The organism is Kitasatospora sp. NPDC056531 (assembly GCF_042794375.1).
In the GTDB taxonomy this organism is placed as follows: Bacteria; Actinomycetota; Actinomycetes; order Streptomycetales; family Streptomycetaceae; genus Kitasatospora.
The window spans coordinates 1-50525 of sequence record NZ_JBHTTU010000052.1; the positions used below are offsets into that span (position 1 = coordinate 1).

The 50525-nt window shown below is 73.2% G+C and carries 50 protein-coding genes; 22 read left to right on the forward strand and 28 right to left on the reverse strand.

Features of this window, described 5'->3' with window-relative positions; genetic code table 11:
- The coding region (locus ACFQ87_RS31325; protein WP_380614233.1) for a serine/threonine-protein kinase at positions 1 to 898 on the reverse strand (898 nt) is incomplete at its 3' end.
- The gene (locus tag ACFQ87_RS31330) at positions 895 to 1656 is read right to left on the reverse strand and encodes a serine/threonine protein kinase (protein WP_380614234.1); all 762 of its coding nucleotides are present in this window, start codon (positions 1654 to 1656) and stop codon (positions 895 to 897) included. The genes ACFQ87_RS31330 and ACFQ87_RS31325, both read right to left, overlap by 4 nt.
- Positions 1657 to 1959: 303 nt before the next feature.
- Here ACFQ87_RS31330 and ACFQ87_RS31335 point away from each other — a divergent pair, with 303 nt between their 5' ends.
- Both ACFQ87_RS31335 and ACFQ87_RS31340 read left to right on the forward strand, forming a co-directional pair.
- Entirely contained in the window at positions 1960 to 2367 is a 408-nt protein-coding gene (locus tag ACFQ87_RS31335) for a hypothetical protein (RefSeq protein ID WP_380614235.1), read from the forward strand.
- Positions 2368 to 2627: 260 nt separating this feature from the next.
- A complete protein-coding gene (locus ACFQ87_RS31340; protein ID WP_380614236.1) occupies positions 2628 to 3410 on the forward strand; it encodes a glucosamine-6-phosphate deaminase in 783 nt (260 codons plus the stop codon).
- A gap of 76 nt (positions 3411 to 3486) precedes the next feature.
- On the opposite strand, the gene ACFQ87_RS31345 is transcribed toward ACFQ87_RS31340, so the two are convergent.
- The 3 genes from ACFQ87_RS31345 to ACFQ87_RS31355 all read right to left on the reverse strand — a co-directional run bounded on the left by ACFQ87_RS31345 (position 3487) and on the right by ACFQ87_RS31355 (position 7034).
- Positions 3487 to 4617 carry an aminotransferase class I/II-fold pyridoxal phosphate-dependent enzyme gene (locus ACFQ87_RS31345; protein WP_380614237.1) on the reverse strand — a complete coding sequence of 377 codons (1131 nt, stop codon included), beginning with the start codon at positions 4615 to 4617 and terminating at the stop codon, positions 3487 to 3489.
- Positions 4618 to 4621: 4 nt separating this feature from the next.
- A complete protein-coding gene (locus ACFQ87_RS31350) occupies positions 4622 to 5287 on the reverse strand; it encodes a transcriptional regulator (RefSeq protein WP_380614238.1) in 666 nt (221 codons plus the stop codon).
- A gap of 97 nt (positions 5288 to 5384) precedes the next feature.
- On the reverse strand, positions 5385 to 7034 hold the full coding sequence (locus tag ACFQ87_RS31355) for a beta-propeller fold lactonase family protein (RefSeq protein ID WP_380614239.1): 1650 nt from the start codon (positions 7032 to 7034) through the stop codon (positions 5385 to 5387).
- A gap of 270 nt (positions 7035 to 7304) precedes the next feature.
- Between ACFQ87_RS31355 and ACFQ87_RS31360 the strand changes: the two genes are divergently transcribed.
- The 5 genes from ACFQ87_RS31360 to ACFQ87_RS31380 all read left to right on the forward strand — a co-directional run bounded on the left by ACFQ87_RS31360 (position 7305) and on the right by ACFQ87_RS31380 (position 11930).
- On the forward strand, positions 7305 to 7748 hold the full coding sequence (locus tag ACFQ87_RS31360; RefSeq protein WP_380614240.1) for an RrF2 family transcriptional regulator: 444 nt from the start codon (positions 7305 to 7307) through the stop codon (positions 7746 to 7748).
- Positions 7749 to 7820: 72 nt separating this feature from the next.
- Positions 7821 to 9002, forward strand: a complete 1182-nt coding sequence (locus tag ACFQ87_RS31365; protein ID WP_380614241.1) for a globin domain-containing protein — start codon at positions 7821 to 7823, stop codon at positions 9000 to 9002.
- An 86-nt stretch (positions 9003 to 9088) separates the two neighbouring features.
- Positions 9089 to 9850 carry a (Fe-S)-binding protein gene (locus ACFQ87_RS31370; protein WP_380614242.1) on the forward strand — a complete coding sequence of 254 codons (762 nt, stop codon included), beginning with the start codon at positions 9089 to 9091 and terminating at the stop codon, positions 9848 to 9850.
- Entirely contained in the window at positions 9847 to 11277 is a 1431-nt protein-coding gene (locus ACFQ87_RS31375; RefSeq protein WP_380614243.1) for a lactate utilization protein B, read from the forward strand. The genes ACFQ87_RS31370 and ACFQ87_RS31375 overlap by 4 nt, the downstream gene beginning before the upstream one ends.
- Entirely contained in the window at positions 11274 to 11930 is a 657-nt protein-coding gene (locus ACFQ87_RS31380) for a lactate utilization protein C (RefSeq protein WP_380614244.1), read from the forward strand. The genes ACFQ87_RS31375 and ACFQ87_RS31380 overlap by 4 nt, the downstream gene beginning before the upstream one ends.
- Here ACFQ87_RS31380 and ddaH read toward each other — a convergent pair.
- Positions 11917 to 12744, reverse strand: coding sequence for a dimethylargininase (gene ddaH, locus ACFQ87_RS31385; protein WP_380614245.1), 828 nt, complete (start codon positions 12742 to 12744; stop codon positions 11917 to 11919). The genes ACFQ87_RS31380 and ddaH overlap by 14 nt on opposite strands.
- A 161-nt stretch (positions 12745 to 12905) precedes the next feature.
- The gene (locus ACFQ87_RS31390; protein WP_380614246.1) at positions 12906 to 13817 is read right to left on the reverse strand and encodes a 4Fe-4S domain-containing protein; all 912 of its coding nucleotides are present in this window, start codon (positions 13815 to 13817) and stop codon (positions 12906 to 12908) included.
- 220 nt (positions 13818 to 14037) lie between these two features.
- Here ACFQ87_RS31390 and ACFQ87_RS31395 point away from each other — a divergent pair, with 220 nt between their 5' ends.
- Positions 14038 to 14820, forward strand: a complete 783-nt coding sequence (locus tag ACFQ87_RS31395; RefSeq protein WP_380614247.1) for an SGNH/GDSL hydrolase family protein — start codon at positions 14038 to 14040, stop codon at positions 14818 to 14820.
- Between the two features lie 7 nt (positions 14821 to 14827).
- Here ACFQ87_RS31395 and ACFQ87_RS31400 read toward each other — a convergent pair whose 3' ends face one another.
- The gene (locus ACFQ87_RS31400) at positions 14828 to 15241 is read right to left on the reverse strand and encodes a DUF2809 domain-containing protein (protein WP_380614248.1); all 414 of its coding nucleotides are present in this window, start codon (positions 15239 to 15241) and stop codon (positions 14828 to 14830) included.
- A 214-nt stretch (positions 15242 to 15455) separates the two neighbouring features.
- Between ACFQ87_RS31400 and ACFQ87_RS31405 the strand changes: the two genes are divergently transcribed.
- A complete protein-coding gene (locus ACFQ87_RS31405) occupies positions 15456 to 16859 on the forward strand; it encodes a DUF2252 domain-containing protein (RefSeq protein WP_380614249.1) in 1404 nt (467 codons plus the stop codon).
- Positions 16860 to 16867: 8 nt separating this feature from the next.
- Here ACFQ87_RS31405 and ACFQ87_RS31410 read toward each other — a convergent pair whose 3' ends face one another.
- The 4 genes from ACFQ87_RS31410 to ACFQ87_RS31425 all read right to left on the reverse strand — a co-directional run bounded on the left by ACFQ87_RS31410 (position 16868) and on the right by ACFQ87_RS31425 (position 21653).
- Complete coding sequence (locus ACFQ87_RS31410; RefSeq protein WP_380614250.1) at positions 16868 to 17554, reverse strand: alpha/beta fold hydrolase; 687 nt, start codon at positions 17552 to 17554, stop codon at positions 16868 to 16870.
- Positions 17555 to 17661: 107 nt separating this feature from the next.
- Positions 17662 to 19161, reverse strand: coding sequence for a group II intron reverse transcriptase/maturase (gene ltrA, locus ACFQ87_RS31415; protein WP_380614251.1), 1500 nt, complete (start codon positions 19159 to 19161; stop codon positions 17662 to 17664).
- 402 nt (positions 19162 to 19563) lie between these two features.
- Entirely contained in the window at positions 19564 to 21093 is a 1530-nt protein-coding gene (locus ACFQ87_RS31420; protein ID WP_380614252.1) for an MFS transporter, read from the reverse strand.
- Positions 21090 to 21653, reverse strand: coding sequence for a helix-turn-helix domain-containing protein (locus tag ACFQ87_RS31425; RefSeq protein WP_380614253.1), 564 nt, complete (start codon positions 21651 to 21653; stop codon positions 21090 to 21092). Before ACFQ87_RS31425 ends, ACFQ87_RS31420 begins: the two co-directional genes overlap by 4 nt.
- Positions 21654 to 21824: 171 nt before the next feature.
- Between ACFQ87_RS31425 and ACFQ87_RS31430 the strand changes: the two genes are divergently transcribed.
- Entirely contained in the window at positions 21825 to 23129 is a 1305-nt protein-coding gene (locus tag ACFQ87_RS31430; protein ID WP_380614254.1) for a DUF5685 family protein, read from the forward strand.
- 152 nt (positions 23130 to 23281) lie between these two features.
- Here ACFQ87_RS31430 and ACFQ87_RS31435 read toward each other — a convergent pair whose 3' ends face one another.
- Entirely contained in the window at positions 23282 to 23425 is a 144-nt protein-coding gene (locus ACFQ87_RS31435) for a hypothetical protein (protein ID WP_380614255.1), read from the reverse strand.
- A 301-nt stretch (positions 23426 to 23726) separates the two neighbouring features.
- Between ACFQ87_RS31435 and ACFQ87_RS31440 the strand changes: the two genes are divergently transcribed.
- Both ACFQ87_RS31440 and ACFQ87_RS31445 read left to right on the forward strand, forming a co-directional pair.
- A complete protein-coding gene (locus tag ACFQ87_RS31440; RefSeq protein ID WP_380614256.1) occupies positions 23727 to 24965 on the forward strand; it encodes an alginate lyase family protein in 1239 nt (412 codons plus the stop codon).
- 90 nt (positions 24966 to 25055) lie between these two features.
- Positions 25056 to 25949 carry a chitosanase gene (locus tag ACFQ87_RS31445; RefSeq protein WP_380614257.1) on the forward strand — a complete coding sequence of 298 codons (894 nt, stop codon included), beginning with the start codon at positions 25056 to 25058 and terminating at the stop codon, positions 25947 to 25949.
- A 158-nt stretch (positions 25950 to 26107) separates the two neighbouring features.
- Here ACFQ87_RS31445 and ACFQ87_RS31450 read toward each other — a convergent pair whose 3' ends face one another.
- Positions 26108 to 26692 carry a TetR/AcrR family transcriptional regulator gene (locus ACFQ87_RS31450; protein ID WP_380614258.1) on the reverse strand — a complete coding sequence of 195 codons (585 nt, stop codon included), beginning with the start codon at positions 26690 to 26692 and terminating at the stop codon, positions 26108 to 26110.
- Positions 26693 to 26796: 104 nt separating this feature from the next.
- On the opposite strand from ACFQ87_RS31450, the gene ACFQ87_RS31455 reads away from it, so the two are divergent.
- Positions 26797 to 27267 (forward strand): DUF1348 family protein, encoded by a 471-nt coding sequence (locus ACFQ87_RS31455; protein WP_380614259.1) that lies wholly within the window; start codon positions 26797 to 26799, stop codon positions 27265 to 27267.
- A gap of 121 nt (positions 27268 to 27388) precedes the next feature.
- Positions 27389 to 28432, forward strand: a complete 1044-nt coding sequence (locus tag ACFQ87_RS31460; RefSeq protein ID WP_380614260.1) for a hypothetical protein — start codon at positions 27389 to 27391, stop codon at positions 28430 to 28432.
- Here ACFQ87_RS31460 and ACFQ87_RS31465 read toward each other — a convergent pair.
- Positions 28420 to 29019 carry a hypothetical protein gene (locus ACFQ87_RS31465; protein WP_380614261.1) on the reverse strand — a complete coding sequence of 200 codons (600 nt, stop codon included), beginning with the start codon at positions 29017 to 29019 and terminating at the stop codon, positions 28420 to 28422. The two genes, ACFQ87_RS31460 and ACFQ87_RS31465, sit on opposite strands and share 13 nt — an antisense overlap.
- 81 nt (positions 29020 to 29100) lie before the next feature.
- The gene (locus ACFQ87_RS31470; protein WP_380614262.1) at positions 29101 to 29625 is read right to left on the reverse strand and encodes a MarR family winged helix-turn-helix transcriptional regulator; all 525 of its coding nucleotides are present in this window, start codon (positions 29623 to 29625) and stop codon (positions 29101 to 29103) included.
- Positions 29626 to 29706: 81 nt separating this feature from the next.
- On the opposite strand from ACFQ87_RS31470, the gene ACFQ87_RS31475 reads away from it, so the two are divergent.
- A complete protein-coding gene (locus ACFQ87_RS31475; RefSeq protein ID WP_380614263.1) occupies positions 29707 to 30954 on the forward strand; it encodes an MFS transporter in 1248 nt (415 codons plus the stop codon).
- 10 nt (positions 30955 to 30964) lie between these two features.
- On the opposite strand, the gene ACFQ87_RS31480 is transcribed toward ACFQ87_RS31475, so the two are convergent.
- On the reverse strand, positions 30965 to 31915 hold the full coding sequence (locus tag ACFQ87_RS31480; RefSeq protein ID WP_380614264.1) for an alkaline phosphatase family protein: 951 nt from the start codon (positions 31913 to 31915) through the stop codon (positions 30965 to 30967).
- A gap of 82 nt (positions 31916 to 31997) precedes the next feature.
- Complete coding sequence (locus ACFQ87_RS31485; protein ID WP_380614265.1) at positions 31998 to 32981, reverse strand: phosphatidylserine/phosphatidylglycerophosphate/cardiolipin synthase family protein; 984 nt, start codon at positions 32979 to 32981, stop codon at positions 31998 to 32000.
- A gap of 305 nt (positions 32982 to 33286) precedes the next feature.
- Here ACFQ87_RS31485 and ACFQ87_RS31490 point away from each other — a divergent pair, with 305 nt between their 5' ends.
- Positions 33287 to 34549 carry a serine hydrolase domain-containing protein gene (locus tag ACFQ87_RS31490; RefSeq protein ID WP_380614266.1) on the forward strand — a complete coding sequence of 421 codons (1263 nt, stop codon included), beginning with the start codon at positions 33287 to 33289 and terminating at the stop codon, positions 34547 to 34549.
- A 196-nt stretch (positions 34550 to 34745) separates the two neighbouring features.
- Here ACFQ87_RS31490 and ACFQ87_RS31495 read toward each other — a convergent pair whose 3' ends face one another.
- From ACFQ87_RS31495 to ACFQ87_RS31515, 5 genes are all read right to left on the reverse strand, one after another.
- The gene (locus ACFQ87_RS31495) at positions 34746 to 35369 is read right to left on the reverse strand and encodes a sigma-70 family RNA polymerase sigma factor (RefSeq protein ID WP_380614267.1); all 624 of its coding nucleotides are present in this window, start codon (positions 35367 to 35369) and stop codon (positions 34746 to 34748) included.
- Between the two features lie 159 nt (positions 35370 to 35528).
- A complete protein-coding gene (locus ACFQ87_RS31500) occupies positions 35529 to 35876 on the reverse strand; it encodes a hypothetical protein (protein WP_380614268.1) in 348 nt (115 codons plus the stop codon).
- Between the two features lie 87 nt (positions 35877 to 35963).
- Entirely contained in the window at positions 35964 to 36671 is a 708-nt protein-coding gene (locus ACFQ87_RS31505) for a DUF4241 domain-containing protein (RefSeq protein ID WP_380614269.1), read from the reverse strand.
- An 82-nt stretch (positions 36672 to 36753) separates the two neighbouring features.
- The gene (locus tag ACFQ87_RS31510; RefSeq protein ID WP_380614270.1) at positions 36754 to 36903 is read right to left on the reverse strand and encodes a hypothetical protein; all 150 of its coding nucleotides are present in this window, start codon (positions 36901 to 36903) and stop codon (positions 36754 to 36756) included.
- Between the two features lie 75 nt (positions 36904 to 36978).
- Positions 36979 to 39351 carry an ATP-binding protein gene (locus ACFQ87_RS31515; protein ID WP_380614271.1) on the reverse strand — a complete coding sequence of 791 codons (2373 nt, stop codon included), beginning with the start codon at positions 39349 to 39351 and terminating at the stop codon, positions 36979 to 36981.
- Positions 39352 to 39527: 176 nt separating this feature from the next.
- Between ACFQ87_RS31515 and ACFQ87_RS31520 the strand changes: the two genes are divergently transcribed.
- Positions 39528 to 40103, forward strand: a complete 576-nt coding sequence (locus tag ACFQ87_RS31520; RefSeq protein ID WP_380614272.1) for a hypothetical protein — start codon at positions 39528 to 39530, stop codon at positions 40101 to 40103.
- Between the two features lie 91 nt (positions 40104 to 40194).
- Here the strand turns inward: ACFQ87_RS31520 and ACFQ87_RS31525 are convergent, their stop codons facing one another.
- Together ACFQ87_RS31525 and ACFQ87_RS31530 are read right to left on the reverse strand one after the other, a co-directional pair.
- A complete protein-coding gene (locus ACFQ87_RS31525; RefSeq protein ID WP_380614273.1) occupies positions 40195 to 41784 on the reverse strand; it encodes a protein kinase in 1590 nt (529 codons plus the stop codon).
- A gap of 5 nt (positions 41785 to 41789) precedes the next feature.
- A complete protein-coding gene (locus tag ACFQ87_RS31530) occupies positions 41790 to 43445 on the reverse strand; it encodes a serine/threonine-protein kinase (protein WP_380614274.1) in 1656 nt (551 codons plus the stop codon).
- 225 nt (positions 43446 to 43670) lie between these two features.
- On the opposite strand from ACFQ87_RS31530, the gene ACFQ87_RS31535 reads away from it, so the two are divergent.
- The 4 genes from ACFQ87_RS31535 (at position 43671) to ACFQ87_RS31550 (ending at position 46854) form a co-directional block, all read left to right on the forward strand.
- Complete coding sequence (locus ACFQ87_RS31535; RefSeq protein ID WP_380614275.1) at positions 43671 to 43883, forward strand: hypothetical protein; 213 nt, start codon at positions 43671 to 43673, stop codon at positions 43881 to 43883.
- Positions 43884 to 44039: 156 nt separating this feature from the next.
- Positions 44040 to 44441 (forward strand): hypothetical protein, encoded by a 402-nt coding sequence (locus ACFQ87_RS31540; protein ID WP_380614276.1) that lies wholly within the window; start codon positions 44040 to 44042, stop codon positions 44439 to 44441.
- A gap of 205 nt (positions 44442 to 44646) precedes the next feature.
- Positions 44647 to 45276 (forward strand): carbonic anhydrase, encoded by a 630-nt coding sequence (locus tag ACFQ87_RS31545; protein ID WP_380614277.1) that lies wholly within the window; start codon positions 44647 to 44649, stop codon positions 45274 to 45276.
- A 105-nt stretch (positions 45277 to 45381) separates the two neighbouring features.
- Entirely contained in the window at positions 45382 to 46854 is a 1473-nt protein-coding gene (locus ACFQ87_RS31550) for a SulP family inorganic anion transporter (RefSeq protein ID WP_380614278.1), read from the forward strand.
- A gap of 102 nt (positions 46855 to 46956) precedes the next feature.
- Here the strand turns inward: ACFQ87_RS31550 and ACFQ87_RS31555 are convergent, their stop codons facing one another.
- Entirely contained in the window at positions 46957 to 47940 is a 984-nt protein-coding gene (locus ACFQ87_RS31555; RefSeq protein WP_380614279.1) for a DUF2690 domain-containing protein, read from the reverse strand.
- 273 nt (positions 47941 to 48213) lie between these two features.
- Here ACFQ87_RS31555 and ACFQ87_RS31560 point away from each other — a divergent pair, with 273 nt between their 5' ends.
- Positions 48214 to 48651, forward strand: coding sequence for a helix-turn-helix domain-containing protein (locus tag ACFQ87_RS31560; protein ID WP_380614280.1), 438 nt, complete (start codon positions 48214 to 48216; stop codon positions 48649 to 48651).
- 75 nt (positions 48652 to 48726) lie between these two features.
- Here ACFQ87_RS31560 and ACFQ87_RS31565 read toward each other — a convergent pair whose 3' ends face one another.
- On the reverse strand, positions 48727 to 49806 hold the full coding sequence (locus ACFQ87_RS31565; protein ID WP_380614281.1) for an N-acetylmuramoyl-L-alanine amidase: 1080 nt from the start codon (positions 49804 to 49806) through the stop codon (positions 48727 to 48729).
- Between the two features lie 91 nt (positions 49807 to 49897).
- On the reverse strand, positions 49898 to 50287 hold the full coding sequence (locus ACFQ87_RS31570; RefSeq protein WP_380614282.1) for a peptidoglycan-binding protein: 390 nt from the start codon (positions 50285 to 50287) through the stop codon (positions 49898 to 49900).
- Positions 50288 to 50525: the final 238 nt, after the last annotated feature.

Consider the following 50525-nt stretch of genomic DNA (forward strand, 5'->3'; position numbering starts at 1 on the left):
GGTCCCGGTCGGCGGTCAGGCAGGCGGCCACCACGGCGCGCCAGGGCGCGGGCAACGCCTGGTCCGGCCGCAGCGGGGCCGCGCCGCGGGCGTACGCCTGGGCGGCCAGCGAGCGGGCCCGGGCGGTGGCGCCGAGGAAGGGGTGCAGCCCGCCGGTGAGCACCTGGTGGGCGATCACCCCGAAGGCCCAGATGTCGGCGCTGGGGCGCAGCGCGACCCCGCGCGCGCCGGTTCGCTGGGACCACCACTCGGGTGGGACGTGGTCGGGCGAGCCCAGTGGCGGGGCGTACGCGTGGGTTCCCTCCAGTTCGGCGGTGAGGCCGAAGTCGGCGATCTTGGCGGTGCCGTCGGGCATCAGCAGGATGTTGGCCGGTTTGAGGTCCCCGTGGACCCAGCCTCCCCGGTGCATGTGGGTCAGTCCGGCGCAGACCTGGGCGAGGATGCGCTCGGCGCCGGGCGCCGCCGTGCCGGGGCGGGCGGTGGCGAGGAGGTCCTGCAGGCTACGGGCCGCGCGTTCCATCACCAGGGCCACGGCGCCGTCCAGGGCGGGGTGGTCGGGGTCCTCGACGGTGACCACGGCGAGGGTGCGGATCAGGTGGGGGTGGTCGGCGCGGCGGCTGAACCGCAGCTCGCCGTGGGCCATCTGGGCCGCGGTGCGGCGCTGACCGGGGCTGAACCGGGCCGGGCCGAGGATCTTGACGGCGGCCCGGGTGCCGTCCGGGCCCTCGGCGGCGTAGACGCTGCCCCAGGCACCCGCGCCGAGGAAGGCACCGGTGCGGTAGCCGGCCAGCGGGTAGCCCTCGGGGACCTCGAAGGGCGGGCGGGCCTGCGGCGGGTGCCGCTCCTCGGGTGGCTGAGGGTCGGGCCGGGCGGCGCCCGGTTGATCGGAAGGGGTCACGGCCGGGCGGCCGGGCGCCGGGGCGGGAGCAGGGCCAGGTGCTCCTCCCGGACGAGGTCGAACTTCAGGGCCAGGGCGACGAGTTCCTCGCGCTTGCCGCCGGCCGGGCCCTGCTCGTACGGCTCGCGCAGCCGCAGTTTGGTGCACACCAGGTAGTCGATGTGGTAGTTCACCGCCGAGCGGGTCAGCCCGCGGCAGGAGGGCAGGGCGCGCAGCCGGGCCAGCACCTCCGTCACGCCGGGGACGGCGACGGTGGAGGGCGAGCGCAGCCGGGGTTCGCAGAGCGCGAGCAGGACGAGGAAGTACTTGGCGGTCGGGTCCAGGGCGAAGGGGCTGACGGTGCGCTCGCCGTCGGCGCCGCCCGGGCCGCCGTCCAGGTAGGCGTGCTGCGGGGCGAAGACCTTGAAGGTGGCGGGTGCGCCGAGGGCGGGCAGGAGCACCCGGGAGAGCTCGAAGGGGACGGGTGCGCCGAGCCGTCCGGGGGCCACCTTGACGTGCTCCCCCGCGCCCTCCAGGTTCTCCACCACGTAGGTGGCGGTGGTGCTGAAGTTGGACAGCCGCCAGTAGTCCTCGGCGGCGGCCACCTCGCCGGCGCGGCGGGAGACGCCCTGGTCGCTCAGCGGGATGGCGACCGGCCGACCGGGTTCGCCGCGCCCGAACACCGCCGTCTCGCCCGGGCCCATCCGCAGCAGTCCGGGCGCCGCTCCGGGCGCCATGTCCGGCCCCGGGCCGGGCAGTTGCACGATGACCGTGTCCACGCAGCCACCTCCGCTGGGGTCGGTCCGATGCTATCCGTCCGATTCCCCGCAGCGGCAAGGCGCCACTCGGACGGGTGAAGGAACACCGCCAACCACGGCCCGTCGACATGGAGTTGCCCGCCCAAGAACCGATCATCCGTCAGACCACAGTTCGTCCGTGCGCTGAACGTTCAGCGAACGATTGCAGCCAGTAGTTGAATGGTCACCATGAGTGTGACGCAACGCACACACAACACGTCCATGATTTGTGCAAGACTCATCTCAAGGAGTGAGATTCCCTTAATTTCCAAGGAGGTTCGTATCATGCGCACTCGGATCGCAGCTGTGATGATGACGGTGGCAGGGATCGCGACCCTGACGGCCGGTCCCGCCATGGCCGCCACGGCGACGTCCGAGACCGGCGCCGCAGCCTGCGCCACGGTGCTCAACCGCCCCTGCATCTCGCACCAGATCGACGGCGAGGGCATCGTCGGCGTCGCCCAGGTCAGCGCCGACCCGAACCAGTTGACGATGGTTCAGGTCGAGGTCCGCACCCAGCAGGCCTGGGGCAGCCCGTGGGAGCCGGTCGCCCGCGCCACCACCGTGCGGCTCGGCTCGGCCCAGGCCGTCACCCCCCGCGTGACCGCCACCGCCCCGCGCATCATCTGCGCCACCGCCGGCCCGGCGCTGGACGCGAGCAAGCAGGTCACCACCTGTACCAACCCGTTCTGACCGGGGACCGCCCCGACGCACCACCCGTTCCGCATGACGAGGCGGCATCCGTAGGACAGGGCACCGGGAGCCGGGGCGTTCGCGCCCCGGCTCCCTCCGCGCCCACCCTGGGCTCCACACCCGCCCCGGCGACCCCCACCAGGCCGGACGCCCACCGGTCCGCACCGGCCCCGGGTGGACCTGGAGGCCCCGTTCACGGCAAACTGGTCTAGACCTCGGAGGTCTAGACCTCAGACTCGCCTCAGAACGGTGGACCCAGTATGGAAATCGTGATCGTCCCTGACGCCACAGCGGCCGGCGAACTCATCGCCGCGGCGATCACCGATCTGCTGACCGACAAGCCCGAGGCCCTGCTCGGAGTCGCGACCGGCTCGACCCCGCTGCCGATCTACCAGGCCCTCGCCGCCCGGGTCCGGGACGGCCGCCTGGACGCCTCCCGGGCGCGCATCTGCCAGCTTGACGAGTACGTCGGCCTGCCCGCCGGCCACCCGGAGTCCTACCGCTCGGTCGTGCTGCGCGAGGTCGTGGAGCCGCTCGGCCTGACCGAGGACTCCTTCCTGGGCCCGGACGGCAACGCCGCCGACATCGCCGCGGCCGCCACCGCCTACGACCGCGCGCTGGCCGAGGCCGGCGGCGTGGACCTGCAGCTGCTCGGCATCGGCACCGACGGCCACATCGGCTTCAACGAGCCCTGCTCCTCGCTCGCCTCCCGGACCCGGATCAAGACCCTGACCCGGCGGACCCGGGTGGACAACGCCCGCTTCTTCGACAGCATCGACGAGGTCCCGCACCACGTCATCACCCAGGGCATCGGCACCATCCTGGAGGCCCGCCACCTGGTGCTGCTCGCCACCGGCGAGGCCAAGGCCGACGCCGTCGCGCTGGCCGTCGAGGGCCCGCTCGCCGCCGCCGTCCCCGCCTCGGCGCTGCAGCTGCACCCGCACGCCACCGTGGTGGTGGACGAGGCCGCCGCCTCCCGCCTCGAGCTGGCCGACTACTTCCGCGACACCTACGCGGCCAAGCCGGCCTGGCAGAAGCTCTGACCCGTAGCAGCCGTGGCAGCCGGGACGCCGATCTCCATGGTCCCCATGGTCCGGCGCCCCTGCTGTTCGCGTCCGCTTACCGCTTGCGGAGCCAGTCGGCGAAGGCCTCCAGCGCCGGGCCCGGGTCGCTGCGGCCGACGCCGATCCGGAAGCGGTCGGCCGGGGTGGGGGTGAGCTCGGAGCGGAACATGCTCGCGGGCATCAGCAGCACCCCTGCCTGCTCGACCAGCGCCGTGCAGAAGTCCTCCACCCCGTCCGCGCCAAGGTAGCGCGGGTAGGCGACGCAGCCGCCGTCCGGGGCGCGCCAGTCGAAGAGCTCGGGGAACTCGGCGAAGAAGGCGTCGAACCGCGGCAGGTTCTCCGCGATGATGCCCCGGTTGCGGGCCAGGATCCGGTCCCGGGCGGTGATCGCGATCCGGGCCAGCACCTCGCTGGGCGCCGAGTTGCAGATGGTGGTGTAGTGCTTGGCCCGCTCCAGCCGGGTGCGCAGCTCGCGGTCCCGGCAGGCGATCCAGCCGATCCGCAGCCCGGGCAGGCCGAGCGACTTGGAGGTGACGTTGAGCGAGAGCGCCGTCGCCGACAGGTCTGCGGCCTGCGGCAGGATGCGGGCCGGGTCGCGCTCCAGCCCGCGGTAGACCTCGTCCGAGAACAGCCGGATGCCGCGCTCCTCGCACAGGTCGACGAGGCGGGTGAAGTCGGCGGCGTCGATCAGCGTGCCGGTCGGGTTGTTGGGGAAGTTGACCGAGAGCAGCTTGGTGTTGGGGCGCAGCGCCCCCTCGACCGCGTCCAGGTCGAGCGCCCAGTCCTGCCGCTCGTCCAGCGCGACGCCGGTGACCTCGCAGAGCGAGAGCGGGATCGTCTCGGCGGACTGGTAGTTGGGGGTCAGGACCACGGCGTGGTCGCCCGGTTCCAGCAGCACCTGCATGGCGAGGTTGATCCCCTCCTGGGCGCCGCCGAAGCAGATCACGTCGTCCGCCTCGACCCGCTCGTACATCCCGGCGATGGCCTGGCGCAGGCCCGGGTCGCCGTAGGTCTCGGTGTAGCCGAGCGTGAGGGTGTCCCAGGCCTCGCGGTCCTCGGGGCCGGCCAGGGCGAGCAGCTCGGCCATCGTCATGGTCTGGGCGTCGGAGGCGGTGAGGTGGTGGCGGGCGGTGAACTCCCAGCGCGAGAAGTAGGTTTCGAGTCGGAAGTCGGGCAGCTGGGTCATCGGTTCAGTCCTTCCTGGGGCTGGCGGCGCCGGCTCCGGGGCCTGCCGGGTGCTTGAGCTCGGCGAGCAGGGCGTAGGCGGTGGAGCGGGAGATCCGCAGTGCGGTGGCGACGGCGGGGACGGCGCGACGGACGGCGAAGACCCCGGCCTCGTCCAGCTCGCGCAGCACGGTGAGCCGGTCCTCGCGGGTGAAGCGTTCCAGCGGGCGGCCCTGGGCGCGGACGTGGCCGCCGATCACGTCGTTCATCCGCTCGGTCCAGTCGCGTTCGAACAGCGGCTCGGGGCGGGGCGCGGTGGGCGCGGCGAAGTTCGCCAGCAGGGCGGCGGCCTGTTCCAGCGGGCCCCGGTCGAGGTTGACGCAGAGCACCGCCGAGGGGTGCCCGGCCTGGTCGCGCAGTACGGCGCTGACCGAGGAGAGCCGCCGGCCGTCCGGCAGCAGCTTCTCGTAGGGGCCGTAGACGTCGGGCGCGGACGGGCCCAGCTGGTCCAGTTCGCCGAGCAGGGAGGGGTCGCCGGGGGCGCGGGTGGTCATCGGGTTCCAGATGGCGAGCACCCGGTCGGTGGCGGTGTCGTGCAGCACCACCTCGGCGTAGGGGCCGAGCAGCAGGGCCACCGCTCGGCAGACCGGTGACCAGGTCCGGACGCGCGGGTCGGGGTCTTCGACAGGCATGAATGGACTGTACGTCCAGACGAGACACTTCGTCCAGGACTGCTTGCGGCGGAGGCCCCGCCCACGGGTGGCGGGGCCTCCGGGGAGCGGATGTCGCTCAGCTGCAGGTGATCACCAGACCGAGGACGGAGGTGCAGCTGCGGGTGTCCTTGCTGGTGGCGGGCGACGGGTCGGCGGGGGCGCCCGCGGTGCGGGCCACCGTGACGTCCCAGCTGCTGACCAGGTTCAGCAGGCCGACGCCGAGGGAGAAGTGTCGGGTGGTGCCGGCGCCCTTGGCGAGCGGGGCGCTCAGGGTGCACGTCAGCTTGCCGGCGGCGACGGTGCAGTCGCCGGAGCTCGCGGCCAGGCCGGCGGGCAGGTCGGCCGAGACGGTGGCCGAGGCCACCGGGTCGGGGCCCTGGCCGGTGAGGGTGACGGTGTAGTCGACCCGGCTGGCGAACAGATCGGTGACCGGGGTCGCGGTGAGCGCGACGCCCAGGTGGGCGCTGGGCGCGGTGTAGGTGAAGCGGTCGGCGGCGACGGCGGCGCTGGTGCCGCCGGGCGTGGTGACCTGGACGTCCACCGGGCCGGTCACCGTGGTGGCCGGGGCTGTCGCGGTGCAGCTGGTGCTGGTGCAGCTGAAGGAGGTGGCCGCGCCGGCCGCGCCGAAGGTGACGGCGGTGGCGCCGTTCAGGTCGGTCCCGGTGACGGTCACCACGGTGCCGCCCACCCCGGAGCCGCCGCTCGGGCTGATCCCGCTCACCACGGGCACCGGCAGCGGGAAGTTCAGCAGGTCGACGGCGCTGCCGGTGAAGTCGGCGAGGTAGCCGCGCCGCCCGTCGGCGCTCAGCGCCAGGGTGTACGGGCTTGCGCCGACCGGCACGGTCGCGGTGACCGTCCGGCTCGCGGTGTCGACCACGCTCAGGGTGTTGTCGTTGTAGTTGGAGACGTACGCGGCGGAGCCGTCCGGGGCGAGGGCGACGGCGTACGGGCCGTTGCCGACCGCGACGGTGCCGAGCAGGGTGTTGGCGCCGGTGTTGATCACCGCGGCGGTGCCGTCGTCCCCGTCGGCGACCCACAGCCGGCTGCCGTCCGGGCTGAGCGCCAGGCCGAAGGCACTGTGGCCGACGGCCACGGTGGCGCTCACCGTGCCGCTCGCGGTGTCGACCACGTTCACCGCCTTGCCGCCGGAGGCCGCGACGTACAGCCACCTGCCGTCCCGTGAGACGGCCAGCCCGTGCGGCTCGGCGCCGACCGGGACGGTGGCCGTGACGGTGTTGGACGAAGTGTCCAGCACGCTGACGGTGTCGGCCCCGGCGTTGCTGACGTAGGCGCGCGCGCCGTCCGGCGACAGCGCCAGGCCCCAGGGCTGGGCGCCGACCGGGACGGTGGCGGTGACGGTGTTGCCCGCGGTGTCCACCACGCTGACCGCGTTGTCCAGGTGGTGGGTCAGGTAGGCCCGGTGCCCGTCGGGCGAGAGGGCGACCGTGTACGAACCGGTGCCGGCGGTGAAGCTGCCGGCCACCGCCTTGCTCGCGGTGTCCAGCACGCTCACCGTGCCGCTGCTCTGGCTGGTCACGTACGCCCGGGCGCCGTCCGGCGTGAGCGCCACCCCGGCCGGGTAGGGCGCCATCGGCACATGGGCGGCCACGGTCGGCGGCGGTGCGGCCGCCTCGGCGGTCACGGGCCGGGACAGCAGTGCGGCCGCGGCTGCCGATATCGCCACCAGCGCCGTCCAGGTGCGCCGGGGTGCGCGACGTGCTCTCACGGAATCTCTCCAGGGGGATGGACCGAGGGGTGCGGTGAATGACGTGGTTCCGGAGCCGCAGGAAGCGTAGAAGGCGTGCTGATGGCACGTCAGGAGCTGATCAGTAATGTCGCCAACTGTTCAGGTTCGACCGGGCGTGGCTTCGGCGGCCGCACCGGACCGCCGGGCATAAGCCGCGCCACCGGCCCCACCCGCGAACGTGACCAGGGTCTCGGTCGGAACCGTGCAGAAAATTGGAGTTGGAGAGTCGCATTCGATAACGTTTCGAACGTGAGGCTGACCAAGAGCACCGACATCGCCCTGCGCATCGCCATGCGGCTCGCCGTACTCGGCGAGGGCGAGAACCCGACCACCCGGGAGGTGGCCGAGTCGGTCGGTGTGCCGTACACCCACGCGGCGAAGGTGGTCAGCAGGCTGCAGCACCTCGGGGTGGTGGAGGCCCGGCGCGGACGCGGCGGCGGGTTGATGATCACCTTCGCCGGGCGGACCGGCTCGCTCGGCCTGCTGCTGCGCGAGCTGGAGGGCGTCGGGGACGTGGTCGGCTGCGAGGACGACCCGCCGTGTCCGCTGCGGGCCGCGTGCCGGCTGCGCGGGGCGCTGCGGGCCGCACAGGAGGCCTTCTTCGCCGCGCTCGACCCGCTCAGCATCGACGACCTGGTGGCCTCGCCCACCGGGCCGGTGCTGCTCAGCCTCACCACGAGACCCGCCGACTGACCCCACCCCCCTGGGTGGTCGGCACCCACAGGCTTTAATGCGAATATCAGATACCAGTTAGGAGCTCCTCTGATGCTGTCCGCGAAGTCCGCCGAGGTCCTCGAAGCCACCCTGCCCGTCGTGGGCGCCGCGATCGGTGACATCACCCCGCGCTTCTACGACCGGCTGTTCGCCGCGCACCCGGAGCTGCTGCGCGACCTGTTCAACCGGGGCAACCAGGCCAACGGCACCCAGCGCGAGGCCCTGGCGGGCTCGATAGCCGCCTTCGCCTCCGCGCTGATCGCCAACCCCGACCAGCGGCCGGACGCGATGCTCGCGCGGATCGCACACAAGCACGTCTCGGTCGGCATCGACAACGAGCAGTACAAGGTCGTCCACGAGCACCTGTTCGCCGCGATCGTCGAGGTGCTCGGCGCGGCCGTCACCCCCGAGGTCGCGGCCGCCTGGGACGAGGTGTACTGGCTGATGGCCAACGCGCTGATGGCCATCGAGGACCGGCTGCGCGACGAGGCCGCCGCGGGCGGCGACCCGGCCGACCTGTGGCGCCCGTACACCGTGATCACCCGCTATCAGGAGACCGCGACCGTCACCAGCTACCTGGTCCGCCCCGCCGACGGCCGCCCCGTCCCGGCCTCCCGCCCCGGCCAGTACGTCTCGGTCCGCACCGAACTGCCCGACGGCGCCCACCAGATCCGGCAGTACAGCCTGTCCGGCGGCGCCGACGGCGCGCTGCGCTTCAGCGTCAAGCGCGAGGACGGCGGCGAGGTCTCCGGGCACCTGCACGACCACCTGAAGACCGGCGACACCGTCGAGCTGGCGCCCCCGATGGGCGACATCTTCCTGGCCGACGGCGACGGCCCGGTGCTGCTCGCCTCCGCCGGCATCGGCAACACCCCGATGACCGCCATGCTCGACCACCTCGCCGCGACCGGCTCCAGCCGGCAGGTCATCTCGGTGCACGGCGACCGCGACCAGCTCAGCCACGCCTTCCGCGCCGACCTGGAGCAACTGACCGCCAAGCTGCCGGGCGCCAGCGCCCACGTCTTCTACGAGCAGCCGCTCGGCGAGTGGCCGGCCGAGCGCACCGGGCTGGTCGACCTCGCCACCGTCGAGATCCCGGCCGGCACCACCGCCTACCTGTGCGGCCCGCTGCCCTTCCTGCGCGCCGTCCGCGGCCAGCTGCTCGCGGCGGGCGTCCCGGCGGCGGACATCCACTACGAGGTGTTCGGCCCGGACCTCTGGCTCGGTGCCTGAGATCCTCCGTCAGATCCTTCGTCAGCGCCGGTCCGCCCGATAGCATCACGGGCGGACCGGTGCCGCTTCGACCGAAGGAGTCCGGGTTGCGGGTCGCGCTGTTCGCCACCTGCGTCAACGACGCGCTGTTCCCCGCCACGGCGGTCGCCACCGTCCGGCTGCTGGAGCGGCTCGGGGTGACGGTGGACTTCCCCGCCGGGCAGACCTGCTGCGGGCAGCCGCAGTACAACACCGGCTACCGCCGGGCCTGCGAACCGCTGGTGCGACGCACGGCCCGGGCCTTCGCCGGGTACGACCACGTAGTGACGCCCTCGGGCTCCTGCGTCGCGATGGTCCGGGACAACTACCCGCGGATCGGCGCCCGAGCCGCCGCCGAGGGCCGGGGCAGCGAACTCACCGACGCCGCCGTCGACCTGGCACCCCGGGTGGTCGAGCTCACCGAGTTCCTCACCGATGTGCTCGGGGTCGAGGACGTCGGCGCGTACTTCCCGTACACCGTCACCTACCACCCCTCCTGCCACGGCCTGCGGATGCTCGGCCTGGGCGAGCGGCCGCTGCGCCTGCTGCGCGCCGTCAAGGGACTGGAACTGGTGGAGCTGCCCGGCGCGGAGGAGTGCTGCGGCTTCGGCGGGACCTTCGCGGTGAAGAACGCGGCGGTGTCGGCGGCGATGGCCGAGGACAAGCTCGCCAACGCCCTCGGCACCGGCGCCCAAGTGCTGTGCGGCGCCGACAACTCCTGCCTGCTGCACCTCGACGGCACCCTGCGCCGCCGCGGCGAGCCGCTGCGGCCGCTGCACCTCGCGGAGATCCTGGCCAGCACCGAGGAGCACCCCTGGAGGCCTTCGTGAGCAGCACCTTCGTCGGCATGCCCGCCTTCCCGCAGGCCGCCGCCCGGGCGGTACGGGACGGGCAACTACGCGCCAACCTCCGGCACGCCACCCACACCATCCGCGACAAGCGCGCCCGGGCCGTCGCCGAACTCGACGACTGGGCCGAGCTGCGCGCCGCCGGGAAGGCGATCAAGGACCACACGCTGCGCCATCTCGACCGCTACCTGGTGCAGTTGGAGGAGTCCGTCACGGCGGCGGGCGGCACCGTGCACTGGGCGGCGGACGCCGAGGAGGCCAACCGGATCGTCGCCGCGCTGGTCCGGGCCACCAAAGCCAGTGACAATGAAAAGCGTGATGTGGTCAAGGTCAAGTCGATGGCCACCCAGGAGATCGGGCTCAACGAGGCACTGGCCGCCGAGGGGATCACCGCCTACGAGACCGATCTCGCCGAGCTGATCGTGCAGTTGGGCGAGGACCGGCCCTCGCACATCCTGGTCCCGGCGATCCACCGCAACCGGGCCGAGATCCGGGAGATCTTCGCCGAGCGGATGGCGGCCTGGGGCCGCCCCGCGCCCGAGGGGCTGACCGACCGCCCCGCCGAACTCGCCGAGGCCGCCCGGCTGCACCTGCGGGAGAAGTTCCTGCGCGCCCAAGTGGCGATCTCCGGCGCCAACTTCATGGTCGCCGAGACCGGCACCCTGGTGGTGGTCGAGTCCGAGGGCAACGGCCGGATGTGCCTCACCCTCCCCCGCACCCTCATCTCCGTGGTCGGCATCGAGAAGGTCGTGCCGACCTGGCGGGACCTGGAGGTCTTCCTCCAACTCCTCCCCCGCTCCTCCACCGCCGAGCGGATGAACCCGTACACCTCGCTCTGGACCGGGACGACCGAGGGCGACGGCCCTTCCGAGTTCCACCTGGTGCTGCTGGACAACGGGCGCACCGCCACGCTGGCCGACCAGGTCGGCCGCCAGGCGCTGCGCTGCATCCGCTGCTCGGCCTGCCTCAACGTCTGCCCGGTGTACGAGCGGGCCGGCGGGCACGCCTACGGCTCGGTCTACCCGGGCCCGATCGGCGCCATCCTGACGCCCCAACTGCGCGGCACCGCCAGCCCGGTGGACGCCTCGCTGCCGTACGCCTCCTCGCTCTGCGGAGCCTGCTACGAGGTGTGCCCGGTGGCGATCGACATCCCCGAAGTGCTGGTGCACCTGCGCGAGCGGGTCGCCGAACAGGGCGGGCACCCGCTGGAGCGGGCGGCGATGGCGGCCGCCGGGTACGTGCTGGACCACCCGGCGGCGCTGGCGGCCGCCGAACGGCTGGCCGGGCGCACCCGGGCGCTGCACCCGCGCCGGCTGCCCGGGCCGGGGCGAGCCTGGACCGACACCCGGGACCTGCCCCAGGTGCCGGCCGAACCGTTCCGCGACTGGTGGAGGAGGAACCGGTCTTGAGCTCAAGGGAGTTGATCCTCGGCCGGATCCGGGCCGCGCTCGGGGACGCCGCCGGGGTGGCCGAACAGCCGCTGCCGCGCGGGTACCGGAGCTCACACGTGGCGCCGGACGACCCGGCGGCGCTCCTCGACCTGCTGCACCGCAACCTGGCCGACTACCGGGCACTGGTGCACCGCTGCTCCACGGCCGAACTTCCGGGCCGCGTCGCGGAGTTGCTGGCCGAGCGCGGCAGCCGCACGGTCGCCGTGCCGGACGGCCTGCCGGCCTCCTGGCTCTCCGCAGCCGGTGACGTCGAGCTGCTACCGGACGGCGACGGCCTCACCGCCGCCCGGCTGGACGCCGTGGACAGCGTGGTCACCGGCTGCGCGCTGGCGATCGCCGAGACCGGGACGATCGTGCTGGACGCCGGCCCCGGTCAGGGCCGGCGGCTGCTCTCGCTCGTCCCGGACCACCACATCTGCGTGGTCCGGGCGCCCGAGCAGGTCGTCGCCTCGGTGCCGCTCGCGCTGCCCCGGCTCGACCCGGCACGCCCGCAGACCTGGATCTCCGGGCCCTCGGCGACCAGCGACATCGAGCTGGACCGGGTCGAGGGGGTGCACGGGCCACGCACCCTGGAGGTGCTGCTCACAACGCCGGACGTCACTGGGGCCTGAGCTCCAGGGTGCAGCACTTCGCCCCGCCGCCGCCCTTGAGCAGCTCCGAGACGTCCACCGGGATCGGCTCGTAGCCGTGCTCGGCGAGTCGGCCCGCCAGGTTCTTGGCGGCCTCCGGCAGCAGCACCCGGCGGCCGTCCGACACCGCGTTCAACCCGAACACCTCGGCGTCGGCCCGGTCGGCGAGGATCGCGTCCGGGTAGAGCGAGCGCAGCACCGAGCGACTGCGGGCGTCGAAGGCCTCCGGGTAGTACATGACGTGGTCGTCGGCGAGGACGGCCAGCGCGGTGTCCAGGTGGTAGAAGCGCGGGTCCACCAGGGTGAGGCTGACCACCGGCACACCGAACAGCTCCTCCGCCTCGGCGTGCGCGGCCCGCGCGGTGCGGAAGCCCGTCCCGGCGAGCACCCGGCGGCCGACCACCAGGTGGTCGCCCTCGCCCTCGTTGACGTGCCCGGCGCGCCGCACCGCCCGGTAGCCGCGCGAGCGGAACCAGGCCTGGTAGGCCCCGGACTCGGCGGCCCGCTCCGGGTAGCGGAAGGTCGCCACCAGGGCCCGGCCGTCCAGAACGGTGGCACCGTTCGCGGCGTACACCATGTCGGGCAGCCCGGGCACCGGGTCGATCAGCTCGACGGTGTGGCCGAGGCGGCGGTACGTCCAGTAGAGCCGCTCCCACTGGCGGACGGCCAGCGCGGTGTCGGTGGGTTGCGTCGGGTCCATCCACGGGTTGATCGCGTAGTCCACCGTGAAGTACGTCGGCCGGCACATCAGGTAGCGGCGCGGCCGTGCCGTGCGTGCCGGGGTGCGCGTGGGCATTGCTCAACCGTCCTCGGATCTCGGGAAGTCGGGGGTACACCTCGTTCCAGAGGCGGCTGCCCCGCCGCTCCCGTTCGCACACCCGCGCGGGCGCCCCCGCCGGGCGCAACCCCCCGCGCACCCGGCGCGAGCCCCGGCGCACGGGCCCTGGTGTCCGGCGGCTACCAGCGCACCGCGGCGAAGTCCACCGGCTCGGTGCGCAGCGCCCGGGCACGCACGGCGAGGGCACGCAGGCGGCGGTCGGCCTCCTCGGCGGGCATCCGGCGCTTGTCGCCGTGGCCGGGCAGCAGCCACTCGAAGCGCAGCACGCCCAGGCTGCGGTCCAGCGAGGCGGACTGCTCCTCCATCGAGTACCAGGTCACCGCCTCCTGCACCTCGATGTCCCGGGTGGTGCGGGACCAGTACAGGCTGTCGCCGCTGAAGCAGTAGCGCTCGTCGGCCACGTACAGCACGCTGCCGAGGGTGTGGCCGGGGAAGGGGTGGGCGACCAGGCCCGGGGAGATCTCCACCGGCTCGATACCGCGCAGCACCTGGTCGGCGTCGGGCGCGTACTCGAGGTCGCCCTCGTGGATCCAGAGCCGGGCGCCCAGCCGGTCGGCGTACGCACGTCCGTGCACGGCGTGGTCGCGGTGGGTGAGCAGGATGTCGGTGACCGGGCCGAGCGCCTCGTAGCGGGCGGCGAGGCCCTCGCTGAAGCGGGGCGTGTCGATCATCACCCAGCCGCCCGGGCGACGGCAGAGGTAGGAGTTGGCGCCCGCGTTGCGCCGGGAATTGTGGCCGAGCAGCAGCACCCCGTCGTCCAGGGTGAGCGGGAACGGGTCGGTGGCCGGGTCGAGTCGGCCGTTGCCCTGCCGGATCGAGCGGGTCGGGCAGGCGTGGGCGGCGGCGAGCAGCTGCTGCCGCTCGGCTTCGTCACGCGGCTGGCGGATCAGTTCGGACGTGCGGTTGCGCTCGATGATCAGGTCAGGCGCGAGCTGCCGGGCGACGTCGCAGTTGGTGCAGCGGTCGTCGATGGTCCAGTTCTGGTCGGCGGTCGGGCCTTCGTCAGCAGTCGGGTTCTCGGAGCGATTCACGGGCGGCTTCCCCCTGGAACTTCGGCGGCCGGGCGGCCGCACACCTCGAGCATCGTCCGTTCGCACCCAAAACGGGAAGAGGGCAAGGATCTTGTGGTTTTCAGACCGCCTTGCTCTGCGGGGGCGCAGGTGGGTTTCTGAGGGCACGTGGCCCATCTCACGTGCCCTCACCGTCACCTACGGTGGCGTAGGTCACTTGATCCGGTGAACTATCTCTTTCATGCCGAACCTCCAGGAGACCCTTGACCTCAGTTCGTATGCCGCCCTCGGGGACAGCTTCACCGAGGGCCTGAACGACCCCGGTGCGGGCGGCGCCTTCACCGGCTGGGCGGATCGCCTGGCCGGGATGCTCGCCGACGGGCGACCGCCGGGCGGGTTCCGCTACGCGAACCTGGCGGTGCGCGGGCGGCTGCTGGACCAGATCGCGGCCGAGCAGGTGCCGCAGGTCCGCCGGCTCCAGCCCGACCTGGTCACCTTCTGCGCCGGCGGCAACGACATCCTGCGGCCCGGCAGCGACCCGGACGAGGTGGCCGAGCGCTTCGAGGCCGCCGTCGCCCAACTCGCCGAATCCGCCGGGACGGTGCTGATCTGCACCGGCTTCGACACCAAGGACGTGCCGCTGCTCAAGCACCTGCGCGGCAAGATCGCCACCTACAACGGGCACATGCGGGCGGTCGCCGACCGCTACGGCTGCAAGGTGGCCGACCTGTGGTCCCTGCGCGCCGTGCAGGACCGCCGCGCCTGGAGCGAGGACCGGCTGCACCTCTCCCCCGAGGGCCACCAGCGGGTCGCCCTGCTGGCCGCCCGCTCACTGGGCCTGGCCACCGCGCAGGACCCGGAGGACCCGTGGCCGGCCGCGCCGGTCCTGTCCCCGGCCGACCAGCGGCGGGCGGACATCCAGTGGGCCCGCGAGTACCTGCTCCCGTGGGTCGGACGCCGGCTGCGCGGCGAGTCCTCGGGCGACCATGTCGAGCCCAAGCGGCCGGACCTGCTGCCGCTCTGACGAACACTCAACTCCCGACACCGGGTGCTGTGGCGCGGCCGGCCCGCAGCACCCGGTGCAGCAGGGCGGCGCCGGCCGCGCCGACCGGGTACCAGGCGAGGTCCGGCGGATTGAAGGTCGACCCGAGCACCAGGTGGACCAGCGCGCTGCGCCGACCCCAGGCGTCCGGCAGCCCGGTGGCCTGGAAGAGCTCCACCGCCCAGCTCACCGCCGCCGCCAGGACCGCCGCCCGCACCGGGCGTACGCTCGGCGCGACCAGCACCACCAGGACGTACACCAGCACCGTGTAGAGCGCGTCACCGGCGTACTTGGCGATGTCGCCGTCCAGTGCGGCGCGCACGCCCAGACCCGCGGCGACCGTCAGCGCGGCCGCCGCCGCGGCCGGAACGCGTCGGGCCGACCCCCTCCGAAGATCATCCACCCGCCCCACACTACGCCTCGGGTCGCTCCGGCCGCCGCGCCCCCGTTCCGCAAGCACCGATCCGCAAGCACCGTTCCGGAAGTGCCCATCAGGAAGTGCCCATCAGCAACCACCGTTCAGGAACCACCGCGCCGCGCCGGACGTCACTCCCCCCGATGGGCCGATCCGTGCAGGTCACGGGCATGAGTCGAACGGAACGTACGGGCGGGGAGCAGTGACAGACGGCGAAGGCACCAAGGCGCGAAGGCAGTTCGCGGTGGACGGGTTCGCGGCCGGGCCGGACGGCCGGGCGCAGCGGGCACGGGAGCGCGGGAAGGCACTGCGGCAACGGGTGCCCCGGGAGCGGCATGCGGAGTTCGCGGCCGCCATCGACCGGCCGACCGCCGTGGCCGCGATTGAGGTGTCCAACGCGGGCCGGATCCCGGGGCTGGTGCCGATCAGGGTGGGCCGAATGGCCGCCTCGCCGTTCGCGTTCCTGCGCGGGTCGGCCGGGCTGATGGCCGCCGACCTCGCGGGCACCCCGGCGACCGGAGTGGACGCGCAGCTGTGCGGGGACGCCCACGCGGCGAACTTCGGGCTGTACGGCGACGCGCGCGGCCAACTCGTGATGGACATCAACGACTTCGACGAGACCGTGCCCGGCCCCTGGGAGTGGGACCTCAAGCGCCTCGCGACCAGCCTGGTGCTGGCCGGCCGGGAGACCGGGGCGAGCGAGACCACCGCCCGGGCGGCCGCCCAACACGCGGCGGGCTCCTACCGCCGGACCATGCGCACGCTCGCCAAGCTGCCCGCGCTGGACGCCTGGAACGCCGTGGCGGACGAGCAGTTGGTGTCCTTCGCCGAGGCGCACGACCTCGCCGACGTGCTGCAGAAGGTCGGCGCGAAGGCGCTCGGCAACACCAGCGCCCGGTTCGCCGCCCGCAGCACCACCCGTACGGCGGACGGCGGTTGGCGGTTCACCGCCGCGCCCCCGGTGCTCACCGAGGTGACCGACGCAACCGCCCGCGCGGTGGCCGGGGCGCTCGGCCCGTACGTGGCGACGGTGCCCCCCGAGGTGCGCACCCTGCTGTCCCGCTACCGGGTGCAGGACGTGGCGTTCCGGGTGGTGGGCACCGGCAGTGTCGGCACCCGCTCGTACGTGGTCCTGCTCACCGACCACCGGGACCAGCCGCTGGTGCTGCAGGTGAAGGAGGCCAGGCCGTCCGCGCTGCTGCCGCACCTGCGACGCGAACAGCCGGAGGAGCACGAGGGCAAGCGGGTCGTGCTCGGCCAGAAGCACATGCAGGTGGTCAGCGACACCCTGCTCGGCTGGACGACCGTCGACGGACTTCCTTACCAGGTCCGGCAGTTCCGCAACCGCAAGGGCAGCGTCGACCCGGCCGCGCTGCTGCCGGCCCAGCTGGACGACTACGCGCGGATCACCGGCGCGCTGCTCGCCCGGGCGCACGCCCACACCGCCGACCCGGGCCTGCTGGCCGGGTACGGCGGCAAGAGCGAGGCGCTGGACGAGGCTGTCGCCGCCTTCGCCGTCGCGTACGCGGACCGCACCGAGGCGGACCACGCCGAGCTGGTCACGGCGGTGCGCAGCGGACGGCTGCCCGCCGAGCAGGGCGTCTGACGTCCGACTCAGGTAGCGAGGAACGGCGCGACGGCGGCGACGAACTCGCCCGGCCGGGCACTGTGCACCAGGTGCCCGGCCTCGATCGTGACCAGCCGACAATCCGGGATCAGCCGGGCGAGTTCGGCGATCCGCTCCTGCGGGATGTGGCTGTCCCCCGCGCCCGCGACGGCCAGGGTGCGGGCGGTGATCCGGGTCAGCCCCTCCCGCCAGGCCGGGTCGGGGGTGTCGAGCTGTGCCTTGACGGCCCGGACCATCGCCCAGTCGAAGTGCGCCGGCTCCTCCGCTCCTTCGGCCGGTCCGCCGGCCGGGCGCGGGTGGAGCGCGGGGATCTCCTCCAGGACCAGCCGGTCGATCCGCTCGGGCACCGCCTGGGCGAGCAGGTAGGCGACCGCGCCGCCCATCGAGTGGCCGACCAGGTCGATCCGGCCCAGGCCGAGCGCGTCGAGGAAGGCCAGGACGTCGTCGCGCATCGCCTCCAGGCTGTACCCGGCCGTGCGGCCGCTGTCGCCGTGGCCGCGCAGGTCGAGCGCGTAGACGTGGTGCCCGGGGGCGAGGTCGGGCAGCACGACGTCCCAGTCCGCGGCGCGCTCGCCGAGGGCGTGCAGCAGCACCAGCGGCGGGCCGTCGGGCCGTCCGCTCTCGCGGTAGGCGAGCACGACCTCGGGGAGTTCAACCGTCCGCACCTTCGTCATTGGTAGTTGGAGGCGCGGTGCCCTGCCGGGCCCGGTTCCTCCGTCCCCTTTCAATCCGTGCGTGCGGTTTTCCCGCACACGGCTTACCGATGATCTTCTTGGCATGGTTACGCCGCCTTCGGATAGCGGATCGTGCCACGCAGACGATGCAGGCCGTGCCCGTTGAACCACTCTTCCGTCCACACCGCCATCTGGCCAGCTCGCAGGTTGCGTCCTCGCTTCTTGACCATCAATCTGCGGAGACGCCACACCACATAGTCATCGACTTGTGTGAACTTCCGGGCAGCGTTCCCGGTTCGGAAGTAGGCGCCCCAGCCGCGCAGGATCGGATTCAACTCCGCGATCACCTCACGGATGTCCCATCCCGACCGACGGCGGTCGGTCCGCTCGCGGACCTTGTCCCGGAGTCGCTTCATCGCCGCCTGTGAGGGCCAACGGTGCAGGTAGAAGCGGACCTTGCGGTACTTCTCCCACACCTTGCCCGAGAAGCGGGCTCTGAAGTGGCAGCCGAGGAAGTCGAGTCCTTCCCGGCCCTCTCTGAGGTCTACCACCTTCGTCTTGTCCGAGTGCAGCTCCAGCCCCAGCTCGCCGAGGATCTCCCCGACCGCCGCCAAGGCGTTCCTGGCATTGCTCACCGACCGGCACAGGACGACACCGTCGTCCGCGTACCGCACCAGCTCACCGACACCGCGCTCGGCGAGCTCGGTGTCCAGGACGTGCAGGTAGATGTTGGCCAGCAAGGGTGAGATCACCCCGCCCTGAGGAGTCCCGGCGACCGTCCGCCGAACCTCCCCGTCCACCATCACACCCGCCTGGAGCCACAGCCGCAGCAGCTTGAGCACCCTGCGGTCCGACACCCGACGCCCCACCTCGGCGAGGAGCCGACCGTGGTCGATCTCGCCGAAGAAGTTGCGGATGTCGAACTCCACGACGACACAGCGGCCCTCGATGAAGCCCGTCCGAAGACGCTCCATCGCCTGCAACGCCGACCGCTTCGGCCGGTACCCGTACGAGGACGGCAGAAAGTCCGCCTCGAACACCGGCTCCAGGACGATCTTCGCCGCCTGCTGGGCCACTCTGTCGCGCACCGTGGGAATGCCCAGCGGCCGCTTGCCACCCTGTGGTTTCGGGATGTCCACGCGCCTGGCCGGCGCAGGACGATACGTGCCTGAGCGGAGAGCCTGCTGGAGTTCGCCGAGCAACCGGCCAACCCCGTACTGGCTCTCCACGAACTCCAGGGTGACCCGATCCACCCCGGCGCTCCCTGCGTTGGCCCGGACCCGCTCCCACGCCTCCCACAGCACGTCACCTCTGTGGACACGGTCGTACAGGGCGTGGAAACGCCGCTCCGGAGACTGCTTGGCCGCAGCCCATAGCGCGCGTTGGAGTTGTCGCACTTTCAGGACGGACGCTCGCCCGTCCACTACGACGGGACTCGCCCCGTCGGGGTGGTTGACCGGTCTTTCTCCGGCCATGCCCTCGCGCTTACCCCCGTCACGGGCGTGATCAAAGTTGGGGCCCTTCCCTCCCGGCGCGTTGTGTTGCACGCCGATCAGCGGTACTACGACCCCATCGGACTCCCGCTGCCCTCCGGACGACTTCACCATCGGCTTATACGTCCGGTCTCCTGCCCGACGTCAGGCACAGGCAGACGGGTCTCTCCTGTTCCGGCCCAGACTGTGCACACGTGCCGCCCTCCATACCCCGGGAGAACCCCGAGGGCTGACCCCGGAACAGGGCCCCCAGGACATGGCCTTCGCCCGGACATGAGGGGCTCGGCTTCTCCGTTGTCGGTCTGACGAGGCTGCAAGGTTCGCTTCACGCTACGGCCCGCGTGCTTGCTCCCTCCAAAGAGGCTCTTGACATCCCGCTCAGCCCGCCGCGTCTCCACGACGAACCGGGACCTGCTACCGGGCACTCCGGTGTCTACCCGGACGGGACTCCCACCCGCAAGCCTGGACCAGCTTTCAGGACGCAACATGCCCACCACCGTACGTGCTGACGGGGCCTCACCGGACGGGTGTTCGCCCTCGGCTCATCGCGACCGGTTCGTTCTCGCGCTGCTCCCGCCCGCCCGCCCGGCCGGCGAACACCGAGGCCAGCACCGCGAGTCCGGCCACCGCGGCGCAGACCACGCTGGCGGCCAAGTAGGCGGAACGGTGGCTGCCGCCCCCGGCGGTCGCCCGCAGGTAGACGCCGGACAGCGCCGAGACCGCGACGGCGGCGGCGATCCGCTGGGTCATCTGCAGGATCGCCCCGCTCACCCCGGCCGCCTCGGCGGGCGCGTGGCGCAGCACGAACGCCTGGTTGGTGGAGCCCATCAGGCCGACCGAGGCGCCGCTGAGGAGCTGCAGCATCGCCAGCAGCCAGGGCAGTACGGCGGCCGGGGCCCGGTGGGCGACCAGTCCGCTGCCCAGCATGGCCAGGGCGGAGCCGATCATGCCGATGGTGATGGTGCGTCGGCCGAAGCGCTGCACCACCCGCCAGGCGAGCGCGGAGGCGGTGGCCATGGCCAGCGCGGAGGGCAGCGCCACCAGGGCGGCGCCCAGCGGGGACAGGCCCAGGCCGTCCTGGAGGAACATGGTGAGGACCAGCGAAGCGGCCAGCGAGGAGCCGAACTGGGCCATCGCGGTGGCCGTGCCGAGCGCGTACGGCGCGGAGCGGGTGAGCGCCGGGTGGATCAGCGGGTGCCCGCCGCGTCCGGCGTAGCGGCGCTGCCACCAGGTGAGCGTGCCGAGCAGCAGCAGGGCGGCGGCCGTGAAGCCGAGCCAGCCGGTCCATCCGGGCGGCTGGACGAAGGGCAGCATCAGGGCGAGGGTGAGCGCGCCGACCAGCAGCAGGCCGACCAGGTCGAGATCGGCGTGCCGGGTGGCCGGGCGGGGCTTGGGCAGGTGGCGGGCGGCCAGGGCGACGGTGGCCACGCCGAACGGGACGTTCAGCAGGAAGGTCAGCCGCCAGCCGAGTTCGGGCCCGGCCGCGGCCAGCACCATGCCGCCGATCGGCGGGCCGAGGGCGAAGGCGAGGCTGCCGGTGACGGCGTACATGCCGAGGGCCCGGGCGCGCAGCTGGCCGTCGAAGACGTCCTGGAGGGTGCCGATCATCTGGGAGTTGACCAGCCCGGCCCCCGCGCCCTGGAGCAGTCGGGCGGCGATCAGCACCCCGGGGTCGGTGGCGGTCGCGGAGACCAGGCTGACCAGGGTGAACAGGGCGAGTCCGGTGACGAAGAACCACTTGCGGCCCTTGACGTCGCCGAGCCGGCCGCCGGGGATCAGCGCGAGGCCGAAGGCGAGCGAGTACCCGGCGACGATCCACTGCAGGTGGGCGGGCTGGGCGTGCAGGGCCGCGCGCAGGGCGGGGATGGAGGTGTTCAGGACGGACTGGTCGAGCAGCGTGGTGAACCCACCCGCGACGCAGACCAGCAGGACGCGGCGCCCAGCGGCGTCGAAGCGCTCCCTGGGCGGCTCGGCCGCCGGGCCCTCGCCTATCGGGCCGCCGGCTGTCGGGCCATCGCCCATCGGCCCGGTGGCGGCGGCGCTCACGGTTCGACCACCACGAGCGCGTAGCGGGCCTCACCCGGGCCGAGGCTGCGGAAGCGGCTGGTGCCGGAGCCGTAGCGCAGGCAGTCGCCGGGGCCGAGCAGCTGCGCCTCTCCGTCCAGGGTCAGTTCCAACTGCCCCTCGAACACCCAGAGATGGTGCTCCAGCCCGGGCAGACAGGGGCGGTCGTAGGCGATGTCGGCGCCGGCCGGCAGCCGGCCCTCGATGATCTCCCCGCGCAGCGAGCCGTGCGGCGGCGAGACCGAGCGGCGGACGAAGCCCGTCGCCTCGTCCCGCCAGACCTGCTGCTCCCCCGCGCGCACCAGCCGGGCCGGTTCGGACTCCACCTCGGCGAGCAGCCGGGACATCGTCCGCCCGTACACGGCGCAGAGCCGCCCGAGCAGCGCGGCGGTCGGGCTGACCTCGGCCCGCTCCACCCGGGACAGCGTGGACCGGCTGACGTCCGCCTGCCGCGCCAACTCCTCCAGTGTCCAGCCGCGTTCGACCCGCAGCTCGGCGAGCCGTTGTGCCAGCCGCTCGTCAGCGGCCGTATCGATTCCCATATTCGCGATGCTATCCCGGATATGAGATCACCTTCTCCGGTTTTTCGAGGGCCTGGTGAAGGTCTGACGGCAGCTCGCCTCCTCCCCCTCGGCCCAGGCGAGCTGTGATCATATGATGTCCGCCGACAAAGTGGCCGGTCAGCGGCCCATCGGGCGAGGGGGACCACGATCGTGTTCGGCATCATCAGACCGTGCAGGCACCGACTTTCCGAACGGCTCCAGACCTCCTGGATGGCGCACCTGTGCGGGCTCTGCCTCGCCCTGCGCGACGACCACGGACAACTCGCCCGCACAGCCACCAACTACGACGGGCTGATCATCTCCGTCCTGGTCGAGGCCCAGGCCGCCCGGGAGGACTCCTCCTGGCGGCGCACCGCCGGGCCGTGCCCGCTGCGCGGCATGCGGACCGCCTCCGTCGCCAAGGGCGAGGGCGCCCGCCTGGCGGCCGCCGTCTCGCTCGCTCTCGCCTCGGTGAAGATCCGCGACCACGTCGAGGACCGGGACGGCGTGTTCGCCCGCCGCCCGGTGGCCGCCGGGGCCCGGGCGGTGACCCGGCGCTGGGACCGGCAGAGTGCGGGCAGCGCCTCCACGGTCGGCTTCGACACCGCCGTGCTGCTCGACGCCGCCTCCCGGCAGGGCGAGTTGGAGCGCTCGCTGCTGCCGGGCGGCTCGGTGCTGCTGGTCACCGAACCCACCGAGACCGCCACCTCGGCCGCCTTCGCGCACACCGCCGCGATCGCCGGGCGCCCCGGCAACGCCGCCCCGCTCGCCGAGGCGGGGCGGCTGTTCGGCCGGCTCGCCCACCTCCTCGACGCCGCCGAGGACCAAGCCGCCGACGCAGCCTCGGGCGCCTGGAACCCGCTGACCGCCACCGGCACCGACCGCGCCGAGGCCGAGCGGCTCTGCCGCGACGCCGTCCACGGCATCCGGCTCGCACTGCGCGAGGTCGAGCTGGGCGACCGGGCGCTGGTGCACGTACTGCTCGGGCACGAGACCGAGCGCGCGGTCGACCGGGTCTTCGGCCCGGCCGCGCACGGGGCGGGCTGCCGGCGCGGCGCCCACGGCGAGTACGGCGCCACCGGCGAGCACCCGCAGGACGCGCCGCCGCGTCAGGTGCCGCCCGGGTACCCGGGCGGGCCGTACCCCGGCCAGGACCCGAACCAGGCACCGATCCCCCCGTGGGTGCCGCAGGGCCCCGGCTTCACCCCGCCCGGCGGCAAGCCGCCGCACCCGCGCAACCTGCTCGCCGGTTGCGCGGTCTGGGCGCTGATGGCCTGCACCTGCCAGCTGCTCTGCTGCGAGCACAACGACCCGTTCAGCCGCGAGCGCCGCAAGGGGTTCTGCGAGCGGCACGACTGCTGCGACTCGTGTGACTGCGACTGCTGCGACTGCTGCAATTGCGGGTGCCAGTGCTGCGATGACTGCGGGTGCGACAGCTGCGGTTGTGACGGCTGCGACTGCGGCTGCGACTGCTGACAGATCGTCAATTCTCTTCCGGCGCAGCCTCCAACTGATCGGACGCCATCGGCCCGGGGTGCCCCCGCAGCACCCCGGGCCGGTCCGTGTCCTCGCGCTGCTCGGATCTTCGCCAGAGCGGCAGCACCACCACCGGTCGCAGCTCGACGGCCTCAGGCATCACGCCCCGCCGTCTCCCGGTCCGCCGCCAGCGAGCTCTCCAGCCCGGCCAGCAACTGCCGGAACCGCTCGGCGTCCTGCTCCGTCATCCGCCCCTCGGGCGCCACCCCCGGCCACTCGGCCGTCCTGTCGTCCATGCGCCCGACGCTAGGCGGAGGCGATCAACGGGAGATAAACGAGGGGCTGGCGGGACGGCCGTGACTCGCCGCGCATCGACTGCGCCCGCCCGACCCGCTTCGTCCCGGAACGACCCCGGCCCGTCGTGATACTCGGCAACCGCACGCCGCTCCAGCCGAGTTGGGGACGCGGGACGACTTGGCGTGTCCACGAGATGGTGGTTCAATGCCACGTGCGCGGCATGTTAGGAAGGTTTCCTAACAAGCTTCAAACGCGTGGCCGCCACACGACCTCCTCCGCCACCGAGAGGACGACCTCCCCATGCGTCGCAGCACCACCAGGACACTCATCTCCGGGGCCGCCGTCGCCGCCCTCCTCCTGCCCGTCGCCGCCACCCCCGCCGGAGCCCGCACCCCCGCCGGAGCCCGCACCCCCGCCGGAGCCGCCACCCCCGCCGCCACAAGTCGGCAGGCCGCCGGCTTCCAGCACCCCGGCGTGCTGGTCGGCGCGGAGCAACTCGCCTTCGTCAAGGGCGAACTGGACGCCGGAGCCGAACCCTGGGCCTCCGCCTTCGCCGATCTGCGGGCAAGCAGGTACGCCTCGCTCGACTGGCAGCCCCGACCGCGCGCCGACGTCGAGTGCGGCTCCAGCTCCCACCCCGACAACGGCTGCTCCGACGAGCGCGACGACGCGATGGCCGCGTACGCGCACGCGCTGCAGTGGGTGCTCACCAAGGACCAGCGGTACGCCGACAAGGCGATCCAGATCATGGACGCCTGGTCCGGCGTGATCCAGGAGCACACCAACAGCAACGCCCCGCTGCAGACCGGCTGGTCGGGCAACAACTGGGCGCGCGCCGCCGAGCTGATCCGCTACTCGGGCGCGGGCTGGTCGGCCACCTCGGTCGACCGCTTCGCCACCATGCTGCGCACCGTCTACGTGCCGCTGCTCACCCCCGGCAGCCCGCGCAAGAACGGCAACTGGGAGCTGATCGAGACCGACGCCCTGATGGGCATCGCGGTCTTCCTGGACGACCACGCACTGTTCGACCGGGCCGCCGAGCTGTGGCGCGGGCGCCTGCCCGCGTACGTCTACCTCTCCTCGGACGGCCAGCTGCCGGTACCGCCGCCGAAGGCCGGGATCGAGGGCGAATCGGCGCTGGTCACGTACTGGAACGGCCAGTCGACCTTTGTGGACGGGCTGTCGCAGGAGACCTGCCGGGACTTCGGCCACACCGGCTGGGGCCTGGAGGCCGCCGCCCAGGCCGCCGAGACGGCTCGGCTGCAGGGCCTCGACCTGTGGGGCGAGGGACGCGAACGGCTGGTCAAGGCGCTGGAGTTCCACACCGCCTACGACAACGGCGCGAGCGTGCCGGACTGGCTGTGCGACGGCTCGGTGAGCACCGGCCTCGGCCCGGCCGTGCAGCTCGCGTACAACGAGTACCACCTGCGCGAGGGCCTCCCGATGCCGCAGACCGAGCGGTACGTGGCCGCGCACAGCCCGTTCGGGGCGAACTACTTCATCGGCTGGGAGACCCTGACCCACACCAGCGCGCCCTGACGGCCGGCCCCGCCACACCCCGCACCCCCACCCCGCACCCCCCCACCACTGCCTCCGGCGGTCGCGCCGCCGGAGAAGGGAGCCATCCCCGTGCGCGTTTCCGGAACCCACCGCCTCGCCGCCACCGTCACCGTGGTCGCCGCCCTGACCGCCGGCACCGCCTGCGCCGCGACCTCCGCGCAGGCCACGCCCGGGATCACGGCGAACCGGCAGGCCACCGCCGCCCAGCAGGCCACTGCCGCCCAGCGCGTGACCGCCGGCGGGCTCACCCCCGACCAGCGCCGCCGCGCCGATCAGCTGATCAGCGTCTTCGAGAACAGCACCACCGAGATCCAGTACGGCTACGCGGAGAACATCAACGACGGCCGTGGCGTCACCGCCGGCCGGGCCGGGTTCACCACCGACGACGGTGACGCCCTCAAGGTGGTCCGTGCCTACACCGCCGCCTCCCCCGACAACCCGCTGGCCCGCTTCATCCCCGAGCTGGAGCGCCTGGCCTCCGCCGGCAGCGGCGACACCAGCAGCCTGCCCGAGGGCGACTACATCGCCGCCTGGAAACAGGCCGCCGCGGACCCGGTCTTCCGCCAGGTACAGGACGACCAGGTCGACCAGCGCTACTTCACCCCCGCCATGAGTCAGGCCGACCAGCTCGACCTGACCACCGCCCTGGCCCGCGCCGAGCTCTACGACGCCTCCATCCAGCACGGCAACGGCAGCGAGTACGACGCCCTGCCCGCGCTCATCGACCGCACCGACGCCAAGGTCGGCACCCCCTCGGCCGCCGGTGAACGGGCCTGGCTGGACGCCTTCTTCGACGTCCGCATCGACGACCTGAACAACCCGGCCAACTCCTCCACCGCCGACGAGTGGCGCAAGTCGGTCGACCGGGTGGAGTGCCTGCGCCGGATCGCCGCCACCGGCAACTACGACCTGGACGGCCCGTTCAGCATCACCGCCTTCGGCTCCGGCTACACCATCGGCTGACCCCCTCCCCTCACCCCGGGGTCCGGGACTGTGGGGACCGGCCCCGGCTCCTTTCCGCCGAAACGTCAACGGCCGGACAGGGCAAGGTGATGACGCAGGAATCGATCCTCCCGATCGGGTGCTGACGTCCCGAGCCTGACGGCGCCCGACCGGACCCCTCACGGTCGGGCGCCGCCCGGGGCACCGTCCAGAGCGCCGTCCAGGAGCAGCCGGGCGGCCTCCTTCGCGTCGGCGGCGGCGCCCGGGTCGCCGTGGATCGCCGCGGTGGTGATGGCCCCCTCGGCGAGCAGCGCGAGGTGTCCGGCGGTCGCGGGCGGGGCGCCGGCGGCCTCGACCAGGCCGGCCAGGTAGCCGGCGAACTCCTCCTTGTGGTGGCGGGCCGCCGCCGCGACGGCGGGGGTGGTGGCGCCCAGTTCGCCGAAGGCGTTCACGAAGGCGCAGCCGCGGAAACCCGGCTCGGCGAACCACCGGCCGAGCCAGTCGAAGACTGCGAGCACCTGGTCCCGGGGGGTGCCGCCGGCCCCGGCGACGTGGACGGCGAGGCTCGCTCGCCACCGCCCGTCCCGGCGCCGCAGATAGGCCTCGACCAGGTCGTTCTTGGACGGGAAGTGCTGGTAGACACGGCGCAGCGTCATCCCGGAGGCGGCCCGGACGGCGTCCATGCCGACCGCCTGGACCCCCTGTCCGTAGAACAGCTCCTCGGCCGCGTCGAGGATGCGGGTCCGCGGGTCTTCGTACTCCATCTGCCGTGCCCTTTGCGCGAGAACGATTGTTCTCCTAGGGTAGCCGGAGAGGCGAGAACGATCGTTCTCGCCGACGGAACGCCCGTTCTCAAGGAGCCGGACCGATGACCGAACAGCGCCCTCCCCTGCCCCCGTTCACCGAGGAAACCGCCCGCCGCAAGGTCCGGGCCGCCGAGGATGCCTGGAACACCCGTGACCCACAGCGGGTCTCACTCGCGTACACGCCGGACAGTCGCTGGCGCAACCGCGGCGAGTTCCTCACCGGCCGCGGGGCGATCAGCGACTTCCTCACCCGCAAGTGGCAGCGCGAACTCGACTACCGCCTCGTCAAGGAGCTGTGGGCGTACCACGGCGACCGCATCGCCGTCCGCTTCGCCTACGAGTGGCACGACGACAGCGGGCAGTGGTACCGCTCGTACGGCAACGAGAACTGGGAGTTCGACGGCGACGGCCTGATGGCCCGTCGGCTCGCCTCGATCAACGACCTGCCGATCACCGCCGCCGAGCGGCTCCTCCACTGGCCGCTCGGCCGCCGCCCCGACGACCACCCGGGGCTGACCGAGCTCGGCCTCTGAACGGCCGGGGCCGTCGGGCCACTCTGTTCCACGCCTGTGACACGGCGGGTATCGGGCGCTGACCCGCGACTGGGAACCTCCTTGTCGGAAGCGAACAGCACCACCCGAGGGGGACCTGGAAATGTCCGTGCGCAACAGATTCGGCAGCGTCGCCGCGATCGCCCTGATGACGACCGTCGGAGCCGTCCTGCTCTCCGCCTGCGGCCCCGACAACACCGACCCCGGCTCCACCGCCGCCCCCAGCGCGCCCGGTACGGCGGCCCCGGGGACGGCGGCGCCGGGCGGCGGGTCGCACTCCGGCAGCCCCGCGCCGGGCGGCAAGGAGGTCAACGGCACCTCCGCGGCCAACCACCTGGTCATCAGCACGGGCACCAAGACCGTCGCGATGAACGGCACCACCGTCGACTTCGGCACGGTGGTCCGCGACCTCGCGTGGTCCCCCGACGGCAAGAAGGTCGTCTTCGTCAACGGCGACGGCGATCTGATGACCGCCAACCCGGACGGCAGCGGCAAGGCGCTCCTCGCCAAGGCTCCCAGCGGCGAGACCTGGTCCCACCCGACCTGGCAGCACGCCGCGAAGGGGCCGAGCGACGGCGCGGTGCCCAACGAGACCGACCGCTTCAACAACATCGTGTTCGCGTCCAGCAAGGGCGGCACGCTGCAGCTGGAGACCGTCCCCGCCAAGGGCGGCACCCCCCAGGTGCTCACCCCGCGCAGCTCCGAGGGCGGCACCGACAACGGCATCCCGCAGCCGCCGACGACCGGCAACACCTGGCCCGACGCGGGCGGCAAGCACGGCGAGATCGCGTACGCCAACACCCCGGCGAACGAGGTGTACATCTATGACGACTACATCCGGCCCTCGACCGGGGAGATGGCCAAGGGCTCGCAGCCGGCCCTGTCCCCCGACGGTGAGCAGCTCGTCTTCGTCCGCTCGGTGAACGGCCACGACCACCTGTTCACCCGCGCCACCGCGTACGACCAGAAGACCGAGAAGGACCTCACCCCCTCTGCCACCACGGACTACACCGAGCCGGCGTGGTCCCCCGACGGCAAGACCCTCGCGGCCCGCACCCCGGACGGCGTGAGCACCCTGCCGGCCGACGGCTCGGCGGCGCCGACCCAGGTCTCCACCATCAAGGGCCTGCCCTCCTACCGGCCCTGAGCCCCGGTCGCCCGGGCCAGCTCGGCGCGCAGCTCGGCCAGGTGCTCGTCGGCCGACTCGTGCGGCAGGAACTCGACCACGTCGAGGAAGCGGAACAGCACCCGGGTCTCGGTGACCGCGTACTCGTAGTCGCCGAACCCGACCACCGCGCCCGTCCCGCCGCGCGCCGCACCGCGGACGGCGGCCGACGTCACCCCGTCCGCGGCGGGTTCGGCGGTCACCCTCCGGCGCGCGTTGGGCCGGGCCAGGTACGGGCAGACCATCGACGCGTACAGCATGCAGGAACGGTGGCCCGGGCCCTCCATGGTCGGCGCGAGGTTGCGGTACGGCCGCCCCGCCGCGATCGCCTCGGCGATCGCGGCGCTCTCGGCTGCGCCGACCACCCGCCAGACCGGTCCGCGCGCCATCAACCCACCGCACACCGAGCACCGGCGCTCCAGCGCGCAGTCGGCGCTGCGCCCGTAGTCCGTGAGCGCGAACTGCGGCTGCCCGTCCTGCCACGGCGTGATCGCCGGCACCGGGTATCCGCGCCCGTCCTTGGGGCGCGCCCCCACCTCGTCCGGCATCGGCACTAGTTCGAATCGCACGCCCCTATCGATACCAGGCGGGCGCCTCGCCGGTCGACCCGTGCGCGTGCCGGTGCGTGCCCCGCGGGTGTCCGCCGGGCCCTACCCCTCCGCCGTCTCCTGCACGAGCATCACCTTCCGCAGCAGGTCCGACAGCGTCCGCCGCTCGTCCTCGGTCAGCACGCCCAGCAGCCGGCGCTCCTCGCGGCCGACCACGTCCAGGGCCTCCTGCCAGGCGGCGCGGCCGGCCTCCGTCAGCACGATGTCGACCTTCCGCCGGTCCTCCGTGGACGGGGTGCGGAGGACGAAGCCGCGGCGTTCCAGGGTTTCCAGGCGGCCGGTGATGGAGGCCGGGGCGAGGTTGAGGTCGGCGCGCAGGTCGGAGGGGGCGGCGTGGCCGCCGCGGCCGGCCAGCACGTGGAGGGTGTCGAACTCGTGCTTGTGCAGGCCGTAGTCGGAGACACCCTGTTCGCGGACGCGGCCGAGGTGGTGGGTGAGCCGTGACATCCGGGTCACCGCGCCCTCGATGTCCGGGTCGAGGTCGGACAGCACCGGTAGCCAGCGGTCGAGGTGGCCGTCCGTCCAGTCGCGGGGCGGGGGCGGCTGCTGGGGAGGGTGCTCGGGCATGGGAGGAGTCTACAAAGGGCAGACCTGTCGCTGTCGAAATATTCGTTGCCAAAATTTCGGCACCGAAATACAGTGCCGCGCATGCCCCAACACCCGCTGCGCCTACCCGACTTCCGCCTGCTCTTCCTCGGCCGGACGGTCTCCACCCTCGGCGACGCCGTCGTGCCCGCCGCCCTGGCCATCGCCATCACCCGCGCCACCGGTTCCTCCGGGGCGCTCGCCCTCGTGCTCGGCTGCGCGGTGGTGCCGAGGCTGCTCCTGCTGCCCTTCGGCGGAGTGGTCGGCGACCGCTTCAACCCGCGTCTGGTCGCGCTCACCACCGACCTGCTGCGGGCCGCCACCCAGCTGCTGGTCGGCCTCGAACTCCTCGGCGGCCGCCCCAGCCTCGCCCACATCGCGGTCGCCGAGGCGATCGGCGGCGCCGCCTCCGCCTTCGCCATGCCGACCACCTCGCCGCTGGTCACCGGCACCGTCCCGGGCGAGCACCGACTGCGCGCCAACGCCCTGCTCGGCTCGGCCACCAGCGCCGCCCGGCTCGGCGGCCCGGCGCTGGCCGGGGTGCTGGTGTACACCGCCGGGCCGGGCTGGGCCTTCGTCCTGGACGGCGTCTCCTTCCTGCTGAGCGCCGCCCTGCTCACCCGGATCGCCGTCGCCCACGTACCCGCCGGGTCGCGCTCGCTGCGCCGGGACCTCGCCGAGGGCTGGAGCGAGGTGCGCTCCCGGGACTGGTACTGGACCAGCCTGATCGCCCACGGGGTGTGGAACGGCGCGAGCGCCGTCGCACTCACCCTGGGCCCGCTGATCGCCGCCACCCGCCTGGGCGGGGACGGCGCCTGGGTGGCGATCACCCAGGCCGGGGCGGTCGGCCTGCTACTGGGCTCGCTGCTCGCCGGGCGGGTCCGGCCCCGGCGCCCGGTGCTGGTCGGCAACCTCGCCCTCGCCCTGTACGGGCTGCCGCTGCTGGCGCTCGCCGTCCCGGCGCCCGCGCCGGTGACGGTGGCCGCGTACGGGGTGGCGATGGCCGGACTGGGCTTCCTCAACCCGGTCTGGGAGACGGTGGTCCAGCAGGACTTCCCGGCCCGGGTGCTGGCCCGGGTCACCTCCTACGACTGGCTGCTCTCGCTGGCCGCCGCGCCGCTCGGGTACGTGCTGGCGCCGCTGGCCGCCGACGCCTGGGGCAGCCGGGTACCGCTGCTGGCCGCGGCCGCGCTGGTGACCGCGGTGTGCGCGGGTACGGCGGCGGTGCCGGGGGTGCGCCGGCTCGGCGCCGACCGGGATGCGCCGGAACCGGCGGCCGTCGAGCAGCCGCCGGTCCGGGTCAACTCCTAGGACTGGAAGGTCAGTTCCAGATGCCGGTGATGTCCGTGGCGTTCGCCGCGTTGCCCGCGTGGCCGCTCGCCCCGGAGAGGTCCTCCAGGGTGCGCAGCACGTTGTAGTGGTTGTAGGTGGTGGCCGAGCTGCTGCCCGGGGCGACGTGGGCGCCGTAGACCACGGTCGGGATCCGGTTGCCGGACAGGCTGTTGTCCTCGTCGAAGGTGACGACCAGCAGGCTGTTGTGGCTCTGCGCCCAGGTGGCGTACGCACCCAGGTTGTTCTGGATCCAGGTGTCACCCGTCTTGATCGAGCAGTCGTGCATGTCACTGCACAGGTTCGGCACCACGAAGGAGACGTTCGGCAGGGTGGTGTAGTCGGTCGGGAACTGCGCGAAGGTCATGGCGGTGTTCAGCGGGACGTTGCCGAAGCCGAACCAGGGATTGTGCTTCTGCGCGTAGTTGCCGCTGCTGCAGACCGTGCTGCCCTGGCTGGGCAGGGACTCGTTGTAGCTGGCCCAGGTCTTCCCGGCGGCGGCCACCTCGGAGGCCAGGTTCGGGGCCCGGAACCCGCCGACCGTCACACAGCTGTCGTCGACCCTGCCCTGGGTGGAGCCGGAGAACAGGGCGTAGTAGTTCGGCTCGCTGGGGTGGGTGATGGCGAAGGACTGGGTGAGGTTGGCGCCGCCCGCCTTCAGGGTGTTGTTGATGTACGGCGCGCTGCTGCTGCCGATGATCTGGCTGTAGGAGTGGTTCTCCATCACCACGACGACGATGTGGTCGGGTGTGGGCAGCGCGGCCGCCTGCGCGGTGGTGGCGGTCGCCGCCCAGAGGCCGGCGGAGGCGGCGACCAGGGCGGCGGCCGAGGCGATCGCGGTCGCGGTGCGGCGGGAGCGGCGGGGGACGCCGGTCCGGGGGGCGTCGTTCAGCGGGGCACCGTTCAGCGGGGCGTCGTTCGGGATCTTCGCGGACGAAGTCATGACGAATCCTCGGGTGGAGGGCGGCCCCCAAGGGCCGCCCGGCTCGGTGGAGGTGACGGACGGTCCTGCTCTCGCGAACGGCCTAGTACGGGGCGCCGTTGGCGAAGTCGGTGTTGAAGGTCGTCTCGATGGTGTCGAGCACCCCGGAGTCCGGGACGATCAGGCCCAGCTCGCGGTTGCTGTTCAGCGAGTTGTCGGAGAAGTTCTCCGAGCCGGCGAACACCTTGGCCGAGGGGGTGCCGTAGTCGGCGACGATGGCCTTGGCGTGGATGTACAGGCCGGTGGTCGAGGAGTAGGTGACCACCCTGGCGCCGGCCGTGGTGACCTGGTCGAAGTAGGAGCCGTACGAGCTCGGGTTCATGCCGACGACCCGCACGGTCACGCCGCGGTTGGCGGCGGCGGTGATCGCGTCCACCAGGGCCTGGTCGCCGAACTCCAGCTGCTCGACGTCCAGCGAGGTCTGCGCGCCGTTGATCAGCGCCAGCAGGCGGTCCTGCGAGTCGGTGGGCGACCAGACCAGGTTGTCGCCGTCGGAGGGGGTGATCGAGGTCTTGGCGTAGTCCGCGGCGAAGACCTGCTCGATCGCGTTGACGTCGTTGGCGTCGGTGTCGAAGACGCCGTAGTCACGGCTGCTGGAGTAGTAGGTGGCGTCCAGGTTCCCGGTCAGGACCAGGGACTTGGCGCCGTCCACGGTGACGGTCTTCTGGTGGGTGTAGACGAACGCCGAGGAGGAGTACGTCACGCCCACGCCGGCGGCCTTCAGCGCGTTGTAGGCGGAGCCGTTGACCGAGGTGTGCTGGCCGTCCAGGATCACCCGGACCTTCACGCCGGCCCGCTGACGGGCGATCAGGTCGTTGACGGCCGTCGTGTCGCGCAGCTCGTACATGGTGACGTCGACGGTCTTGGTCGCCGAGTTGATCAGGCTGTAGACCACCGAGTGGTCCTGGTCCGGAAAGACGACCGCGGTGTACGTGCCGGTGGCGTGGGCGGTACCGGTGGCGGATATCAGACCGGCGCCGGCGAGCAGCAGCGCGCCGGCACGGCGCGCGAAGGTGGCCAGGGACATGGGGGACTCCATGGTCAGTGAGGGGAGTGAGGGGAGTGAGGGGATGAGAGGGGGCCGGTGCGTCGCACCGGAAGGCGAACGAAGCGCCCGAACAGCATGGCTGTGCGGCAGTCAACGCGGGTAGATGACGGCGGGTAAAACCTTGTCCCCGGGCCGGGAAACGAATGGTGCACATGCCAAACCGGGCCGATAACGGACGAGGCGGGCGGCCCGGTTCACATTGCCACCGGCCGCCCCAACCGGTGATAGTGACCTTCGAGCGGCGCAATCTGACGCCGCGTCAGCTCACGAGAGAGCCGAGGAACATGGCGAAGACCAGCCTGCTGCGCCCCCTCGCGGTGGCCGCCGCCGCTGCCGTCCTGGCGGCGACCGGAACCGTACCGGCGCTGGCCGCCGACCAGGACGGCGCCGCGCTGCCCGTCCCCGACACCGCCGCGGTGCTCAGTGCACTTCAGGCCACCATGCGTGCGGGCGCCCCGGGCGCCTTCGCGGTCATCCGCGACCACGACGAGGACGAGAGAGCGCGCTCCCTGTCCGTCGGCCAGGCCGACCTGGACGGGACCCCGATGAACTCCTCGTGGAGGTTCCGAATCGCCAGCAACAGCAAGATGTTCGCGGCCGTTCTCGTGATGCAGCTGGCGGAGGAAGGCCGGATCGACCTCGACGAGCCGCTGCGCGACTACCTGCCGGCCGGAACCCTCCCGGAGAGCTGGACCATGACGGGCCGCCAGGTGATGGAGCACCGCGCGGGCATCTACGACCACACCGACGACCTGCTGGAACAGCCGGGTGAGGAGACCACCAGCGCCTTCGAGGCCCGCATCCGCACCAAGGTGTACGCGCCGGCCGACCTGGTCGCGATGTCCGTCAAGCACGGCCAGCAGTACACCCCGGGCAGCCGCTACTCCTACTCCAACACCGACTTCGTGCTGATGGGCCTCGCCGTCGAGCACCTCACCGGCCGGCCGTACGCGGACGTGCTGCGCGAGCGGATCATCGAGCCGCTGGGCCTGGAGAAGACCTCCTTCGTCGTGCCCGACCAGCAGATCGAGGGTGCGCACGTCACCGGCTACCTCACCAACGACGACCGCACCAAGCCGCTGCTGGACTCCACCGAGCAGACCGCCTCCTGGCTGTGGAGCGCCGGTGGGGTCATCTCCTCCGCCGGGGACCTCGACCGCTTCCTCACCGCGCTGATGGCCGGCAGCAACGGCGGACTCATCTCGGACGCCTCGCTGAAACAGATGGAGGCCGCGCTGCCGACGCCCACCGCGAAGATCGGCTACGGGCTGGGGCTGCGCCGCATCTCGCTCTCCTGCGGCGACGTGTACGGGCACGGCGGCATCGTCCAGGGCTACCAGACCCAGTCCTTCACCACCCCGGACGGGCAGCGCAGCGTGGTCGTGTTCGCCAACGCTTCCAACAACGGCGCGGTGACCCAGGGGCTGATGAGCGCGCTGGAACCGGCCTTCTGCGGGAAGAAGCCCGCGGTCGCGCCGCGCACGGCCTTCGCGCCGCAGGACGGCGACGACCAGGGCGTTCCGGTGGTCGAGGACACCCGGATCTGACACCGGGATCCGATCCCCGCGCCGCCCCGGACCGGCCTCGCCACCGACGCTACGGCGAGACCCGGCCGGGGCGGTTGCCGTCCGCGTTCAGGTCGGTGAGCGCCCGGCCCTGCTGCTCGTGGTCGCCCGGGGCTCGGCCGACTCCGGGGCCCCACCGGCCCGCAAGCCGACCGGCCGGGAGTCACCGGCCCGGGAGTCACCGGCCGACCGGCGCGTACCCGTGCTCCGCCGCCAGGACCGGCCGCAGCGCCCGGATCGCGTAGAAGTTCCGGGACTTGACCGTCCCCGGCGGTACCCCCAGCCTGGCCGAGGCCTCCTGCACCGAGCGGTCCTTCAGGTGCAGCTCGACCAGCACCTCACGGTGGTGCTTCTGCACCCGCCGCAGTGCCAGGGCGATGTCCCGGGCGACCACCACCTGCTCGTACGGGTCCTCGGCGAGCGGCCGGTCCTCCAGCGGCTCACCGATCACCTCCTTGGCGCGGGCGGCGGCCATCCGGTAGTGGTCGATCGCTATCCGCCGTGCCACCGTGAACAGCCAGGGGCGGCTCTGCTCGGGGCCTTTGGTCAGCGCCTCCGGGTGCTGCCAGGCCCGCAGCAGGGTTTCCTGCAGGATGTCCTCGGCCTTGCCCCGGTCACCGCCGGTGGCCCGCATCAGGGCCCGCAACAGGTAGCCCCCGTGCAGCCGGTGGATCTCGGCCAGGGTGTCGGGGTCGAGGGTCGGTCGGGCCGGGCCCGGCTCGGGTGTCGCCGCCACGGCGACCGACCGGCCGACGGGCGGCTGGACGACGGGCGTGGGCTGGGCGACTGACGGCTTCGACACGCACTACCTCTCAGGTCGGGCAAGGGCACAGGGCAGGGCTTCCGCCGTACATCCCCCGTGGCGGGCAGACAGCAGCCTGCCGGGCGCCGCCAAGGACCCGCCAACGATCCGCCAACGCCCCGACCTGCGGGCACCGGGCCCGCCGCCGAGTGCCACCGCTCAGCCCTCGTCGAGCTCCCGCACCAGCTCCTGGACGCCGTCCTCGCCCCGGTGCTCGATCAGCACCGCGACCCACCCGGCCAGCCGTTCCCGCTCGGCCGTCGTCCACCCCGGCGCGGACGGGTGCACGTCCACCACCAGCGACCTCGCCACGGCCAGCAGCCCCGGCGTCGGCTCCGGTCGCCGCCGCTCCGGCAGTGCCCGCAGCGCCAGCCGCCGGGCGACGGCCGTCACCTCGGCCGCGGCGCCCACCGGCAGCGCCAGCGCGGGCGGCCCCGGCACCTCCGGCGCACCCATCCGCACCAGGGCCGCGATGTACCCACGCACCTCGAGGCCGTCCGCATCCATCCCGTGTTCCTTCCCCGTCCCGTTCCGTCCCGCTCTACGGGGCTTCCGTCGACCGGGGTTCAGCCGCAGCGCGGCGGCGGTCACCCGTCAGTACGGGTGCGGCCGGAAACCGCCGACGACCACGACGGAGGCGACCGTTCCGTCCCCCGCCCGGCCGAGCCAGACCGCGTTGTCCTCGTCCGCCGTGAAGGTCACGAGGTCGGCCCCGAGTCCCTCGTGGCTCACCCCCTCGAACGAGCCGTCGTGCAACTGCTCCCGCTCCTGCGCGGTGTCGAGACCGGTGCGCAGGTCCCGCCAGAACTGCCGGAACGGCAGGGTCAGTTCCACCCAGGCCGTGGCGTCGGCGAAGCACGCCGTGTTCGTGTCGGACGGGAAGAAGCGGAACCGCTTTCCCGGGCGGGCGGACTCGATGTCCTCGCCCACCCCGAGGGCGTTCTCCCAGGCGACCACCGGCGCGTCGGCGACGCACAGCCGTACGGCGGCCACCGCGGAACGCCATTGGTCGGCGATCCAGGAGGCCTCCACCAGGTAGCTGCCCGGCGGTATCCGCTCGGCCAGCTCCCGTCCCGTCGGCGGGTTCAGCTCGTCGTCCTCGTCGTCCGGCCACGGCGAGCCCACCACCAGTCGGCCGCTCGGCACCCGGATGGTCGTCACCTCTTTCACCTCGACCACCCGAACCACCGTCAGCGGATCGTTGGCCCGGATCCCCAGCCCCTCCCCCGGGGTGAAGACCGCGTCCAACAGCATCCGTTCGTCCTCGCCCGCCGCCAGGCGGGCATCCACCGTGTACGTCATGCCGCGAGCGTAGACAGGCCCACCGACAGCCGACGGCCGGCCGGGAGCAGCTGCCCCCGGCCGGCCGTTCGCGCACTGCCGGCTACTTCTTCGCCTGCGCCACCGGCGTCCGGTACGGGTGGTGGTGCGTGCCGCCGACGTGCAGTTCCTCGTCCGGCTTCCCGGCGAGCTTGGGCAGCACGTGGGTGCCGTACGGGTCGGTGACCGTGATCGCGGTGCCGTTGCGGTGCACCTCGCGGCGGATTTCCCGTCCGCCACCGCACGGCCCGAATACCGGTCAGGTCGATTCCGGCGGCGGGTCCGCCGCTCAGCGGAGCCGCCCCGGCCCGGTGCTCGAGTTCAGCCGGGCCCGAACGGCGTCGGCGTCGCGGTGTTGCAGGTCTTCGAGGATGGCGAGGCTCCGGTTCCAGGAACCTCGGGCCGCCTCGACGTCGCCGAGGGCGAGGTGGGTGTCGCCGATGTGGGTGTGGATGTCGGCCTGGAGGAAGTAGTCGCCGACGGCCTGACGCAGGCGCAGCGACTCGTGGTAGGCGGGGAGCGCCTCGTGGTACTCGCCGAGGTGGTGGTGGATGAAGCCGATGCTGTCCCAGATGGACGACTGGCCGGGGAGGTTGCCGGTGTCGCGGGCCAGGTCCAGTCCGCGCCGGCAGTACGGGAGTGCCTCCCGCAGCTCGCCCTGCTGCGCCAGGTACCAGCCGATGCTGTTGAGCGCGAGGGCCTGCCCGGAGGGGTCGCCGATGGCCTGGAACAGCTCCAGGGCCCGGCGGGACTCGGCCACCGCCTCGGCGTCGGCGTGCTCCTCGCCGTGGGCGATGGCGAGGTCGAGCCGGGTCCTGCCCTCGCGCGGCCGGTCCCCGAGCGCCTCGAAGAGTTCGAGGGCCTGGCGCAGTTCGCGCTGGGCCTGGGGCTGGCGGCCCTGGGAGCGGTGCACCTGGCCGAGCCAGCGGTGCGCGTGCGCCTGTCGGCGGAGGTCCCCGGTGCGTTCGGCGGCGGCCAATGCCGTCTCGCTCGCCCGCTGCCACTGCTGCCACAGCCCCGACTTGAGCAGGTAGGCGACCTGCGCGCCGACGAGCTGCCAGGCGTGGACGTCGGCCCCCGCCCGGTGGGCCGAGTCGACGATCCGCTCCAGCACCGATTGCTCGTCCCGGTACCAGTCGAGCGCCTGCTGGCGGTCGGCGAGGTCCTCGGGAGCCACCCCGGCGGCGGGTTCCGCGAGGTCGAGCGACTGCCAGGCGGCGTCGTCGGCGTAGGCGAGGCAGCCGGCGCGGTGTGCGGTGTGGAGGTAGTGGTCGAGCATCCGCAGGGTCGCCCCGGCCTGCCCCGGCGGGGATTCGAGGGCGGCCGCCTGCTCGGCGGCGTAGGCGCGCAGCAGGTCGTGGAAGGTGTACCGGCCCCGCTCCGGCGCGGTGATCAGATGGGCGCGGTGCAGGTCCTCCAGCAGGGCGCGGGTCTCGGACAGCGGCAGGCCCGCGAGGCTCGCGGCCGCTGCCACGCTGACGTGCGGGCCCGGGTGCAGTCCGAGCAGCCGGAACAGGCGGGCGGCCTGCGGAGCCAGCGCGCGGTAGGACCAGGAGAGCACCACCCGGACGTCGGCATGGCTGTCGCCGGCCGACAGGAGGTCCAGGCGCGCCTGGGAGTCCCTCAGTTCGCGCGCCCACACGCCGAGTGGGGTGCCGGGGTGGTCGGCCGCCCGTGCGGCGGCGATGTTCAGGGCCAGCGGCAGCCGGGCGCAGAGCTCGATCAACTCGTCGGCCGCGTCCTGCTGGTCCTCGACCACCGCGGCGCCCAGGCGGCGGGCGAGCAGTTCGCGCGCCTCCGCACGGGAGAGCACGTCCAGGGCCAGCGGGACGGCGCCGTCCAGGGCGACCAGCCCGGGCAGCCGGTTCCTGCTGGTCACCACGACCAGGCAGGTGTTCGAGCCGGGCAGCAGCGGGCGGACCTGTTCCGCCTCACGGGCGTTGTCGAGGACGATCAGCGTCCGGGTGCCGGCCAGCCGGCTGCGCAGGAGCGCGAGCTGCCCGTCCGGGTCGGCGGGGACGCGCAGGGCGGGAACGCCCAGCGCGTCCAGGAAGGCGCGCGCCACGTCGGCGGCGTCGACCGGGGCGCGGTCGGGGTCGAACCCGCGCAGGTTGGCGAAGAGTTGACCGTCCGGGAAGCGGTCGGCCACCCGGTGGGCGAAGTGCACGGCCAAGGTGGTCTTGCCCACGCCCGCGGTGCCGGCGATCGCCGAGATCACCACCGCGCCGCAGCCGGGGGTCACGTCGGCCAGCAGCTCGTCGAGCACCTGGAGTTCGCGGGCACGCCCGGTGAAGTGCCGGATGGCCATGGGCAGCTGCTGCGGGCTGCTCGACCCGGTCGGGCCGGACGACAGGCCGGGACGAAGGGGCGGGAGAGCCGCGGGGACCGGGGCCGCCGCCGGAGCGTCCGGTGCGTCCGACCCGGCCGAGCGCTGCGGCTCCGTGTCCCGTGCCGCCGCCAGCCACCAAGTACGGGTGTCCTGGTCGACGCCGAGGGCCTCGGCGAGCCGCACCACCGAGGACAGTCGCGGTCGGCGCCCGCCCGCCTCCAGGGCGCTGATCGATCGCGCCGACACCCCCGAACGCTCCGCGAGCTCGTCCTGGCTCCACCCCGCCGACAGTCGTCGCTCCCGCAACAGCTCGGCGAAAACAGCAGCCCCCACTCATCCCCCTGGTCCCCTGCGAACCGTGCCGACGTCTGCCCGGCCGGCACCGATCGCGAACGAGCGTAGCGCCGCGCACGCCCAAGTGTCAGGTCAACGTCAGGTCAATGTCGTGGTCGACCCGGCCCCACCGCCGCGATGATGAGCGCCGAACGGCCCCGTCGTAGGAGGAAGACATGAACGCTCGCAGGGCCGCTTCGCGTCCGACCAGAGGTCCGGCCCGGATGACGGCGGTCGCCGTCGCCCTCGCGGCGCTCGGCGCGGGCGGCACGGTCGACGCTTCGGCCACCCCGGCCGCCCCGGCCGCCACCCTGGCCACCACGTCGCCCCGTCCCGGCCCCGTACCGGTCAAGGAGGTCAGGACCGCTGACGGGGTCCTCACCGTCCACCGCTCGACCGGCCGGCCGCCGACCGTCGACCCCGCCTCGGGCGCCGGCGACACCACGCCGCCCACCTGGGCCACCACCTGCAACGGGGTCAACCCGAAGGTCTGCTTCGCCGTGGACGGCAGCGGCTACTACGTCCGCTCCATGGAGAACAGCACCTACTACGGTGCGAGCACCTGGGCCGACATCCAGATCAAGAGCCCCTCCGGGGCCGTCGTGACGGGGACGAGCTTCCACGCGACCGGCGGCACCTGGTACACCGCGACCTACACGCCGAACGGCTATGTCGCCGCCGGTCGGTGGTGCGGCTTCAGCGACGCCAACGGCGGCGTGTACACCGGAAGTTGCATCACTGTGAGCAACTGATCCACAGACCGACGGGCCGCCCCGGGGCGCCGTCCGTCGACCGGCCGCGAGCCGCGGCAACGGGGGTACCGCGGCTCGCGGCCGGATCCGCTCAGCGCGGCATCGCGGCGAGGGCCGCGCGGGCGACCTTCACGGCCTCCGCCTCGCAGCCCGCCGCCGGGTGCTCCTTGCCGCCGAGGCCGACAGACAGGCTCAGGTTGCCGTCGCGGACGGCCAGCGCGCACCCTTCCCCGCTCCCCGACGAGTCCCAGTACGCCTCCTCGCCGATCCCGAGCCCGTCGTCGCGCCGCTTGCCCTTGGCCGCGTGGGCGAAGTCCTTGCGCTGCTTCTGCGTGGCGTTGTCGCTGCTGCCGGCGCTGCGCTGCAACTCCCACTGGACGGCGGCGGACGGCGTCTGATCCGAAAAACGCTGCCCGGCGACAACGGTCGAGCCGTACCAGAAGCAACTGGTCCGGGCGAAGGTGGACTGCTCCAGGTAGCCGTCCGCGTCCTGCTTGCGTTCCGAGGACGGAAGCGGCAGTTGCGCGGCGGCCTCCGCGCAGACCGGCGCCTTGAGGTACTTGTCCGGGACCGCCGGGCCGTTCGGGTCGCGCAGCAGCAGGTAGGCGCCGACACCGATGCCCGCCGCGGCGACGGCCCCGGCGGTCACCAGGGCGGCGGTGCGGCGGGAGCGTCGGACGGGCGGGGCCTCAGCCGGTGCGGACTCCAGGACGGTGGCCAGGGCCGTGGGATCGGGGAGCTCCCGCGGTTCCACCACCACCGTCCGGTGCGCCACCGTCCGTTGCGGCTGTGCGAGCAGCCCGTCCACCGCCGCCTGCTGCGCCGCGATCAGCGCGTGCACCGCCGCCGGCCACTGCCGCCCGGCCGGGGTGACCGGGCCGAGGAGTTCGAGCAGCCGCGCCGGGGTGGGGCGGGCGGCGGGGTCCTTGGCCAGGCAGGCCGCCAGAAGCGGGCGGGTGACGGCGGGGACGGCCGTGAGGTCCGGCTCGCTGTGCACGACGTTGTAGAGCGTCTGCAGGGTGGAGGCCCCGGCGAAGGGGCTGCGCCCGGTCAGGGCGAGGGCCAGCACCGAGCCGAGCGAGAACACGTCGCTCGCCGGGGTCAGCGCCCCGCCCTCGGCCTGCTCGGGGGACATGTACGCGGGCGAGCCGATCACCCCGCCGGTGTGGGTGAGTTCGGCCTCCTCCTCGGCGGCCCGGGCGATGCCGAAGTCGATCACCCGGACGCCGTCCTCGGCGAGCAGGACGTTCTCCGGCTTGAGGTCGCGGTGGATCAGCCCGGTGCGGTGGATCTCCACCAGGGCCGTGGCCAGGCCGACCGCCAGCCGGTGCACGGCGTCCGCGGGCAGCGCCCCGGCGGCCTCCACGGCGGCGCCCAGCGAGGGGCCGACCACGAACACCGAGGCCAGCCAGGGCGTCACCGCCTCGACGTCGGCGTCCATCACCGCCGCCGTGTAGGCACCGGAGACCCGGCGCGAGGCGCCGACCTCCCGCCGGAACCTGGCCCGGAACCCGGCGTCGGCGGCGAACCGTTCGTGAACCTGCTTGACCGCCACCAGCCGCCCGTCCGGCCCGGCCCCCAGCAGCACCCGGCCCATCCCGCCCCGGCCCAGCTCGGCGAGGACGCGGTACGGGCCGACCTCGGCCGGATCGGACTCCCGCCGGGGCCTCAACCGCGGCATCCCCGTCACTGCGGGAACACCGGGGCCGTGGCGGTGCCCTGGGGGCTCGGGCCGTTCGCGGACACCGTCCGCGCCAGCTTCACCGCCGACTCGCCGAGCGTCCTGGTCATCGTTTCGCACCGCCCGCGCGGATAGGTCGTTCCCTTCACCGCGACGAACACGTAGAGGTTGACGTCCCGGACGTAGAGCACGCAGTTGGACTCGTCCAGGTACTTCGACGGGAGCCAGAAGGCCTCCTCGGCGAAGGTGATGCCGGAGTCACGGGTGTGGCCGCCCATGTAGAGGGCCTCGTAGTGCTCCTTGGCCCGCTCCGCGCCGGTCCTGCCGCCGGGGACTGTCGGGAAGACGTCCCAGTCGACCTGGATCTGGTCGCCCGAGCGGGTGTTCCACTCGCAGCCCTGCTCCGGGAGCTTCCCGTCGCGGTCCGTGGTCTCAAAGGTTCCGGGGTTCCCCCAGGGCTTCGAGAACTCGGGCGGCGCCGTCACCTTGGCGGCGTCCGCGCAGCTCGGCACCACGCGCGCGTACCGGTCCTGGACCTGCGAGAGCGGCACGTTCCCCGGCGTGGGCACCGGCTCGGGGAACACCGAGTCCAGGTTCACCACCCCGGTGGCGACCAGCCCGCCCGCCACCGCGGCGAGCGCCAGCACCACCGCACCCACCACCAGGGCGATCCGCCTCCCCCGCCGACGCCGCGGCACGGGGGCCGGCTGCGGCTCGGTCGGCGCGGCGTCCGCGGCCACCGTGGGCAGCGACTCAACAGCGGCTGGTGAGTACCCGGACTCACCAGCCGCCGGCGCTGCGGCGCCCAACAGCCGGGCGACCTCCGCCCGCTGGGCCGCGAGGAGCCCGTGCACCGCCTCCGGCCACGGCCGGGTCGAGGGCGCGATCCGGCCCACCGCCGCGAGCACCTGCTGCGGGGCCGGCCGGGCCGCCGGGTCCTTGGCCAGGCAGGCCGCGACCAGCGGCCGCAGGCCCTCCGGCACCCCGCTCAGCTCGGGCTCGGCGTGCAGGACGTTGAACAGGATCCGCGGCAGCGACTCCCCGGTGAAGGCCGGCCGGCCCGTGCAGGCCACCACCAGGGTCGCGCCGAGCGAGAACACGTCGCTGGCGGGCGTCAGTTCACGCCCCCCGACCTGCTCGGGCGACATGTAGCCGGGCGAGCCGATCATCGCGCCGGTGCGGGTGAGCTTGGTGTCCTGCCCCTCGGCCGCCCGGGCGATCCCGAAGTCGATCACCCGCACGCCGTCCTCGGCGAGCAGCACGTTCGAGGGCTTGAGGTCGCGGTGGATCAGCCCGGCCCCGTGCACGTCGACCAGCGCCTGCGCCAGCCCGGCCGCCAACCGCCGCACCGCCTCCTCGGGCAGCGCCCCGGCCGCCGCCAGCGCCTCGTTCAACGCCGGGCCCGGCACGAACTGGGAGGCCAGCCACGGGGTTCCGGCCTCCGGATCGGCCGCGATCACCGCCGCCGTGTACGCCCCGGACACCCGCCGGGAGGCCTCCACCTCGCGCCGGAACCGCACCCGGAACCCGTCGTCCTCGGCGAACTCCGCGTGCACCTGCTTCACGGCCGCCGTCCGCCCGTCCGGCGAGACCCCGAGCAGCACCCGGCCCATCCCGCCCTGCCCGAGCACCGCCAGCACCCGGAACGGACCCACCTGCACCGGCCCACACGGCCCCAGCGTCTCCACGTGAACATGCCCCCCTGCCGCCGCGTGCGACAGATGATACAGACGGGGCGTTCGCGCCCGGCCGGCCGCCTTCGCCCGCCGGAATTCACGAATCGTCAGGGCCGTGTCAGCAGGCCGTCAAGACGGGCCCGGGCCCGGGCGGAGCGGTGCAGGCTCGACCTACCTGCAGGTCCGCAGGTCGCTCCGGAGGTGAGCCGCATGTCCGTATCCGCCGCGTTCCATTCCGACGTCCCCGACGTGCGCCACCGGGCCCACCGACTGCGCGCCGCGCTCTCGACGGTGCTGGACCGACTGGCGGCCAGCCCGCTGGACAGCCCGGTGCTCGGCGCCCTGGGCGCGCCGCGTTCGACCGCCCGGTCGGGATCCTCACGTTCGACCTCACCACTCCCCCGCCGCACCGGTACAACCTGACCACAACCGAGTCCGCCCTTCCGGAAGTTGTCCAGTGGGGCGGACGCTTTTGTTACCCACATCACGTTCGGAGTTCGGGCAAGGGTTCACCAAGAGCAGGTAACGTTTCGGCGTCGGCACGACGAGTACGACGAGTACGACATCGGGAGTCCAGTGGTGATACGGCGAGTTGCGGCAGCAGTGGTCCTGCTGACCTTTGCCGTCTTCATGCTGCTGCTGACCCCCAAGACCGCGTCGGCCGTCCCGCGCCCGGTGTGCGCGATGGCCCCCGAGAAGGAGGCCGAGCAGCGCAAGCTGCGCGGCTCGCTCGACGCTCCGTCGGAGGAGGCCGACACCTCGGCCCGCCTGGACGCGGCGGCCGCGACCGTCCTGGCCCCGCGCCGGGCCCAGCTGATCGACGAACCGACCCCCGCCGGCGAGACCGTGGACGTCACGGCGACGGCCGCGGAATCCGACACCCCGCCCGGTGCGGCCCATCCACGCAGAGCAAGAGAGGCCTGGAGCCCCGCCTCCGCGCTCACCCCCGACGCCACCACCCTGCAGACGTTCCGCTGCTGACGGGCGGCGTGCGCCCGGCACGCTCCCACGACGGCCTCCGCACCGTGCCTCCACCACGGTGTGACGGTCGGTCACCCGTGACCGCCCGGGGTTGAGGCCTGTCGTCGGACGTGCGCCGCACGCACTCCTCGCGTCCCTGTACCGCTCCCCGCCGAGCCAGCCCGCTCGGCCCGGTGAGCACACGAAGAGCCACGAGGCCGAAATCATGCAGACCCTCATCGAGCACGCCCGTACGTTCCCCGCCGCCCTCTCCGAGCGGCGGGAGGAGTTCGCCCGCCTGGCCAACGGCCAGCGGCCGCAAGCCCTGTTCATCTCCTGCTCCGACTCCCGGGTGATCCCGTCGATGTTCACCGGGGCCCGCCCCGGGGACCTCTTCGAGCTGCGGACCGCGGGCAACATCGTCCCCCGCTACCGGACCCAGGCCGGTGCCTGCGGCGTCGCGGGCTCCCTGGAGTTCGCCGTCCAGGCCCTGGGCGTGCCGGACATCGTGGTGTGCGGCCACTCGCACTGCGGCGCCGTCCAGGGCCTGGTCCGCGAGCAGAAGGTCGCGAGCATGCCCCTGGTGGGGCGCTGGCTGGCCTGGGCCGGGCACCGGCCGGAAACGGACGGGACCGTGCGGGCGCAGGGCCCGGCGGGAGCGCACGGCCCGGCGCCCGACCTGGTCTCCGTCACCCAGCAGCACGTCCTGACCCAGCTGGACCACCTGCGCAGCTACCCGTTCGTCGCCCACCGCCTGGCGGCCGGCCGACTGCGGCTGCACGCCTGGTACTACACCGTCGAAACCGGCGCGGTCCAGGCCTGGAAGCCCGCCAGCGGCGCGTTCCAGGCGCTGTAGGCCGCAGCCCGACCCCTCCGGCCGCTCCCGGCCACGGCACCCACCGCGCCCGCGCGCGGCGGGCGCCCCCTCCACGACGTTCCCTCCCTCGAACAGAGAACGCCCATGACTTGCTCCCTCGCCTCGCTGCGCTCCGCGCTGCGCACCGACCTCACGTCCTCCCTCGTCGTCTTCCTGGTCGCCCTGCCGCTGTGCGTGGGCGTCGCCGTCGCCTCCGGCGTCCCGGCCGAACTCGGCCTGATCACCGGCATCGTCGGCGGACTGATCACCGGGCTGCTGCCCGGCAGCAGCCTCCAGGTCAGCGGTCCGGCCGCGGGCCTGACCGTGCTGGTCCTCACCCTGGTGCAGGACTACGGGCTCAGCGCCCTCGGTGTGGTCGTCCTGGCCACCGGGCTGCTGCAGCTGGCCCTCGGCGCGCTCAGGTTGGGCCGCTTCTTCCGCGCGATCTCGCTGTCCGTGGTGCACGGCATGCTGGCCGGCATCGGGCTCGTCCTGGTCGCCGGGCAGATCTACGCGCTCGCCGACGGCAGGGCGCCCGGCACCGGTCCGGCCAAGCTGGCCGGGCTGCCCCGGCTCGCCCTGGACGTCGCCCGGTCCGGCCCCGCGCTCACCGCCGTCGGCATCGGCGCCGGCACCGTCCTGATCATGCTGCTGTGGAGGAAGCTGCCCGGCCGGGCCCAGCTGCTGCCCGGCCCGCTCGTCGCGGTCGGCGCCGCGACCGCCGCCACCGTCCTGTTCGACCTGCCGGTCAAGCGGGTGGAGGTGAAGGGCCTCCTGGAGGCCGTCCAGCCGCCCGGCGGGGCCGACTTCTCCCGGCTGACCGAGGTCGGCCTGCTGACCACCGTCATCGCCTTCACCCTCATCGCCTCCGCCGAGTCCCTGTTCAGCGCCGCCGCCGTCGACCGGCTGCACGACGGGCCGAAGACGGACTACGACAAGGAGCTGATGGCCCAGGGCGCGGGCAACACCGTGTGCGGGCTGCTCGGCGCGCTGCCGATGACCGCCGTGATCGTGCGCAGCGCCGCCAACGTCCAGGCCGGCGCCAGGACCAAGGTCTCGCGCGTGCTGCACGGCGTCTGGCTGCTGCTGTTCGCCGCCCTGCTCCCCGCCGCGCTCGGCATGATCCCGGTGGCCGCGCTGGCGGGCGTGCTGGTCCACGCCGGGTTCAAGCTGCTGCCGGTCAAGGAACTCGGGCCGCTGTGGCGCGAACACCGCGGTGAGGCGGTCGTCCTGGTGGTCACCGCCGGGGCGATCCTGGTCACCGACATGTTCGAGGGCGTGCTGATCGGCCTCGCCCTGGCGGTGGTCAAGGCCGCCTGGGAGACCTCGCGGGTCCACATCGAGGTGGAGGACCGGGGCGAGGGCCTGGTGCGGGTCCGGATCTTCGGCAACGCCACCTTCCTGCGCCTGCCCCGCATCCTCGACACCCTGGAGCGGCTGCCCACCGACCGGCCGATCGAGCTCGACCTGGCCGCGCTGCGCCATCTCGACCATGCCTGCATGAGCGCCCTGCAGACCTGGTCCGAGCAGCACAACGCCCGCACCGTCCGGCCCGACCGGACGGCCGTGACCGCCTGACCACCTGACACCGGGGCCCGTGGGGTGGCACCCCCGTCCGCCCGACGGGCCCCGGTCCCGCTCGTCCCGCTCGCCCCGCTCGTCCCAGCCGGCTCAGGAGGCTCAGGAGGTCCGGGTGGTGGTGACGGTCGGGGGCGCGGGCAGCGGCGCGGCGGCGGCGCGGGCGGCCGGGTCGGTGACCACGTCCGTACAGCCGTCGCCGCCCTTCTGGTGGCCGCACACCCGCAGGGTGGTGTCGCCCGGGCTGGCGTCGACCATCACCGAATAGTTGTCGTAGCCCCAGTGGATCAGGGCGGTCTCCTGCCAGCCGGTGTTGGTGGTGATGGTGGCGCTGTCCCCCGGGGAGCCGTCGGTGATCCCGGCCCAGGCGGCCCGACATCGCGGGCTGTAGTGCATGTACAGGACCACCTGGCCGACGTTGCCCTTCAGCAGCGTGTGGTCGTCGGTCTCGCACCCCATGGCCTGCGGGTCCTTGCCCGCACAGCCGACGCCCTGGCAGAGCGGCGCGGGCCCCGAGGCCGTCGCGGTCGGCAGGATCGCCGCCGCAGCGCTGCCGCCGCCGTCCTGTGGGCCGCGCAGCCACAGGCCCGCGACCAGGACGAGCACGGCGGCGACGGCGGCCGCTACGACGGCGGCCACGCGCGCCATGGGGATGCCCGTCGGCAGTTCGGCCGCCGGCACGAGCGGCACCTCGACGGACGGCGGCTCGACGGACGGGGGCTGTTCGACGGGCAGCGCGGGCGCCTCGGCCGGCGGCCCGGGCGGCGGGACGGGCACGGGCGCCAGCACGAGGACGGCTGCGGATTCCGTGGTGGCCTCCTCCCGCTCGGCCTCGGCCTGCCGCAGGAGGGAGGTCAGCAGTTCGGCGTCGCACTCCACCGCCGCGATCAGCCCGGCCAGCGCCTGCGGGGTGATCAGCCGCTTCCCGTTCAGCCACCGCTCCCAGGAGGCCTTGCTGAGGTAGGTCCGCTTGCCGAGTTCGGCCAGCGAGATCCGGTGCGCGTCCTTGACCGCGCGCAGCTCTTCGGCCAGCCGCCGGGCGGGTTCCGAAAGATCATCAGGAAGCGGCTTCCAGGACTGGCTCATCGCGGGCCCCTCTGGCGGGTCGACAGACGTCGTGAACTGATCAATTTTTGGATGATCAGTCTAATCCGCTCCCCGGGGCATCGTCTCAACCGTCTCCCGCTCGCCCGCCGAAACCCCAGCTCCGGGCCGTGAGACAGGACGGGTCCGTCTCAGATCGTTCGGAGACAGTCGAATGATCGCGGTCACATGCCGGAGAGTTGGCCCAACCGGGTAGCGGTCAGGACGTCCTCCGCACCACACCGGTCAGTTCAGAGCAAGCAGGGGGGAAGCCTCATGGGCCGCCAGCACGCGTCCGAGATCACGTCTCTGTCCGCTGTCGACCAGCTCGCCAAGGAGCTCCAGTCGTTGAAGTCCGCATCGGGCCTGACCTACGCCCGTATCAGTGAACGCACCCACTACGCGAAGTCCTCGTGGGAGCGCTGGGTGAACGGGAAGCAGTTCCCGCCGCGCGACGCGGTGGAGAGCATCGCCTCGGTCTGCGAGGGCGACGCCGAGCACCTGCTCTCCCTGTGGCACCTCGCCAACAGCTGCCGCGTCACGATCAGCGCGCCGAACGCACTGTCGGCCGGGCCGCTGGACAACCCGCCGTCCGCGTGCCCGCACCGTCGACAGGCCGTCATCCTGCGCCGTCTGGTCCTGCTCGGGCTGGGGCTCGCGGCGGGCGCGGGGCTGGCCACCGCCGGCCGACGGCCCCGGCGGCCCAGCTCCTGAGCAACGGACGGCCCGGGCACCGCACTGAGGGGCAGCGCGCGGTGCCCGGGCCGGGTCGGATCGCTCCCGCTGGGGTCAGGCGAGCAGCCGGCTCCAGGTCCGGGCGTCCACCACGCCGTCGGCCGGCAGCGCGGCCGAGCTCTGGAAGCCCGCCACCCCGGCCTGGGTACCGGGCCCGAACGCGCCGTCCACGCTCACCTGGATGCCGTGCGCGACCAGCTGGCTCTGCACCGCCTGCACCGCGCTGCCCGAGGCGCCGTACGCGAGCGGTGCGACGGCCTGGCTCCAGGTCTGGTTGCCCGCGACGCCGTCGGCCGAGGCGTGGGTGTAGCTCTGGAAGGCCGTGACGGCGCTCTGCGTGGCGGGCCCGTACGACCCGTCCACGGTCAGCGTCGCGCCGTGCTGCACCAGCAGGTACTGCAGCGTCCGCACGTTCTCGCCCGAGGCGCCGCTGCTCAGCACCGGCCACACCGGCCCGGTCGGGTCGCCGCCGATCCGCGCCGCGACGTCAGCCCGGATCTGCGGGATCAGCGCGTAGAGGCGGTCGCCGGGGCACTCGGTGTTGTTGAAGTCCCGGTGGCCGTAGACCTGGTACGCGCGCAGCCCGTACTGCCGGCAGATGTAGGTGATCAGGTCGATCAGCGCCGCGTACTGCTCGCTGCGCGGGTCGACGGTGGTGTACGTGCCCTCGTTCTCGATGCCGATCGCCACCGTGTTCTGCGAGGTGCAGTGCGCGGACTCCACGTGCTGGGTGCCGCTGAGCAGCGTGGAGAGGCTGTTGTGGCGGCCCTCCATGACGTACGCGCCGCGGCTGATGGTGAAGTGCTGCCCGGTGTCGATCCAGTGCTCGGTGTCCATCTGGTAGGTCTGCATCGACTGGGCCAGCGAGAACGCGGCGGCCTGCGAGTAGTCCGTGACGTTGGCGGTCGCGGTGTGGTGCACGATCACCTTGTCCGGTGCCCCCGCCAGGAAGTTGATCGGGCTGCTCGGCGGCCGGGCGCCCCACGCGGTGGTGTCGGCGATCACCGGCCCGGTCGCGGCACGCGCCACCCCGGCGGACGGCCCGGGCCCGAGCAGGGCGCCGGTGCCGACGGCCAGGGCACCGGCCAGGAACGTGCGACGACCGGGGTTCAGCGGGGCGGATTCCGGGTTCATGCGGGGCTACCTGTTCCTTCGGTGTGGTCGGGGAACGGAAGGCCCCCGTCCCCGCGCCTGCGGACGGCGCGGGGACGGGGGTGGAGCCCGGTCAGTAGGTGGTGGGCAGGGCGTTCCGGCAGTTGCCGTACATCGAGGGGTCTCCATAGGCGATCAGCATGTCCCCGGTGAGCGGGCCCACCTCTCCGTCGGCGTGCTTCGTGTAGCTGATCAGGCGGTTCTGGAACACGAGCACCGCGTTGTAGGTGGCCGGGCCGAAGGAGCCGTCCTCCGCGAGGGTCGGGAATCGCACGCCCTGGTTGTAGAAGTAGTAGTTGAGCTCGGCCTGGACGCAGTACACGGCGTTCCAGTTGTTGGCCTGGCCGTAGCCGACGTACCCCGCGTCAGTGTTGGCGCTGGCCGTCCCGGCCATGGGAATCACGGCGACGGCAGCGGTGGCGGCCGCCACGGCGGCACGCTTGACCAGGGAGTGAATGGCCACGGTTCTCCTTGAATCCGGCATGGGTCCGCCCGCAGCGGACCGCTCGGCCACCACGCTAGGTGCCCGCCGGCCCGCCCCACCACGATTCCCCGTCCCTCCCCCGTCCCGGGACACCCCGGACACCGGGGGCCGCCGGACCCGGGCTAGTGCCGCATCAGGCAACGTTCGCCCTGTCGGAGGTCCTGCCTGTCGATGGCTTTGGCCGCTGGCGATAATCGTCCGATGAGTGCCATCGAAC

Bases quoted from the DNA above. Each gene is read 5' to 3' on its own strand.
- ACFQ87_RS31345 (WP_380614237.1), bottom strand. From the start codon at position 4,617: ATGACCCAGCTGCCCGACTTCCGACTCGAAACCTACTTCTCGCGCTGG.
- ACFQ87_RS31470 (WP_380614262.1), bottom strand. From the start codon at position 29,625: ATGCCCGAGCACCCTCCCCAGCAGCCGCCCCCGCCCCGCGACTGGACG.
- ACFQ87_RS31350 (WP_380614238.1), bottom strand. From the start codon at position 5,287: ATGCCTGTCGAAGACCCCGACCCGCGCGTCCGGACCTGGTCACCGGTC.
- ACFQ87_RS31480 (WP_380614264.1), bottom strand. From the start codon at position 31,915: ATGACTTCGTCCGCGAAGATCCCGAACGACGCCCCGCTGAACGGTGCC.
- ACFQ87_RS31485 (WP_380614265.1), bottom strand. From the start codon at position 32,981: ATGTCCCTGGCCACCTTCGCGCGCCGTGCCGGCGCGCTGCTGCTCGCC.
- ACFQ87_RS31565 (WP_380614281.1), bottom strand. From the start codon at position 49,806: ATGAACCCGGAATCCGCCCCGCTGAACCCCGGTCGTCGCACGTTCCTG.
- ACFQ87_RS31410 (WP_380614250.1), bottom strand. From the start codon at position 17,554: ATGACGAAGGTGCGGACGGTTGAACTCCCCGAGGTCGTGCTCGCCTAC.
- ACFQ87_RS31525 (WP_380614273.1), bottom strand. From the start codon at position 41,784: ATGCCGCGGTTGAGGCCCCGGCGGGAGTCCGATCCGGCCGAGGTCGGC.
- ACFQ87_RS31520 (WP_380614272.1), top strand. From the start codon at position 39,528: ATGAACGCTCGCAGGGCCGCTTCGCGTCCGACCAGAGGTCCGGCCCGG.
- ACFQ87_RS31395 (WP_380614247.1), top strand. From the start codon at position 14,038: ATGCCGAACCTCCAGGAGACCCTTGACCTCAGTTCGTATGCCGCCCTC.
- ACFQ87_RS31475 (WP_380614263.1), top strand. From the start codon at position 29,707: ATGCCCCAACACCCGCTGCGCCTACCCGACTTCCGCCTGCTCTTCCTC.
- ACFQ87_RS31550 (WP_380614278.1), top strand. From the start codon at position 45,382: ATGACTTGCTCCCTCGCCTCGCTGCGCTCCGCGCTGCGCACCGACCTC.
- ACFQ87_RS31460 (WP_380614260.1), top strand. From the start codon at position 27,389: ATGTCCGTGCGCAACAGATTCGGCAGCGTCGCCGCGATCGCCCTGATG.
- ACFQ87_RS31455 (WP_380614259.1), top strand. From the start codon at position 26,797: ATGACCGAACAGCGCCCTCCCCTGCCCCCGTTCACCGAGGAAACCGCC.
- ACFQ87_RS31365 (WP_380614241.1), top strand. From the start codon at position 7,821: ATGCTGTCCGCGAAGTCCGCCGAGGTCCTCGAAGCCACCCTGCCCGTC.
- ACFQ87_RS31490 (WP_380614266.1), top strand. From the start codon at position 33,287: ATGGCGAAGACCAGCCTGCTGCGCCCCCTCGCGGTGGCCGCCGCCGCT.
- ACFQ87_RS31435 (WP_380614255.1), bottom strand. From the start codon at position 23,425: ATGGACGACAGGACGGCCGAGTGGCCGGGGGTGGCGCCCGAGGGGCGG.
- ltrA (WP_380614251.1), bottom strand. From the start codon at position 19,161: ATGGTGAAGTCGTCCGGAGGGCAGCGGGAGTCCGATGGGGTCGTAGTA.
- ACFQ87_RS31545 (WP_380614277.1), top strand. From the start codon at position 44,647: ATGCAGACCCTCATCGAGCACGCCCGTACGTTCCCCGCCGCCCTCTCC.
- ACFQ87_RS31500 (WP_380614268.1), bottom strand. From the start codon at position 35,876: ATGGATGCGGACGGCCTCGAGGTGCGTGGGTACATCGCGGCCCTGGTG.
- ACFQ87_RS31335 (WP_380614235.1), top strand. From the start codon at position 1,960: ATGCGCACTCGGATCGCAGCTGTGATGATGACGGTGGCAGGGATCGCG.
- ddaH (WP_380614245.1), bottom strand. From the start codon at position 12,744: ATGCCCACGCGCACCCCGGCACGCACGGCACGGCCGCGCCGCTACCTG.
- ACFQ87_RS31555 (WP_380614279.1), bottom strand. From the start codon at position 47,940: ATGAGCCAGTCCTGGAAGCCGCTTCCTGATGATCTTTCGGAACCCGCC.
- ACFQ87_RS31535 (WP_380614275.1), top strand. From the start codon at position 43,671: ATGTCCGTATCCGCCGCGTTCCATTCCGACGTCCCCGACGTGCGCCAC.
- ACFQ87_RS31450 (WP_380614258.1), bottom strand. From the start codon at position 26,692: ATGGAGTACGAAGACCCGCGGACCCGCATCCTCGACGCGGCCGAGGAG.
- ACFQ87_RS31560 (WP_380614280.1), top strand. From the start codon at position 48,214: ATGGGCCGCCAGCACGCGTCCGAGATCACGTCTCTGTCCGCTGTCGAC.
- ACFQ87_RS31505 (WP_380614269.1), bottom strand. From the start codon at position 36,671: ATGACGTACACGGTGGATGCCCGCCTGGCGGCGGGCGAGGACGAACGG.
- ACFQ87_RS31340 (WP_380614236.1), top strand. From the start codon at position 2,628: ATGGAAATCGTGATCGTCCCTGACGCCACAGCGGCCGGCGAACTCATC.
- ACFQ87_RS31440 (WP_380614256.1), top strand. From the start codon at position 23,727: ATGCGTCGCAGCACCACCAGGACACTCATCTCCGGGGCCGCCGTCGCC.
- ACFQ87_RS31425 (WP_380614253.1), bottom strand. From the start codon at position 21,653: ATGGGAATCGATACGGCCGCTGACGAGCGGCTGGCACAACGGCTCGCC.